This is a genomic window from Sphingomonas sp. SL1004, assembly GCF_057815015.1.
In genome coordinates this window covers 1-57,291 of record NZ_JBYMUX010000002.1, presented here as the reverse complement: position 1 = coordinate 57,291, position 57,291 = coordinate 1, and the positions used below count along the sequence as shown (strand labels likewise).

Annotated in this window: 56 protein-coding genes (1 of these 56 only partly in view); 34 read left to right on the top strand and 22 right to left on the bottom strand. The window is 61.3% G+C overall.

The annotated features are described in order from the left end of the window. Window positions 1-781: the 3' portion of a plasmid replication protein RepC gene (repC, locus tag AC3D24_RS20940; protein WP_489033375.1), read on the top strand. Its footprint begins 569 nt before the window's first position; only the last 781 of its 1,350 coding nucleotides appear in the window; its start codon lies off the left edge, out of view; it ends in the stop codon at window positions 779-781. A 183-nt stretch (window positions 782-964) separates the two neighbouring features. Then, window positions 965-1,840 carry a replication initiator protein A gene (locus tag AC3D24_RS20935; RefSeq protein WP_489033373.1) on the top strand — a complete coding sequence of 292 codons (876 nt, stop codon included), beginning with the start codon at window positions 965-967 and terminating at the stop codon, window positions 1,838-1,840. Here AC3D24_RS20935 and AC3D24_RS20930 read toward each other — a convergent pair. Continuing rightward, window positions 1,837-2,631 (bottom strand): lytic transglycosylase domain-containing protein, encoded by a 795-nt coding sequence (locus AC3D24_RS20930; RefSeq protein ID WP_489033371.1) that lies wholly within the window; start codon window positions 2,629-2,631, stop codon window positions 1,837-1,839. The two genes, AC3D24_RS20935 and AC3D24_RS20930, sit on opposite strands and share 4 nt — an antisense overlap. A gap of 222 nt (window positions 2,632-2,853) precedes the next feature. Here AC3D24_RS20930 and AC3D24_RS20925 point away from each other — a divergent pair, with 222 nt between their 5' ends. Beyond that, on the top strand, window positions 2,854-4,146 hold the full coding sequence (locus AC3D24_RS20925; RefSeq protein ID WP_489033370.1) for a DUF8535 domain-containing protein: 1,293 nt from the start codon (window positions 2,854-2,856) through the stop codon (window positions 4,144-4,146). Between the two features lie 4 nt (window positions 4,147-4,150). On the opposite strand, the gene AC3D24_RS20920 is transcribed toward AC3D24_RS20925, so the two are convergent. Continuing rightward, a complete protein-coding gene (locus AC3D24_RS20920) occupies window positions 4,151-4,420 on the bottom strand; it encodes a hypothetical protein (protein ID WP_480962278.1) in 270 nt (89 codons plus the stop codon). Window positions 4,421-4,652: 232 nt separating this feature from the next. Here AC3D24_RS20920 and AC3D24_RS20915 point away from each other — a divergent pair, with 232 nt between their 5' ends. The 9 genes from AC3D24_RS20915 (at window position 4,653) to AC3D24_RS20875 (ending at window position 16,701) form a co-directional block, all read left to right on the top strand. Further along, the gene (locus AC3D24_RS20915; protein WP_489033368.1) at window positions 4,653-4,877 is read left to right on the top strand and encodes a hypothetical protein; all 225 of its coding nucleotides are present in this window, start codon (window positions 4,653-4,655) and stop codon (window positions 4,875-4,877) included. Window positions 4,878-5,239: 362 nt separating this feature from the next. Next, window positions 5,240-5,743: a DUF7146 domain-containing protein gene (locus AC3D24_RS20910; RefSeq protein WP_489033366.1), complete on the top strand. Its 504-nt coding sequence runs from the start codon at window positions 5,240-5,242 to the stop codon at window positions 5,741-5,743. Between the two features lie 37 nt (window positions 5,744-5,780). After that, window positions 5,781-10,010 carry a strawberry notch-like NTP hydrolase domain-containing protein gene (locus AC3D24_RS20905; protein WP_489033364.1) on the top strand — a complete coding sequence of 1,410 codons (4,230 nt, stop codon included), beginning with the start codon at window positions 5,781-5,783 and terminating at the stop codon, window positions 10,008-10,010. A gap of 563 nt (window positions 10,011-10,573) precedes the next feature. Then, window positions 10,574-11,332, top strand: a complete 759-nt coding sequence (locus tag AC3D24_RS20900; RefSeq protein ID WP_489033362.1) for a helix-turn-helix domain-containing protein — start codon at window positions 10,574-10,576, stop codon at window positions 11,330-11,332. A gap of 31 nt (window positions 11,333-11,363) precedes the next feature. After that, the gene (locus AC3D24_RS20895) at window positions 11,364-13,577 is read left to right on the top strand and encodes an AAA family ATPase (protein WP_489033361.1); all 2,214 of its coding nucleotides are present in this window, start codon (window positions 11,364-11,366) and stop codon (window positions 13,575-13,577) included. A 359-nt stretch (window positions 13,578-13,936) separates the two neighbouring features. Continuing rightward, the gene (locus AC3D24_RS20890; protein WP_489033360.1) at window positions 13,937-14,125 is read left to right on the top strand and encodes a ribbon-helix-helix domain-containing protein; all 189 of its coding nucleotides are present in this window, start codon (window positions 13,937-13,939) and stop codon (window positions 14,123-14,125) included. Continuing rightward, a complete protein-coding gene (locus AC3D24_RS20885) occupies window positions 14,122-15,846 on the top strand; it encodes a PAS domain-containing hybrid sensor histidine kinase/response regulator (RefSeq protein WP_489033359.1) in 1,725 nt (574 codons plus the stop codon). Before AC3D24_RS20890 ends, AC3D24_RS20885 begins: the two co-directional genes overlap by 4 nt. 196 nt (window positions 15,847-16,042) lie before the next feature. After that, the gene (locus tag AC3D24_RS20880; protein ID WP_489033357.1) at window positions 16,043-16,249 is read left to right on the top strand and encodes a ParD-like family protein; all 207 of its coding nucleotides are present in this window, start codon (window positions 16,043-16,045) and stop codon (window positions 16,247-16,249) included. A 41-nt stretch (window positions 16,250-16,290) separates the two neighbouring features. After that, window positions 16,291-16,701 carry a DUF6841 family protein gene (locus tag AC3D24_RS20875; RefSeq protein WP_489033355.1) on the top strand — a complete coding sequence of 137 codons (411 nt, stop codon included), beginning with the start codon at window positions 16,291-16,293 and terminating at the stop codon, window positions 16,699-16,701. A gap of 51 nt (window positions 16,702-16,752) precedes the next feature. Here the strand turns inward: AC3D24_RS20875 and AC3D24_RS20870 are convergent, their stop codons facing one another. After that, entirely contained in the window at window positions 16,753-17,127 is a 375-nt protein-coding gene (locus AC3D24_RS20870) for a winged helix-turn-helix transcriptional regulator (RefSeq protein WP_489033353.1), read from the bottom strand. Window positions 17,128-17,232: 105 nt separating this feature from the next. On the opposite strand from AC3D24_RS20870, the gene AC3D24_RS20865 reads away from it, so the two are divergent. Continuing rightward, window positions 17,233-17,841, top strand: a complete 609-nt coding sequence (locus AC3D24_RS20865; protein WP_489033351.1) for an NAD(P)-dependent oxidoreductase — start codon at window positions 17,233-17,235, stop codon at window positions 17,839-17,841. Window positions 17,842-17,898: 57 nt separating this feature from the next. On the opposite strand, the gene AC3D24_RS20860 is transcribed toward AC3D24_RS20865, so the two are convergent. The 5 genes from AC3D24_RS20860 to AC3D24_RS20840 form a co-directional block, all read right to left on the bottom strand. Continuing rightward, on the bottom strand, window positions 17,899-18,225 hold the full coding sequence (locus tag AC3D24_RS20860; RefSeq protein WP_489033350.1) for a YnfA family protein: 327 nt from the start codon (window positions 18,223-18,225) through the stop codon (window positions 17,899-17,901). Between the two features lie 99 nt (window positions 18,226-18,324). Continuing rightward, window positions 18,325-21,534, bottom strand: a complete 3,210-nt coding sequence (locus AC3D24_RS20855; RefSeq protein WP_489033349.1) for an efflux RND transporter permease subunit — start codon at window positions 21,532-21,534, stop codon at window positions 18,325-18,327. 4 nt (window positions 21,535-21,538) lie between these two features. Continuing rightward, window positions 21,539-22,678 (bottom strand): efflux RND transporter periplasmic adaptor subunit, encoded by a 1,140-nt coding sequence (locus AC3D24_RS20850; RefSeq protein WP_489033347.1) that lies wholly within the window; start codon window positions 22,676-22,678, stop codon window positions 21,539-21,541. Next, window positions 22,675-23,898 carry a TolC family protein gene (locus AC3D24_RS20845; RefSeq protein ID WP_489033345.1) on the bottom strand — a complete coding sequence of 408 codons (1,224 nt, stop codon included), beginning with the start codon at window positions 23,896-23,898 and terminating at the stop codon, window positions 22,675-22,677. The genes AC3D24_RS20850 and AC3D24_RS20845 overlap by 4 nt, the downstream gene beginning before the upstream one ends. Continuing rightward, a complete protein-coding gene (locus tag AC3D24_RS20840) occupies window positions 23,898-24,536 on the bottom strand; it encodes a cation efflux transmembrane domain-containing protein (protein ID WP_489033343.1) in 639 nt (212 codons plus the stop codon). The genes AC3D24_RS20845 and AC3D24_RS20840 overlap by 1 nt, the downstream gene beginning before the upstream one ends. Window positions 24,537-24,599: 63 nt before the next feature. Here AC3D24_RS20840 and AC3D24_RS20835 point away from each other — a divergent pair, with 63 nt between their 5' ends. From AC3D24_RS20835 to AC3D24_RS20765, 15 genes are all read left to right on the top strand, one after another. Beyond that, window positions 24,600-25,001, top strand: a complete 402-nt coding sequence (locus tag AC3D24_RS20835) for a MerR family transcriptional regulator (RefSeq protein WP_489033342.1) — start codon at window positions 24,600-24,602, stop codon at window positions 24,999-25,001. Window positions 25,002-25,449: 448 nt separating this feature from the next. Beyond that, window positions 25,450-26,265, top strand: a complete 816-nt coding sequence (locus AC3D24_RS20830; protein WP_489033341.1) for a bacteriorhodopsin — start codon at window positions 25,450-25,452, stop codon at window positions 26,263-26,265. 92 nt (window positions 26,266-26,357) lie between these two features. Continuing rightward, window positions 26,358-27,221 carry a Brp/Blh family beta-carotene 15,15'-dioxygenase gene (locus AC3D24_RS20825; RefSeq protein ID WP_489033339.1) on the top strand — a complete coding sequence of 288 codons (864 nt, stop codon included), beginning with the start codon at window positions 26,358-26,360 and terminating at the stop codon, window positions 27,219-27,221. A gap of 10 nt (window positions 27,222-27,231) precedes the next feature. Continuing rightward, window positions 27,232-28,317, top strand: a complete 1,086-nt coding sequence (locus AC3D24_RS20820; protein ID WP_489033338.1) for a sodium:calcium antiporter — start codon at window positions 27,232-27,234, stop codon at window positions 28,315-28,317. Next, on the top strand, window positions 28,310-28,795 hold the full coding sequence (locus AC3D24_RS20815; RefSeq protein ID WP_489033336.1) for an MgtC/SapB family protein: 486 nt from the start codon (window positions 28,310-28,312) through the stop codon (window positions 28,793-28,795). The genes AC3D24_RS20820 and AC3D24_RS20815 overlap by 8 nt, the downstream gene beginning before the upstream one ends. Before the next feature lie 22 nt (window positions 28,796-28,817). Further along, the gene (locus AC3D24_RS20810; protein ID WP_489033334.1) at window positions 28,818-29,225 is read left to right on the top strand and encodes a DUF1622 domain-containing protein; all 408 of its coding nucleotides are present in this window, start codon (window positions 28,818-28,820) and stop codon (window positions 29,223-29,225) included. A gap of 60 nt (window positions 29,226-29,285) precedes the next feature. Continuing rightward, on the top strand, window positions 29,286-29,522 hold the full coding sequence (locus AC3D24_RS20805; protein ID WP_489033332.1) for a hypothetical protein: 237 nt from the start codon (window positions 29,286-29,288) through the stop codon (window positions 29,520-29,522). 20 nt (window positions 29,523-29,542) lie between these two features. Then, entirely contained in the window at window positions 29,543-30,229 is a 687-nt protein-coding gene (locus tag AC3D24_RS20800) for an HAD family hydrolase (protein ID WP_489033331.1), read from the top strand. A gap of 199 nt (window positions 30,230-30,428) precedes the next feature. Then, entirely contained in the window at window positions 30,429-31,286 is an 858-nt protein-coding gene (locus AC3D24_RS20795; protein ID WP_489033329.1) for an STAS domain-containing protein, read from the top strand. 5 nt (window positions 31,287-31,291) lie between these two features. Beyond that, a complete protein-coding gene (locus tag AC3D24_RS20790; RefSeq protein WP_489033327.1) occupies window positions 31,292-31,702 on the top strand; it encodes an STAS domain-containing protein in 411 nt (136 codons plus the stop codon). After that, the gene (locus AC3D24_RS20785; RefSeq protein WP_489033326.1) at window positions 31,683-32,087 is read left to right on the top strand and encodes an ATP-binding protein; all 405 of its coding nucleotides are present in this window, start codon (window positions 31,683-31,685) and stop codon (window positions 32,085-32,087) included. Before AC3D24_RS20790 ends, AC3D24_RS20785 begins: the two co-directional genes overlap by 20 nt. A 2-nt stretch (window positions 32,088-32,089) precedes the next feature. Beyond that, a complete protein-coding gene (locus AC3D24_RS20780) occupies window positions 32,090-33,100 on the top strand; it encodes an ATP-binding protein (protein ID WP_489033324.1) in 1,011 nt (336 codons plus the stop codon). After that, the gene (locus AC3D24_RS20775) at window positions 33,097-34,962 is read left to right on the top strand and encodes an ATP-binding protein (protein WP_489033323.1); all 1,866 of its coding nucleotides are present in this window, start codon (window positions 33,097-33,099) and stop codon (window positions 34,960-34,962) included. The genes AC3D24_RS20780 and AC3D24_RS20775 overlap by 4 nt, the downstream gene beginning before the upstream one ends. Before the next feature lie 76 nt (window positions 34,963-35,038). Beyond that, on the top strand, window positions 35,039-35,830 hold the full coding sequence (locus AC3D24_RS20770; RefSeq protein ID WP_489033796.1) for a Crp/Fnr family transcriptional regulator: 792 nt from the start codon (window positions 35,039-35,041) through the stop codon (window positions 35,828-35,830). Next, on the top strand, window positions 35,793-36,485 hold the full coding sequence (locus tag AC3D24_RS20765) for a dioxygenase family protein (RefSeq protein WP_489033321.1): 693 nt from the start codon (window positions 35,793-35,795) through the stop codon (window positions 36,483-36,485). The genes AC3D24_RS20770 and AC3D24_RS20765 overlap by 38 nt, the downstream gene beginning before the upstream one ends. Before the next feature lie 21 nt (window positions 36,486-36,506). Here AC3D24_RS20765 and tnpC read toward each other — a convergent pair whose 3' ends face one another. The 4 genes from tnpC to AC3D24_RS20745 form a co-directional block, all read right to left on the bottom strand. Further along, the gene (gene tnpC, locus AC3D24_RS20760; RefSeq protein WP_480955909.1) at window positions 36,507-38,060 is read right to left on the bottom strand and encodes an IS66 family transposase; all 1,554 of its coding nucleotides are present in this window, start codon (window positions 38,058-38,060) and stop codon (window positions 36,507-36,509) included. 61 nt (window positions 38,061-38,121) lie between these two features. Further along, complete coding sequence (tnpB, locus tag AC3D24_RS20755; protein WP_031439429.1) at window positions 38,122-38,469, bottom strand: IS66 family insertion sequence element accessory protein TnpB; 348 nt, start codon at window positions 38,467-38,469, stop codon at window positions 38,122-38,124. Next, window positions 38,466-38,864, bottom strand: coding sequence for an IS66-like element accessory protein TnpA (gene tnpA, locus AC3D24_RS20750; RefSeq protein WP_480954038.1), 399 nt, complete (start codon window positions 38,862-38,864; stop codon window positions 38,466-38,468). Before tnpA ends, tnpB begins: the two co-directional genes overlap by 4 nt. A gap of 412 nt (window positions 38,865-39,276) precedes the next feature. Further along, window positions 39,277-40,449 (bottom strand): PAS domain-containing protein, encoded by a 1,173-nt coding sequence (locus tag AC3D24_RS20745; protein WP_489033319.1) that lies wholly within the window; start codon window positions 40,447-40,449, stop codon window positions 39,277-39,279. Between the two features lie 234 nt (window positions 40,450-40,683). Here AC3D24_RS20745 and AC3D24_RS20740 point away from each other — a divergent pair, with 234 nt between their 5' ends. Next, window positions 40,684-41,529 carry a GAF domain-containing protein gene (locus AC3D24_RS20740; protein WP_489033795.1) on the top strand — a complete coding sequence of 282 codons (846 nt, stop codon included), beginning with the start codon at window positions 40,684-40,686 and terminating at the stop codon, window positions 41,527-41,529. 361 nt (window positions 41,530-41,890) lie between these two features. Continuing rightward, window positions 41,891-42,319 carry a hypothetical protein gene (locus AC3D24_RS20735; RefSeq protein WP_489033318.1) on the top strand — a complete coding sequence of 143 codons (429 nt, stop codon included), beginning with the start codon at window positions 41,891-41,893 and terminating at the stop codon, window positions 42,317-42,319. A gap of 26 nt (window positions 42,320-42,345) precedes the next feature. Here AC3D24_RS20735 and AC3D24_RS20730 read toward each other — a convergent pair whose 3' ends face one another. Then, window positions 42,346-42,714, bottom strand: a complete 369-nt coding sequence (locus AC3D24_RS20730; protein ID WP_489033317.1) for a hypothetical protein — start codon at window positions 42,712-42,714, stop codon at window positions 42,346-42,348. 109 nt (window positions 42,715-42,823) lie between these two features. Here AC3D24_RS20730 and AC3D24_RS20725 point away from each other — a divergent pair, with 109 nt between their 5' ends. Together AC3D24_RS20725 and AC3D24_RS20720 are read left to right on the top strand one after the other, a co-directional pair. After that, entirely contained in the window at window positions 42,824-43,198 is a 375-nt protein-coding gene (locus AC3D24_RS20725) for a hypothetical protein (protein WP_489033316.1), read from the top strand. A 1,128-nt stretch (window positions 43,199-44,326) separates the two neighbouring features. After that, window positions 44,327-45,751, top strand: coding sequence for a sensor domain-containing diguanylate cyclase (locus AC3D24_RS20720; protein WP_489033314.1), 1,425 nt, complete (start codon window positions 44,327-44,329; stop codon window positions 45,749-45,751). A 26-nt stretch (window positions 45,752-45,777) separates the two neighbouring features. Here AC3D24_RS20720 and AC3D24_RS20715 read toward each other — a convergent pair whose 3' ends face one another. The 8 genes from AC3D24_RS20715 to AC3D24_RS20680 form a co-directional block, all read right to left on the bottom strand. Continuing rightward, on the bottom strand, window positions 45,778-46,965 hold the full coding sequence (locus tag AC3D24_RS20715) for a putative bifunctional diguanylate cyclase/phosphodiesterase (RefSeq protein WP_489033313.1): 1,188 nt from the start codon (window positions 46,963-46,965) through the stop codon (window positions 45,778-45,780). Beyond that, window positions 46,857-47,963 (bottom strand): PAS domain S-box protein, encoded by a 1,107-nt coding sequence (locus tag AC3D24_RS20710; protein WP_489033311.1) that lies wholly within the window; start codon window positions 47,961-47,963, stop codon window positions 46,857-46,859. The genes AC3D24_RS20715 and AC3D24_RS20710 overlap by 109 nt, the downstream gene beginning before the upstream one ends. 783 nt (window positions 47,964-48,746) lie before the next feature. Then, on the bottom strand, window positions 48,747-49,241 hold the full coding sequence (locus AC3D24_RS20705; RefSeq protein WP_489033309.1) for a Ros/MucR family transcriptional regulator: 495 nt from the start codon (window positions 49,239-49,241) through the stop codon (window positions 48,747-48,749). Between the two features lie 109 nt (window positions 49,242-49,350). Next, window positions 49,351-49,731 (bottom strand): hypothetical protein, encoded by a 381-nt coding sequence (locus tag AC3D24_RS20700; protein ID WP_489033307.1) that lies wholly within the window; start codon window positions 49,729-49,731, stop codon window positions 49,351-49,353. Window positions 49,732-49,939: 208 nt separating this feature from the next. Continuing rightward, window positions 49,940-52,516, bottom strand: a complete 2,577-nt coding sequence (locus AC3D24_RS20695; RefSeq protein WP_489033305.1) for a sensor domain-containing phosphodiesterase — start codon at window positions 52,514-52,516, stop codon at window positions 49,940-49,942. A 71-nt stretch (window positions 52,517-52,587) separates the two neighbouring features. Further along, window positions 52,588-52,746 carry a hypothetical protein gene (locus AC3D24_RS20690; RefSeq protein WP_489033304.1) on the bottom strand — a complete coding sequence of 53 codons (159 nt, stop codon included), beginning with the start codon at window positions 52,744-52,746 and terminating at the stop codon, window positions 52,588-52,590. Between the two features lie 117 nt (window positions 52,747-52,863). Next, entirely contained in the window at window positions 52,864-53,826 is a 963-nt protein-coding gene (locus AC3D24_RS20685) for a transposase (protein ID WP_489033303.1), read from the bottom strand. Window positions 53,827-53,913: 87 nt separating this feature from the next. Beyond that, on the bottom strand, window positions 53,914-54,414 hold the full coding sequence (locus AC3D24_RS20680) for a transposase (protein ID WP_489033301.1): 501 nt from the start codon (window positions 54,412-54,414) through the stop codon (window positions 53,914-53,916). 192 nt (window positions 54,415-54,606) lie between these two features. On the opposite strand from AC3D24_RS20680, the gene AC3D24_RS20675 reads away from it, so the two are divergent. Next, window positions 54,607-55,536, top strand: coding sequence for an intradiol ring-cleavage dioxygenase (locus AC3D24_RS20675; protein WP_489033299.1), 930 nt, complete (start codon window positions 54,607-54,609; stop codon window positions 55,534-55,536). A 473-nt stretch (window positions 55,537-56,009) separates the two neighbouring features. Continuing rightward, a complete protein-coding gene (locus AC3D24_RS20670; protein ID WP_489033298.1) occupies window positions 56,010-56,582 on the top strand; it encodes a recombinase family protein in 573 nt (190 codons plus the stop codon). A gap of 211 nt (window positions 56,583-56,793) precedes the next feature. Here AC3D24_RS20670 and AC3D24_RS20665 read toward each other — a convergent pair. Next, window positions 56,794-57,291, bottom strand: a 498-nt coding sequence (locus AC3D24_RS20665; protein ID WP_489033297.1) for a Ros/MucR family transcriptional regulator, incomplete at its 5' end; no start/stop codon positions are given.

Sequence of the window (57,291 nt, the reverse complement as noted above, 5' to 3'; positions counted from 1 at the left end):
GATCGGAGGTGTCGATGCAACCGGCATCATCGAAAGCACTCAGTTGGCTACTCACCAGATGCGGAAGGTTCGGGATGAACGTCTGCTCCAGGCGTGTGTTTCAAAGCTGGAAGGTCATGCGGCAGCGCTCGATGAGCGCATTAGGACGGTTTCGGCGAGGGATAACGAGAAACGGGAATCGGTAAAAGATTCACCCTCGGGCGTCTTAAACGACACCCACTATACAACTACAAAACAACCACCCATTGCTAAAGCAACATACTGTAGAGGCTTGGCGAGAAGCGGTAGTGAGCGAGGCTACGACGTCCGTAGCAACGAGCCGCAAAGTGAAGTTGAGGCGGACCTAGCCCATCACGGCGTTGATCCGAGCTTTATTGCCGCCGTGGCTCCCGAGTTCATTTCGTATCCTCCCGAGCAAATGACATGGGGTATTATCATCGGTGACGCCGAGAGGCTCATTGCCCAAGCTGCAATCCCAGCCAATGTTTGGCGTGAGGCTTGTCGACTAATGGGTCAGAAAGGCGCGGCAGCCTCGGTTATCGCGACGGCCCATAAGCACGTTCGAGGCGATGTCGACCGCCCCGGAGCATATCTTCGCGGCATGAATAAGAACGCCGCCTCGGGAAAACTGAACTTGGGGCGGACTTTTCATGGCCTGAAGGACCACGCCAAAAGGCAACCAGTCCGATCGCTATCGAGCAGCTCAGACCTTCGATCCGTAGGCCAGCTTTTGGCGACGGCGCTGAGGTCTGGAAGTCGGGTCGGGCCGGCATTGCTGTGAGTGAGGATAGGGTAACCGAAAGCACGAGGCCTAGCGTCTCCTTTCGTTGTACCCTGACGAGATCCGGCGATCGCGACCGATTGAACCGCCAAAGCTCGTGCTTTCAGTTACCCTATGTTCGACTAGGGGTGATTCTAGAGGATAGGATGATAAGAAGGGGGTGTATTGCAAAGGGGATCGATGATGGCGAAATCACCAGCGATAGCGCGGCAGATTTCACTGTTCGACATGGACAGCCCGCTTCACGGAAAAGTCCGCGGCGAGCGGAGCATCATGGACTACCCGTTCTTCGTGCTTTCGAAGAATGCGCACCTTGAGCCTATCGAGTACAAGCATGACCAGGTGACCATTCAAATCCGGCCAAGCGCAACCGGTGTTGCGACAATGTGGGACAAGGAAATCCTTCTGTATGTTGCCTCCCTCGTTGCGCAGGCGATAGCTGATGGCCAGATCTCAGATGAGGACGTGACTTTTTCAGCTCATGACTTCTTTCGCATCACCGGAGTCGAGCGACCGTCGGTACGCGATTACCGGCGGTTTGGTGAAGCGCTGGAACGCCTTCAAGGCACTCAGATAAAGACGAATATCGAGACCGGATCAAAAATCGACCGGGGCTGGTTCTCGTGGCTGTCCGAGGCGCAGGTCGAGTACGAGAAAATGGCGAACGGGGACGAAGTCCTTCGCTATGTGCGCGTCCGCCCATGCAATTGGCTATACCGCGCAATCAAACGTGATCAGCGGATCTACCATTATCACCATGACTATTTTCGTTTGGGTGCAATCGAACGTCGTCTTTACGAAATTGCCCATTGTTACTGCGAAGCTGGTCCAATCGACATCAATCTTGAGGAGCTTCATCACAAAATTGGTTCTATGGGTCCAATGAAACGGCTAAAGCAGCTTCTCAAGAGCATTGAAGCAGAAAACCGGCTACCAGAGTATGATGTCAGCTTGATTGAGGTCGTATCCGGCGAACGAACAGACTCGATTGGTCGTCGCCGTAAATCCGTCACTACGTCGGTTCGCATGAAGCCTAGGCAGAGGTCAATTTCTGCTTAGAAGCGCTGCATCGCGGCGACCTTGGTATAGCCCGATGACCGATTATAGATCGGGGAAGGCGAGCGAGCTGGCGACGTCAGCCGCGACCAGTTCGCGATAATGGCTGAGACGTAAGCCTGTGTTTCGGTGATGCGCGGGACCATGCCGCCGTGCACGCGACCTGGACCTGCGTTATAGGCGGCCAGCGCCAAGTGAACTTGGCCGAAACGATCAAGCTGCTGCCGAAGATAACGGGCACCACCACGCATGTTCTGCAGCGGATCATACCGATCGACGCCGAGGCCTACCGCCGTCCCCGGCATTAGCTGCGCGAGGCCGTAGGCGTTCGCCGTCGATGTCGCGATCGGATTGTACCCGCTCTCGCGGATAATCATCGCATCGAACAAACCGGTCGGGATACCATGCTCGCAGGCCACCGCGCTCATCATCCCATAGTAGGCGGCGCGACGCGCCTCCGCACTCCGTGCAAGAAACCCTGACGGACGGTAGGACAGCGGAGCACAACCGGGTTTGAAAGAGACGGGCTGGACGATGATCCCCCCGCGTAGCCAGCCCGGAACCTGGATAGATGAAAACGCCGCAACACCCGTGGGCTCGCCACTCAAAATAGGAGCATCCACCGGGGTTACCGCCGCTGCGGCCATCTCCTGCTGCATGCGGAACTGGACGTAACGGCGACTAAGATCATGGACCTGAAAGGCGTCAGGCAGCGGCGACGCCTCGACTATTGCCGCTGCTGCTGGGATCCCGGGCAAAGAGCTCGTTGCTTCGGTCGGCAGGCTCCCCGTCATCGAGATCAGCTGAACCTTCCGGAACGCCGACGCCTTTGGAGCGGCACCGGCTTGCGAACCGACGATTAGAGCGGCGCAGAGGCCAGCAGCAGCGAGTGGATAACGCACGGAAAACCCCAAATGGCCTTGATGTCGAAGAGTTGAGATCAAGCGGTTTGTGCTTGTCAAGACCATCAGGCCTGACGAAACTGACCAAGATCAGCGCCTAGAGGTCACCCGAACATGTGGTTGATTCACCGCGATACCGATGGAAACAGCCGGGATCGGATCCCACTACCGGCACCGCTCCATGAGGCGCTGGTGCGCTGGTATGTCGGCGAAGGCTCGTTCCACGACGAACAGGCCGGCGTCACGCTCGTTCAGAATGCCCGGATTGGTCATCGCTGGATCGCCTGCGGATGTCTGGGACCGGGAATGGCCCCGCCCATCCTGACGCCAGCATATCTCTCCGAGGCCGAAACCTACTATTTGCGCCGGTTGACCAGCACCAAGCGGCCGGAACACCGCAGCGATTGTCCCTTCTTCCGCGACCAGGCCACTAATCGCATCACAGAAGTCAGGTCGCACAACACCCCGACCGATCCTCCGTCAGGCTTTTTCGAGGTTCTGCGACCAGCGCCGGAGAAGCTCGCACAGCGGCCTGAGGACGACAGTCTCGACGATCGGACCCGCAACGCCTCGACCCCGCGGCTCGCGCGGCTCCTATGGCGCCTGCTCGACAGCGCCGGCTGCAATACGATTGCCCCGTTGGGTATGGGCTACGAATGGTCGATCAGAGAAGAGTTCGCATCGCTCGGCCGTGCGGCCGCCAAGATCGAGATCGCGCCGGGCGTCGAGCTGGCCAGGGCATTCTGGACACACGCGCGTCCCCTCGAGACGAACACGGTCTATGGCACGCTACGCTCGCTGGCGCCGAAGTGGCCCAAGACGCATGCTCCGCAAGGCTTCGTGGCGCTCTATGCAAAGGCGATCAAAGGCAATGAAATCCATGTGCCTGACGGTGAACCGGTCACCATCGCGACGCGCGTCCAGTCGCCCTCGATCCGGGGTAACCACATCAGCGGACCGTACATCGTCCTTGTCGTCGCTGGCGAATATCCCGAGGCGCGCGGTTATGCGCCCCTGCGCGCCTATGCGCAGCCGATCTACAACGGACGTATGTTCGTGCCTGTCGAGTCCGACTTCGATCGCAAGGCGCTACGCGCGATCCTCGATACCCAGCGCGTGTTGCACGCCCGGGGTGTAGACATGGCAATCAGCAAGCCGCTCTTCGATTCAATGACACCAAACGGCCCCTGCCGGCCAGACTTCATCCTGGAGGCGAGGTCGCGCATGACGGGGGAATTGCGGACGGTGGTGGTGGAGGCGATGGGATTTGACAGCGACGAGTACGAAGCTGCCAAAGCGGTAACGCACCCTCGCATGGCGGTCCTGGGTGATCTCGTAACGCTAGATAGGTCCGAAATGGATCAGGATTCTGCGTCGACCAAACTGCTTCGGGTTCTGGATATTTGAGCGATCAGCTCCAAGTCATCGTCGCAGCGAAATAACTAACAATTCCAAGCGTTACCGGTGTTGACAGTAGATACAGCTTTTGCCAGCGCCACCACGCCTTTGGCAGGAAAAGCACGGCGCCACGAACACTACGAACATCTTCCCATGCCTTGTCCCGGTACAAACCGTGGACCGTCACGGAGACTGACATAGCCATAGCGATTGCGCAGCACATAGCCGCTGCCAGATAAATGGCGATCCAGTTGGCAATCTCGCCTTCAGAAAACTGGTTCATCGACACCTCGCATGAAAAAGGGCGCGGTCGACAAACCGGCGCAGAATGATTCTAGTTCCAAGAGCAGCTTAGCGGCGAAATTTTAGCGGCTGGTAAATGAGACGGTGCGCCACTTGGTCCGTCAAAAAAATGGAGTGGAGAGGGAGGGTAAGAAAAGGGTCGCGGAAAGCGGCGTTAACCTTCCACCCCAGGGCGGCCGGTAAAGGCAGCCTTTAGCACGAGGCCTGTAGCCATGACCAAGTACGTCCTTTTCATAAGGGACCACGGCGCCAAGGACGTCCTGGATTTCCATCCGAGCGAGATGTCCGCCAAAAAGGCTCTGGCCGCCTATGTGACGAAGAAGACAGGGCGCGATCTGCCATCCGACCCGGAAGCGGCTGTCCAGGAGATCGCCAGCTACTTCGATCGTGACAAAACCTTCTACGCGATCGCCGGCTCCCCTGCCGGTGCGCACTAAGGGGTATGGGACATGGCTATCATCGCCAATCGACCATCCCAGCACCTCGTCGATCTGGTCGGCGCGCTTGGCGGCACCTGGCACGGGAACAGCGCGATGTGTCGGTGCCCCGCGCATGCCGACGGTACGCCAAGCCTCTCGATCAGGCAGGGTGACCGCGGCCTGCTGGTGACCTGCTTTGCCGGGTGCGACGCTGGCGACATCCTGCGTGAGCTGGACCGGATACCGATCGGGCGCCGATATGAACCGCCCGTTCCGGCCCAGGCAAAGGGTACGGCCAACATCGACCGGCTGTGGAACGAGGCGGTCAGTGTCTCCGGTAACTGGCCGAGCGCTACCTCGCCTCGAGGGGGCTGTTGCCGGTGCCAACCGACGTCCGCTTCCACCCGCGCTGCCCGCTGGGTCCCACACCGGTGACTGTCTTCAAGCCGGCACTGCTGATCGGAGTCCGTGAAGCGCAGCGCCTGGTCGCCTTTCAACGCATCTTCCTGAAGCCCGATGGAGGCTATTCCCAGAAGGCGACGCTCGGCACGCTTGGTACCGGGGCATGGCGGGGCGGTGGCCTTAGTGCGACCATCGGCCTGGCCGAAGGATTCGAGACGGCGCGCGCCTGGTCCCGGATCCGCGGACTACCTTGCTGGGCAACGCTCGGCTCGCGCCGGCTCGATCTCGTGACGATCCCTGACAGCGTTACAAAGCTGATCCTCGCGGGCGATAATGACCTCCCTGGACGCCGTGCGGTCGCGCGAAGCATTGCCCGCTTCGTATCCGACAGTCGTGTCATCCAGGTCGATTACCCGGTGGGCCACAAGGACTGGGCCGAGGCGCTCGAGGCGGCAGAGAGAGGAGAGGGAGGAAGACGGTAAGCTGTCGGATTGGCAGCATAACCTGAGGGAACCTGCCATGTTCGACCTGCTCGATCTTCCGCCCGTCACCGATCACAGTGCAGCGGCACGCATTGCCGGGTTGCTGGCATCGGGCACGCCGATCGCCCGCCGCGATCTGAACGAGGCAATGACAGCGGCCTTTGGCGGCTCGGACGCCGACGGCCATTGGACGCAGCGCGACAGCTTCGAGATGCTCGAACATGGCATTGCGCTCCATCTCGCGTCGCGGCCGTACCAGCTCAATGGCATGGCGGACGTGGCACAGGCGTCGGCGATCATGGCGATGCTGCCGACCCAGACGGTGCGCAGCGAGGAACAGATCGACCTCCAGCAATTCTCGACGCCGGTCGATATCGCGGCGATCGCGGTGCTGATGGCCGCGATCGGTCCGCACGACATCGTGCTCGAACCCAGCGCCGGTAACGGCTTGCTGATCGTCCAGGCACCGGCGTGCGCCAGCCTGCAGCTGAACGAGATCGACGCGAAACGCCGCGACCGCCTCGCCGGCATTTTCCCGGACGCGATCGTCACTGGTCACGACGGCGCGGCACTGGTCAGTCTGCACGCGCGATTGCCGAAGCCGACCGTGGTGGTGATGAATCCGCCCTTCTCGCGCAGCGTCGGTCGCGGCGCCGACGATCTTGCAGCACTTCGCCATCTCCAGGCAGCGATCCGGCGGGTTGCAAAGGCCGGCCGGGTAGTCGCGATCATGCCCGACTGGTTCGCGCCGAGCGTACGACTGAAGGCCGCCTATGAGGCGGTGCTGACCGGCTGCACGGTTCGGACCTCGCTGCGGCTGGAGCATTGCTACCGCAAGCACGGCACCGATATCGCGGTGCGACTCTACGTCATCGACAAGGTGGCAGGCGGCACATCGCACACTGTCATCCAGCGCAGTTCGGTCGCGGGTTTCCTCGACGCCGTAACCATCCCGCCGCGGGCCTCGCTGGTGGCTGATACCCGGATAGCGGCACTGCCGGTGCCCGAACCCAGCCTGTTCGGCGCGGCACGGCAAGCCAAGGCTAATGTTGCCCGCACCTATCATGCACCGGTGCGCAACAACGTACTGCCGGTCAGCTACAGAACCCTGGCTACGGCCGCACCGCTGGCCGACCAGGTCGGTTGCTATCTGCCCTACCGGCCAAGCCGGATCGTGTTCGACGTCGCCGGCGACCACCCGACCGCGCTAGTGGAATCGGTGGCGATGGGCTCGATACCCGCACCGATTCCGACGCACATTGCCCACCTTCCGGAGCGCACCGTGACGGAGCGAATGCTGTCCTCATCGCAGCTCGAGACGGTGGTCTACGCGGGCCATGCCTGGGGTCAGCTGCTCCCCGGGTCGTTCGAGCCTGCCAAGGAAGGCGTCGGGCTCACCATCGATCCCGAGGGCAGCCGTTACCGGAAAGGCTTCTTTTTGGGCGATGGCACCGGCGCCGGCAAAGGAAGGCAGGTCGCGGCATGCATCCTGGACAATTGGCTGCAGGGCCGTCGCCGGCATATATGGGTGTCAAAGAACGAACCGCTGCTCGAAGACGCGCGTCGCGACTGGACCGCGCTCGGTGGCATGTCCGGGGACGTACAGCCGGTCTCAAACTGGAAGATCGACCAGCCGATCAGGCTGGACGAGGGCGTGCTCTTCGTCACCTACCCGACGCTGCGCTCGATGCGTTCCGACCATAGCCGCCTGCAGCAGATTCTCGATTGGGCGGGCACCGACTTCGACGGGGTGATCGCCTTCGACGAGGCCCATGAGATGGGTGGCGTCGCCGGTGGCGAGGGTGCCATGGGCAAGAAGGAAGGATCCCAGCAGGGCATCTGTGGCGTGCTGCTTCAGAACAATCTGCCCGGTGCCCGGGTCCTCTACGCTTCGGCAACCGGCGCATCCGACGTGAACAATCTCGCCTATGCGGTGCGGCTTGGCCTGTGGGGACCTGACACCGCGTTCGCAGACCGTGAGGCGTTCATTGCCGAGATCCGTAAAGGCGGGATTGCGGCAATGGAACTGGTGGCGCGCGACCTGAAGGCGCTCGGTCTCTATACCTCGCGGGCGCTGAGCTTCGCCGACGTCGAGTACGACGTGCTGCGGCACGCACTGACGCCGGCGCAAATTGAGATCTACGACACCTATGCCAAGGCCTGGAGCGTCATTCACCAAAACATGGAAGAGGCGCTGGAACTGACTGGCGTCGTCGACGGGTTCAAGAAGACGACGCTCAACAGTGGTGCCAAGGCCTCGGCACGCTCGCGGCTGGAATCGACCAAGCAACGCTTCTTCGGCCAGGTACTCCTATCGATGAAGCTGCCGACCGTCATCGCCGCGGTAGAACAGCATCTGAAGGCTGAACAGTCGGTGGTGTTGCAGCTGGTCACGACCGCCGAGGCGATCCTCGACCGTCGCCTGGCCCAGATGTCGGCCGACGAGCGTGCGGATCCGACGATTGACCTGTCTCCAACAGAATACATCGCCGACTATCTGATGCGGGCGTTCCCGACGCGGCAGATGCAGACCTATACCGATGACACAGGCACCGCGCGCTCGGCGCCGATGAGCGATGAGTTCGGCAATCCGGTCCATAACCCCGACGCGCTTGCCGCTCGCGACCAGATGCTCGAGCACATCTGTGCACTGCCTCCGATCAAATCCGCACTCGATGCGCTGATCGAGCATTTCGGCACCGACATGGTGGCCGAGGTGACGGGGCGCTCCCGGCGTCTCGTACCGACGTCGGACGGTCGCCAGAAGATCGAGACCCGCTCAGGGCGCTCCTCCCAGGTTGAGGCCGCGGCGTTCATGGCCGGCACCAAGCGGGTGCTGGTGTTCTCCGACGCTGGCGGCACCGGGCGTTCGTACCATGCCAGCCTCGATGCAAAGAACCAGCAGCAGCGCGCCCACTTCCTGCTCGAACCTGGCTGGCGTGCCGATCGCGCGATCCAGGGGCTTGGTCGCACGCACCGTACCCATCAGGCGACGACACCGCTGTTCCGGCCGGTGACCACCGACTGCAAGGGCGAGCTACGCTTCACCTCGACGATCGCGCGGCGCCTCGACAGCCTTGGCGCCCTCACGCGCGGCCAGCGCCAGACCGGCGGGCAAAACCTGTTCGACCCGGCCGACAATCTCGAAAGCGAGTATGCCAAGGATGCACTCCTGACATGGTTCGCTCTCCTCGATGGCGGCAAGCTGACCAGCACGACGATGGACGACTTCTGCTCGCGCACCGGCCTCGAGCTGCACGACAATGACGGCGTCCTGAAGGAAGAGCTGCCGCCCATCCAGCGCTGGCTTAACCGTTTGCTGGCCCTGCCGATCGGGCTCCAGAACCTGATCTTCGACGAATTCCTGGCACTCGTCGAAACCCGCGTCGCCGCAGCGCGCGAAGCCGGCACGCTCGATGTCGGCGTCGAGACGATCACCGCGGATACCGCGACGGTCCTCGACGACACGCTGCTGCGCACCGATCCCCTGTCGGGCGCGACCTCGCACCTTCTCACGATCGAGATCGCGCGCCGCAAGAATCCCATCTCGCTCGAACGTATCCTCGACCTCGCCAAATGGCAGGACGACGTCGCGTTCGTGGTCAACGCCCGGTCGGGGCGCGTCGCCCTCCGGACCCGGGCACGGTCGTGGATGGACGACGATGGCCAGCCGATCGCGCGCATCGAACTGCAGCGTCCCTGCCGGCGTGAGTATCTACGCGAGGCCGACCTGCTCGAAACGGCGTGGGACGTCGTCGACCGTGAGGCCTTCGAGGCCAAATGGAGCGCGGAGGTCACCGAGGCGGCGGGTCAGGTCGATACCGAGACGATCCGTCTGGCAACCGGCCTGCTGTTGCCGATCTGGTCGGCGCTGCCGTCGGACCATCTCGCGGTGAACCGGATTGCGGACGCCCAAGGCAATTCGTGGCTAGGCCGCCTCGTATTCGACCAGCACGTCGTCCAGCTTTACACCAAGCTCGGGATTGCCAAGACCGACGATCTGCCGGTCGAGGCCATCGCACGTTCCGTTCTCTCAGGGCGCAGCGTCGACGTCGTGCGGCCGTTCCCGATGACGCTCCGGCGATCGATCGTGAACGGCAACCCGAGAGTGGAGATCGTGGACGCACCCGCCTCGCAGCTGCCTTGGCTGAAATCGCTTGGCTGCTTTACCGAGATCATCGCCTACCGGACCCGTGTCTTCGTGCCGGCAACTGATGCCGAGACGGTGCTCGGCCGCGTCCTGAAAGGGGTCACGACGCGAGAGTGAGTTTTGCTTGCGCTAGACGAGCACAGAACGTGTCCCCAAACCGGATACCCACCACGGTTCCCGGTAAATCATCAAAACGGTGAACTGCCGGACATTTTGACGCTGGCTGGCGCACCATCGTTTGACGCTCAATGGCGGGAACGGCCTAAAATTCTGCCGTTCAGTAACTCGGCTCGGCGTCTTCAAACCGGCCATCTGCCGTGCCGAAATATTCCCGCTTTCCCATGTACGATAGGCTGTTTTGGGAAAATTAAATCGGGAACAGATTTCGGGAAAGTAGCACCCCTGGGCGCATCAAGAGAATAATTCTGGCCGGCTTTCTCGCTCTACGTTCGTTTTTGGGAAAGAAGGAATGACAGTTTTGCCCCCCATCGCGGTCGTTCCGGGCTTCCCCGCGCGATCCCAAATCCTGCCGTTCCTGTAACGATGCTCTGCGGCACCGGACTGTTTTCGCATTTGTCCGGCGGAATCCTTTGCTATTTTGCCGCTCGCGTGCCGCCCGCTGGACACTCGCAGTTCTCCAAATGTGATATCGTCAGACCTGTCAATCGGGCGAGGCCGCAATGAAGAAATACACGACAAAAGGCGAGATCATCAAAAACCTTCGCTGCCAGCTTTCCGAAGGGGCGTTGCAAAAGGAGATGGCCTACCGGATCGGTATAGGCATCCGCACACTCAGATCGATTGAGAACGCCAACAAACCCGTCACCCTCGCAGAGCTTGATCGCATCGCCGCATATCTGAGCGTGCCAAAGGACCATGTTGCCTTTTCCATGGACGGCCCGAAACTGGTGTTTCCTTCTCCCGAACTGATAGCTAAATTGGCCAATGACTGGTCGCGGGACCAGTTCGTTGCGCGTTTCGATGAGGATTTCGCCCGCGTCACGATGGACGAAGCCAAGCTGTTCGAGGAGGCTTCGACCTCCCACGACGTTATGATCGAGCGGATGATGCCGCTCAATGATGAACTCGATGGCTATGTTGACGAGCTGGCCGCCATGTTAGCGAACCTGACGTGGAATGCCTCGCCCCAGAAGCCGCTAACCGAGGCCGACGAGCTGGCGATGAAGGTCAACATCCGCCGGCTTCTGGTTCTGCTCCGGGGGAACGACGTCTGGACCTACCAGACCAATCATTTCCGTACCCTGCCAGAGCGCGACGATCTGCCGCCGGACGACGAGTCAAGTCGGCTGACGTCCCGTCTCGTCCTCGCGTTCGCTCCGCCGGGAGAATACGGCGAGGACTCTGTCAGCGTTCAAATCGACCACGGGCAGCCCTTCATTCTCAAGGCCTGGAACCCGGACAAGCAGTGGGGTGCATGAGGTGTTAAGCTCGATAAAAAGAATAAAGCAATTGGGCGTCTTCGGCGATTTCACGGCAGCAGCTGATCTCCCTAAGATGAAGCGCGTTAACGTAATCTATGGCGATAACGGATCGGGCAAGACCACGCTGTCGAACCTGTTCACCGCGCTCACTGAGGGCAGTCATCCAGAACATGCTGATCTGGACTACCTTGTCGGGACGGACGCGGGCGACCTTTCTCCGGGCCAGAAATGTCCGAGAGGGATACGGGTTTTCAATGCGGACTATGTGCAGGCTAACATCGGCCGCTTTGACGGTCCCATCCGCCCCATCCTCATCGTGGGGCAAGAGAACAAAGAACTTGCCGAGGAAATCCGGCAAGATCTGTCGCTTCTCGACAGGCGGGAAGCTGAAATCCGTGCCGAGACCGAATCGATCGCAAAACTGAATCAGGAGAAGGACCGCGCCTTCTCCGCAATTGCCCGGACGATCGGCGAAGCTACCAGTGGCACCACGCTCAGGAACTTCAGGAAGCCGGATGCTGAAAAGGCGTTCGCCCGACTGAGCGCGCCTCAATCGTTCGATGCCGCAACGCTCGAAGGCCATCGCGCCACGTTGCAGCAGCGGCAGGAAGACGCGATATCTGTCATGGCCGCGCCTCAAATCCGGGTCGGCGACAGCCTTGAACCGAAGCCAATCGACGCGGCGGCAGCCGCTTTCCAGACAATTGTCCACGAACTCGCCCTGCGCACCGCACAGTCAGCCGCGATCGAGCGCCTGACCGCTTATCCCGATATTGCTGTATGGGCGGAAGCCGGCCTGCACATTCACCGGGAACATGGATCAACGTCCTGCGAATTTTGCAGTCAGCCCCTGCCGGGCGAGCGGATGAACGCGCTCGCCGAGCATTTCAGCGTCGAAGATCAAAGGCTAAAAGGCGAAATTGAGTACGCCGGGGCGACCGGCGATGCCTTGGCCAGCGTCATTGACGGAATTGCACTTCCGGCAAAAACCGCATTCTACAGCGAGCTTCGGGACGAATGGGCACAAGAAGAAGCTGCTTTCCGGACTGCCAAGCGCGAGGTTCTGGAACAGATCGCCGCGCTCCGGTCCCTGTTGACCAGAAAGCTGACCGAACGGACCGTCGCCCTCGCGCCCGCGGGCGTAATCGACACGACTGAACTTCTGGCAGCGATCGATCGGATGGTTGCACTTACTGCGCGTCATAACGCCAAGGCGACCGACTTCGAGGAGGAAAAGGCAGCCGCCCGAACCGCGATCGAAACTCACCATCTATCGAGCATCTTCGTTCAGATCGACGATCTCGTGAAAGGGATCAAGGCAAAGGGGTTCATCATAGAAGGCCTCACGGCCGGCTCCGATGCCGTCGGCGATACGCGGAGCCTCGATGAGATTCGCGCCACGATCGCCGGGAAGAAGACGAAGGTTTCCAGCGCCCACGCCGGCAGCGCCGAACTGAACGGCAAGATGGCTACCTTCCTGGGCCGGACAGACCTGACCTTTGAGTCGGACGAAGAGGGTTATAAGGTGCTGCGGCGTGGCAAGCCGGCAAAGCGGCTCAGCGAAGGCGAAAAGTCCGCAATCGCGTTCGTCTATTTCATCGTCCACCTTCACGACAATGACTTCAATCTGCCGGAAGGCATAATCGTCATAGACGATCCGGTCTCGAGCCTCGACTCTTCCGCGATCTATCAGGCATTCGCCTTTCTCAAGAATGCCGTTAAGGATGCCAAGCAGGTCGTTCTATTGACGCACAACTTCGATTTCCTGAAGCTGCTCCTGAACTGGCTTCACCGACGCAACGACAAAACACTTTATATGCTGGTTTGCGCTGAGACCGAGATCGGTCGTGCTTCGAAAATCGGCCGACTTGACAGTCTTCTCGAGAAGCATCCGACCGAATACCACTTTCTTTTTAAGACGCTTTATACCTTCAAGTCCGATGGGACGATCCAGAGCTGCTACCATATCCCAAACGTCGCGAGGAAATTACTCGAAACCTTCCTTGAGTTCCACGTTCCTTCGAATCTCCCGCCCTACGAGCAGCTTGGCGCTATCACTTTCGACGAGGACAAGAAGGCTGCGATCTTCAAATTCACCAACGACCTGTCTCATCGAACCGGAAAGGGGTTTGATCCCGCAATCGTGGCGGAGACGCAGAAGAACGTCGCCTATCTTCTGGAGCTGATCGAGGCGGTCGCGCCCAAACACTTCAATGGCCTCAAACAGCTTTCTGGCGCTTAACCTTTCCGAAGCGGGTAGCAGTGCCAGAACGTCGAGCGTCAGCGGGAGCTTTTATGGGAGGCAGCTCTTTACGGCCACCTTCCTAACGGACAGCGAAAGTTGGTCAGTCCCGGGCGGTCTCAAAACACCATCGATTCCGAGAAACCCCCATCGCTCCGCAACGTGCCATTTATCGCTGACAGAACCGTGCCAATTAGCACTGATATCTACAGAAATAGGATCCCAATTGAGAACGCAGCGGCCTTCTCGATCGCCGTTTCAAATTTGGAAGCGTGTGGGGCAGCGCAGGCGAGGGAATAGCCCTCACGCTACGGAAGGACCTATTGTAATACCTGTTCATTCGCGCCACGCTGCGATTTATGGCTACTCGCAAATGCGTCACCGTCTCCATCAGCCCTGAGTTGCACGCTGTAGGCCAGCGGTTGCTGACATCAGGACGGTACGGCAATTTCAGCGAGGTGATCCGCGCCTCCCTCCGGCTACTCGACGAGCAGGAACGCCGCTTCAGCCAGCATTGTGCTTCGGCAGATTTGGCTGAGCAGGCATGAGCGTCGACATAAGTGATGTCGCACGTCTTCAGGCCGAAAACTCTGAACTGCGCGAACGTGCAGATGCTGTGGAGGCAATTGCTGCCGAGCGCGAACGGCGTTTGCAAACCGCCATGTCAGCAGGTGCCATCATCGGCACGTGGACGTGGCACCCCATCAGGGATGCGTTCACCGTCGACGAGAATTTCGCTCGTTCATTTGGCACCGATCCCGCCCTCGCCTACCAGGACCTAACGCTGGATCAGGTACTGGCGACCGTCCATCCTGAGGATCGACCAGGCCTGGATACCGCCATTGCCGAGAGCGTCGCGCGGGGTGGCCCCTATGCACATATGTATCGCGTCCAGCGTGCCGATGGCCACTACTACTGGATCGAGGCCAACGGCAGGGTCGAGTTCGGACCGGACGGTGAGCCTACAAGCTTTCCCGGCATTCTGATCGACGTGGATCAGCGGCGTAGCCTGGAAGCGGAGCGAGACCGATCCTCGGCGACGCTACGATCGCGCCATGCCGAATTGGAGCAGCGCGTCACGGAGCGGACGGCGGAGCTGATGCGCGCTGAGGAAGCGCTGCGTCACTCGCAGAAGATGGATGCAATCGGCCAGCTCACGGGCGGCGTAGCGCACGACTTCAACAATCTGCTCACCGTCATCAAGTCAGCCACCGAGATGCTCCAGCGAGGCCAGCTCTCGGATGAGCGCCGTACCCGGTATATCGCAGCTATTGCGGATACCGCCGATCGCGCGGCTAAGCTGACCGCGCAGCTTCTTGCCTTTGCACGCCGCCAGTCGCTCAAGCCGGAGGTGTTTGTCGTCTGCGATAGCGTCCTCGCGCTGTCGGATATGATGGGCACGCTCACTGGCTCCCGCATCGAAATCGTGACCGAGCTCACTCCGGAGATCGTTCATATCTGCGCCGATCCGAGTCAGTTCGATACCGCCCTCGTCAACATAGCGATCAACGCCCGCGACGCGATGGACGGCGCCGGCAAGCTGACGATCGCCGTCAGCGCGGTTGAAGCGATCCCGGCGATCCGCAATCACGAGGCGCAGGTGGGATCGTTCGTCGCGGTATCGATCACTGACACAGGCAGCGGTATCGCACCTGATAAAATGGAGCGGGTATTCGAGCCCTTTTTCACCACCAAGGAGCTAGGCAAGGGCACTGGCCTGGGGCTCTCACAGGTGTTCGGTTTTGCCAAACAGTCGGGCGGTGAGATCAAGGTCGAGAGCGAGGTCGGGCAAGGAACAACCTTCACACTTTACCTCCCTCGCGTCGCCGGTGGAGACGCCGCAAACCAGGATGTGGCCGAGATCGAGCCGCTTGAAGCCGGGCACGGCACATGCGTGTTGGTGGTCGAGGACAACGCCGACGTGGGGACGTTCGCCGTTCAGACACTGACGGACTTGGGCTATGTTACCGTGTTGGCGAGCAATGCCGAGGAAGCATTGGCTGAACTCGCGAGGGACGCCGGCCGGTTCGACGTGGTGTTCTCAGACGTGGTTATGCCCGGCATGAGCGGAATTGAGCTAGGGCAGCTAATCCGAAAGCAGCACGCCGATCTGCCGGTTGTCCTCACCTCCGGCTACAGCCATGTGTTGGCGCAGAATGGCACTTACGGGTTCGAACTGCTGCACAAGCCCTACTCGATCGACCAGCTTTCGCGCGTTTTGCGTAAGGCCGCTACCTGGCAACGCCGCAAGCGTATCTGCTCAGTGTAGACCTTACGTTAGGGTGTTAGCGCACTCAGATGTTTCTCGAAACTCGATCGTTGTGAGAACGCTGGGGCCTTCTCGGCCGCCCTTCGTTTCCGGGACAGCGGGGATCCGGCGGGGTGACAGCAGGCCACAACAGCTATTGACCCATCAATATACGCTCCATAAACGAAACGTATATTGATGAGTAGGGGATCGGCTGATGGGTTTGGTGAAGATCGATGACGAGCTGCACGAGGAAGCCCGTCGCGCAAGCGCCGTCATGTGCCGGTCGATCAACGCCCAGGCCGAGTTTTGGATGAAGATCGGGATGCTTGCCGAGGCCAATCCCACCATGGCCTTCAATGACATAGTGAAGGTGCAGCTCGCCGAAGCGAACGTCCGTTTGGTCCAGCCGCTCGCCGCCTGATCGAGCGCCGCTAATAATCTCCACTACCTACTAGGACTGCTATGCCCTTCCATGATGAAATCACGGCGTTCTTCGGCCGCTACGTCGACGCCTTCGCGCGAGAGGACGCCGACGTATTGAGCGAGCTGTGGGACGAGGTTGGGCTGTTCCCTACCCCCACCGGTAACTTCGCCATGCCGCGATCTGCGTTCCGCGATCATTGCGCCACGCTGTTCGGCTTCTATCGAGCCCAAGGCGTCGTGCGGCCGGAAGGCACCCTGCTGTCCGCCGACGAGCTGTTCCCGAGCGTTGCCCAGACGCGCATGGCCTACCGCATGATAGGGGCTGACGACGCTCCCGTGGCCGAGTGGGAGCATGTCTACATCCTCCGGCGCACCGACGCTTGGCGCGTATCGCTGACCATAGCCGATGGCGAGATGGCGGCTTGGACGGCCAAAGGCGTTCAGCTGTAATCGGATCTGCTGCCGCTCGACCATTTCCGAAACTCGACCCTAACAGAGAAGCTAATCAGCGTTGGGTCGCGCGCGCCCGTCGAAGCGGCTTTGCGCGGTGAGCACCTCTTCGATATGTGTCTCCGCCCACAGACGCAGCGCATCCACGGTGTCCGTGAGCGTGCGGCCGAGATCGGTGATGCTGTATTCGACCGTGACCGGAACGGTTGCGATGGCGTGGCGATGCACCAGTCCGTCACGTTCCAGGCTCTTGAGGCACTGCGAGAGCATCTTCTGCGACAGGCCTTCGATCCGGCGTCGGAGTTCGTTGAAGCGGAGCGGTTCGTTGCCGAGCAGCCCGAGCACCAGCACCGCCCATTTGTCGGCGATGCGGTCGAGCACCAGCCGGGTCGGACAGGCGGCAGCGTAGGGGTTCCATTTGGGCAATGGTGGTATCCTGTAAGTGACCAAGTAGGCCAAAAGTGCCTTCTTTAAACTTAGCGCCTACTAGCGCATCTGGTTTCTTATCGAAACCAGCATGAGGCCTACCAAATGAACGTCGCTCTTATCGGTGCAACCGGCAACGCCGGCTCACGCATCCTCGCCGAACTCGCCAATCGGGGCCACAGCGTGACGGCGATCGTCCGCAACCCCGACCAGGTGCCGTCACTTCCGGGCGTGACCGCCACCAAGGGCGATGCCAACGATCAGGCTGGGCTTGCCGACCTGCTCAAGGGGCATGATGCCGTCATCAGTTCCGTTATGTTCATCGCCAGTGATCCCGCCACGCTGATCGGCGCCGTCCAGGCATCGGGCGTGAAGCGGTATCTCGTCGTGGGTGGCGCCGGCAGCCTGGAGGTTGCACCCGGCCTCAAGGTCGTGGACACGCCCGACTTCCCGGCCGAGTATAAGGCCGAGGCTACCGCTGGCGGCGTCTTCCTCGACGCTCTGCGTGGCACTGACGACCTCGACTGGACCTTCCTGTCGCCGTCGGCAATGTTCGTGCCCGGCGAGCGTACCAGCAAGTTTCGGCTCGGCACCGACCAGCTTCTCGTAAACGATGACGGCAGCAGCATCTCCTTCGAGGACTATGCCATCGCGCTCGTGGACGAGCTTGAGAAGCCCGTCCATGTCCGCCAGCGGTTCACCGTCGGCTACTGACGCCGAAGCGGTGCGACGGCTCGTGATGCCGTCGCACCGCTTGTTCTTAGCATTCAGCTACGCGCGATGAGGCCCATAGAAGATCACGGCAGCGCCTAGAAGGCACAGTGCGGTCCCTCCGAGGTCCCAACGATCCGGTCGGACGCCTTCCGCGAACCAAAGCCAGAGCACCGCGAACGTGATGTAGATGCCGCCGTAAGCGGCGTAGGTCCGGCCAGCATCGGCGCTGTCGACCCGGGTGAGAAGGTAGGCGAAGGCGATTAGCGAGGCGCAGCCGGGGATCAGCCAAAGGGGCGACTTCGACATACGAAGCCACGCCCAAAACGCGAAGCAGCCCGCGATTTCCCCGAGGGCCGCACCCGCATAGATGATGATCGATTGCATGGAAGAGAGCTAGCAGCCCGACGCCGCCGTGTCAGGATGGCCAAGAGAGAGACCGCTCCCAATTGAGGCCAAGGAGGCACTCAGGATGTGCATGACGGATCATGCCTCCCCAGTGTCGAGCGGATATCTTCCGCGCAGACTAACGCCTTCCGCGCCGAAGCGGGCGTAAAGGACGGGCAACACCAAAAGCGTCAGCAGGGTTGCCGAGATCAGCCCACCAATGACAACCGTTGCAAGCGGCTTCTGCACCTCCGCGCCTGCACCATGCCCGAGCGCCATCGGCACGAACCCAAAGCTAGCGACAAGTGCGGTCATCGCCACCGGCCGCAGCCGCAGGAGCGCTCCTTCACGCGCGGCTGTCAGCCGGTCCCGACCGCTGCGCACGAGTTCCTGGACCGCGCTTAACATGACAAGCCCATTGAGGACCGCGATGCCCGAGAGCGCGATGAACCCAACCGCAGCCGAGATCGAGAACGGCATGCCACGCAGCGCCAGCGCCAATACGCCGCCCACCAAGGCGAGCGGAATGCCGGTAAATACCAGCGCCGCGTCGCGCACGCTGCCGAGTGCGCCGTAGAGCAGCAGCAAGATCACCGCGAAGCATGCCGGCACCACCAGCATGAGGCGCGCCCGGGCCGAGGCCAGGTTCTCGAACTGCCCACCCCATTCCAGATACTCGCCGGTGGGAAGCCGCACGTCGCGCGCGATCGATGCTTGCGCGTCTTCGACGACGCTCGCCACGTCGCGACCGCGCACGTTGGCCTGGACGACCACGCGTCGCTTGCCGTTCTCGCGACTGATCTGGTTCGGTCCGTCTGTGATGGCGATATCGGCGACGCTGGCGAGTGGGACCGATGTTCCCTGAGGCGTGGAAACCGGCGTCTGTCCGAGCGTGTCGAGGTTGGCACGGGCAGCATCCGACAGTCGAACGACGATCGGGAAGCGGCGGTCGCCCTCATAGATTTGGCCGCTTTCCCGACCGCCTACGGCCGCGGACACCGTGTCGGCGACGTCTTGTGCTGTGACGCCGAGCCGTGAAGCTGCATCGCGCTTCAGCGACACGTCGAGCATCGGCAGCCCTTCAGTCTGCTCGACCTTCACATCCTCCGCACCCGGCGTGCGGCGCAGATTGGCGGCGATCTTCGCCGCGGTTGCGTTCATGCTCGCGAAGTCGTCGCCGAATACCTTGACCGCCACGTCCGAGCGCACGCCGGCGATCAATTCGTTGAACCGCATCTGGATCGGCTGCGTCACCTCGTAGGCATGTCCGGGCACGCTCGCGAGACGCTTTTCGATGCGCTCGACCACATCGGCCTTGCTCTCGGAGGAGTCGGGCCATTCGCGCTTGTCCTTCATCATGATGAAGGTGTCCGTGGCGTTGGGCGGCATCGGGTCGGAGGCGATTTCCGCCGTGCCGGTGCGCGAGAACACCGTCTTGATCTCCGGCATGTTCGCAAGTGCCCGTTCGATCTGGAACTGCATCCGCTGGCTCTGTTCGACTGACGTTCCCGGCACCCGGAATGCCGAGACGAGGACGTCGCCCTCGTCGAGCTGAGGCAGGAACTCTTGCCCCAGCGTTGTGAAGGTAACCGCGCCGATCGCCAGCGCGCCGATCGCCACGCCAACCGTCAGCGCCGGACGACGTAGCGCGCGATTCAAAGCTGGTTCGTAGCGACGATGCAACCAGCCGACGATGCGGTTCTCACCCGTATGCCCCGAACGTGCGATCCAAGTGGCGATTGCTGCGGGCACGAAGGTCAGCGACAGCACGAAGGCGAAGGCCAGCGCCAGCAGCACGGTCAGCGCCATCGGCTCGAAAGTCTTGCCTTCTACGCCTGAGAAGGTAAGCAGCGGCAGGTAGACGAGCATCACGATCGCCTGTCCGTAAACAGACGGGCGGATCATCTCGCGTGCCGCTTCCGCAACCAGCGCCAGCCGCTCCGGCTTGGCAAGCTGCCCGACCTCTTTTTCCCTTGTCGCGATCCGGCGTAGCGCGTTCTCGACGATGATGACCGCGCCGTCGACGATGAGGCCGAAGTCGAGCGCGCCGAGGCTCATGAGGTTGGCGGAGACGCCGAGACGCCCCATGCCGAACGCCGTCAGCAGCATCGCGATCGGGATCACCGCCGCCGCGATCAGCGCCGCCCGCCAATTGCCGAGCAGCGCGAACAGCACGACGATGACCAGCGCCGCGCCTTCCGCGAGATTGCGGGCCACGGTGACGATGGTTGCGTCGACCAGTTTGGTGCGATCCAGCACCGGCTCGATCACGACGTCGGGCGGCAATGACGGCTCGATCGTCTTCAGCTTGGCACCAACCCCCGACGAGACAGTGCGGCTGTTCTCACCGATGCGCATGATGGCGGTGCCGGTCACGACCTCGTGCCCGCCTTCCGATGCCGATCCCATGCGAACGCCCTGGCCCAACCGCACGTCGGCGACTTGGGAGAGAGGGATGGGCGTGCCTTCACGGGTGGTGATCACCGCCTGCCTGAGCTGCGAAAGGCTGGCGACCCGCGCATCGGCACGGACCGCCAATCCCTCGCCGTTACGATCGACCGTGCCCCCGCCGACTGCGACGTTGGCGCGTTCCAATGCGGTCGACAGATCGGCGAGCGAGAGGTGAAGCGCGGCGAGCTTCTGGACGTCGGGAACGACCAGATACTCGCGCTCAAATCCTCCCAGCGAGTCGATGCCGGCGACACCGGCCACGCCCTTGACCTGTGGCGCGACGATCCAGTCCTGCACGGTGTGCAGGTAGGTCGCCTTATCTGCCTCGCTGACGAGCCGGTCGCCTTCGGGCGTGATATAGCTCCCGTCCGGTTGCAGGCCGGGTTCCCCCGGACGATGCCGCTCGTGTGCCCGCTCGGCATAGCGCAGCGTCCAGACATACACCTCGCCGAGGCCCGTCGCGATTGGCCCCATCGCCGGCACGACGCCAGTCGGCAGCGTCTCCTGCGCACCAGTCAGCCGCTCCTGAACCTGTTGGCGGGCGAAATAGATGTCTGTCTTGTCGGAGAACACGGCGGTGATCTGCGCGAAGCCGTTGCGGCTCAGCGAGCGCGTGCTTTCGAGGCCAGGGATGCCGGCCAGTGCCGTCTCGATCGGAAAGGCGACTTGTTTCTCGATCAGCTCCGGCGACAGCGCGGGTGCGCGTACGTTCACCTGGACCTGGTTGTTCGTAATGTCGGGAACCGCGTCGATCGGAAGCCGAGGCAGCGACAGCGCGCCAACTATAGCGGCGATCGCGGTGAACAGGAGGACGAGCCAGCGGCGCTCGACCGCCCAGGTAACAATGCGGGCGATCATGCGCTCAATCCTCGTCCGCGACCGCGCCCAGCGCCGACTTTAGGGTAAAGCTGTTGTCCGCCGCGACCTGTTCGCGGCCCGTCAGCCCGCTCGCCACGATCACAGCGTCCCCGGCATGGGCGCCGAGCATGACCGGTACGGCCTTGAAGCCTTGCGGTGTGCGCACGAACACGACCGTTCTGCCATCGACCGTCTGCACTGCGGTCGACGGCACACGGATCGACGATTTCCCCGCACCGCTTGTTAACTGCACCGCGGCCGAGACGGACTCGCCCACCCGCCAGCGTCCGCCCCGATTGTCGAGAGTGGCGAGCGCGGAGACGAGCTTGGTATCGGGATCAAGCGCGGGCGACACAAAGCTGATGCGCGCGGTCTGCTGCCGCCCCGGCGCCGTCACAGTGACGAGGCCACCCGGTCGCACCCGCCCGGCATCTGCCGGCGAGAGGGCGAAGGAGAGCGACACCCGATCGAGACGCGAGACGCGGTAGAGTTCCGCATCCGCCGCGACCGTTTGCCCGAGGACGGCGCTACGCGTGATGACCTCGCCCGCGATCGGCGATACCACCGCAATGCGGTTGAGCGCGCCCGCGCTTGCGCCGGTCGCGGCGACTTGCCCCTGTGCTTGCCGGTAAGCAATGCGCGCCTCGATTGCGGCTGTCCGTGCCGCGACGAGATCCTGTTCGGGCGAGACGCGCTGGTCGAACAATCGTTGTTCACGCGCAAGATTGCTGTTGGCGAGCGCGAGACGCGCGCGCGCCGCTTCGACGTCGCCCTTGAGCTGCGCCGCCTCGCGGCTCTCGATCACCGCCAACGTCGTTCCCCGCGCGACGGACTGGCCCAGGTTCCGGGTCAGCGTCACCACGCGCCCGGCGAGCGCAGCAGACACGACCTGCGTCGCTTGCGGGTCGCCCTCGATCGTCGCTGGCAGCTCGATCGTGCCGCCGCCATCTCCAACCGTCGGGCGTACCAGCTCGATCCCCGCTGCCGTGATCTGTGCTGGCGTGAGCGTAACCGTGCCGTCCGCTTTCTTTGGACTGTCCTCACTCGCTTCGGCCTTCGGAGCGTCCGCGGCCTTCCTGCCGCATCCGCCGAGCGTCCCCGCCAACACCAGCGGCAGCGCCGCGATCAACCAACGCCGCTTCAATTCTTCGCTCCGTCATAGGGGGTCGTCAGCCGATCGAGCCGAGCCTGCGCCTCGTGGTAGGAAGCCAGCGCATCGATGGCGGCGCTGCGCGTCTCGGCGAGCGCACGTTCGGCTTCGAGAAGATCGAGCTGGCCGAACTTGCCTTCCCGGTAACCGATCCGGGCGATCCGCGCCGCTTCCTGGGCGCCGGCCAGCGCGGGGCCATTCGCGACGCGGGCTGCGCTCGCAGCGTTGTCGCGCTCGGCTTCGGCCTTGATGATCGCGCCGTTCGCTTCCAGTTCGGCCGCTTGGGCCAACGCCGCCGCCCTGCTGCGTTCGGCGCTAGCCTGGTCGATGGCCGCCCTGCCGCCGTTAAACAGTGGCAGCGGCACCGACAGGCCAAGAACCGCTGCGGTCGACCCAACCACCGGCACCCGGCGCACGCCGGCGTTCACCGTTATGTCCGGGATGCGCTGCGAGCGCGCGAGCCGTTCCTGTGCGCTGGCAGTTGCGACGTCGCCGCGCGCAGCGGCGACCGCCAGTGCGCCCGATCCCGGCCGAGCCGCGCTATCCTCGATCCGGTCGAACCAGGCCGAGTCGAGCGGGCCGCTGGCAGGATTGCCGATGCGCAACGCCAGGTTGGCGCGCGCCGCTGTCGCAAGCCGGGTCGCTTGCTCTACCGCCAGATCGGCATTGGTGCGGATGACGCCGGCGCGGCTTTCCTCCAGCGGCGATGCGCGTCCCGCCTGAACTCGTGTCTGCGCGGCGCGAAAGCCATCGGCCGCGATCCGCGCCTGTTCCCCTGCGGTCGCAAACCTGCGATCGGCCGCGAGCGCGTCGGTATAGGCTTGCGTCACACCAAGCCGCAGTTCGGCATCGACCGTTGCGCGGTCGACCGCGGCGCGCGCACCGAGCGCGTCAGCGACCCCGATCCGGGCCGACCGCTTGCCGCCCAGCTCCAGCGGATAGGCGAGACTGACCGTCTGTTTTGGCGCCTCCACGATATTGAAGGCGCGGGAGCCACCGACGTTCTCGACGTCGACGGCGACCGTCGGGTTCGGACGCAACCCGGCGACACGACGTCCCGCCGCAGCGGCATCCACACCCGCGCTCGCCGCCGCAGCCGAGGGGCTGGACCGGCGCGCCATCTCTATCGCAGCATCGAGCGTCAGGGGCGGTCCCTGGACCTGCGCGATGGCCGGTGTGGTGGTGAGCAGAAGCGCTAAAGCCAAGCGGCGCATCAGTCGAGCGCCACCGAGCCGCCTTTGCCCTGCCATACCGGCCACGCCGAGCGCAGCACGTGCGCGGCCGAGCGCAGGAAGAGGAGTGCGATCACCAAACCGGCGAGAACGTCCGGCCATCCTTTGCTCGTCCACGCTACCAGCAACGCGGCAATGAGAACGCCGACATTGGCGATCACGTCATTGCGCGAACATTCGAAGGTGCTGGCCATGTTCACGTTCAGGGTCCGGAAACGCCATAGCAGCGCCAGGCAGACGAGGTTCGCAATGAGCGCGACACCGGTAACCGTGAGCATGATCGAGCTGGACGGGGTGACGCCTTCGGCGATCTTGAATCCCGTCTCGATCAGAATGCCGATCCCGAAAGTGAGGATCAGCCCACCCTTGGCGAGTGCAGCACCCGCCTGCCACCGCTCGCCCTGCCCCAGCGCATAGAGGCTTAGTCCATAGACGATTGCGTCGCCGAGCATGTCGACCGAATCCGCCATCATCGCGCTCGATCGTGCGACAAAGCCGAAACCGAACTCGGTGGTGAACATGACAATGTTTACGACCATGACGATGATGAGCACACGCCTCTGGTCGCCTTGCGCCAGCACGTCCAGCGTCTCGGCCTTACGGGAACAACAGTCGTCCATTTCGATCCTCGACCGGAGAAGTGGAGGCTCCTATGCACCCTGAAGCCACTACAGGGTCAAGCGATGAATGATTTGCGCATCGGCGATCTCGCGCGCGCCACCGACACCAGAGTCGAGACGATCCGCTGGTATGAAAAGCAGGGATTGATCCCGCCGCCCGACCGCACGTCGGGCAATTACCGTGCCTATGGCGAGGCGGCACTGGCGCGGCTGAGCTTCATTCGTCGCGCGCGAGACCTCGGCTTTTCGCTCGATCAGGTTCGCGCGCTTCTTCAGCTCGCGAGCGACGAAGCGGGCGACTGCGCAGAAGTCGATGTGCTGGCGCAGCAGCATCTCGACGAAATAGATCGGAAAATTGCGGACCTGACGGCACTGCGCGGTGAGCTGTCCGGCTTGCTGACGTCGTGCAAGGGCGGGACCATCGGCAAGTGCCGGATTATTGATACGCTTGCACCACGGCGTTGACCGCTCGGCCGCCCAGCTTTCCCATTTTACCATCCTTTTGGGAAAGCCCCGGCGTTCTCGATCGTCGTTCGTTTGCGGGAACCCGCCGGCTAAAGCGGGGTCACAGTGCTGCTTTCGATCTGGTCCAGGTAGGGGGGACCAAACTCGTCGGCATTACGAAACCGGCTCACGCCGGAAATGGTGGCGGCACGGTTGGCCGTTACGATCAGGCATCGGTGCGGCGCTGTGCATGATTAGGTTCATGTGGACCGGTGTTAGGGATTGTTCATCCGACAGGCTTGGTACTCAGCCGTGCCCCACCGAGAGAAAGCCTGCCTGGCAGGCGCGAACTGTGCGAGGATTTTGCACGACCTAACTTAAATCAGTAATTGGCTGAAAACTTTAGAAGAACTGGTCTTTTGCGAGCGATGATCGTTACGGCTGTTCATGCAGTAGCAAGGATTGCCCAATGACCACATCGGACTGGCTATGGTTCGGCTTCATCGCCATGGCCTTGGGATCGGCGATCCTCCTTGTCATGGGGTGGAACCGGCGAACGCGTGACGAGGAGAACCACTACCTCCTGCACCTGTTCGTCACGCTGACGGCGACGGCCTCTTACCTCGCTATGGCGCTGGGCCAGGGTTCGATCCTTCTCGCCGATGGACGCGATTTCTACGTCGCGCGCTACGCGGACTGGGCAATCACGACGCCGATGCTGCTAACCGGTCTATGCCTAACTGCGCTCCACTCGCCGTTCCGCCGCTGGGCGCTGCTGCTGGGTCTCGTGTTCACCGACTTTTACATGATCGCGACCGGCGTTGTCGCTGGCTTTAGTCCCACGGGATCGTCGGCGAAGTGGGCATGGTACCTGATCAGCTCAGGCGCGTTCCTGTTCATCTATATCGGCCTTTGGGGCCCGATGCGCGTCGAGTCCGAGAAGTCGGGTCCGCGCGCGGCCAAGCTGTTCAAGACCAACGCCACCATCCTGTCGCTGGTATGGTTCGCCTATCCGGTGATCTTCTTACTCGGCTCGGAAGGCACGAAGACGATCGATGCGACCGCGACTGCGGCGCTCTACACGATCTTCGACGTGATCGCGAAGGTAGTCTACGGCATTTTCTCGATGGCAGCGACCCGCACCAAGGTCTCGGCCGACCTCGCGGCCGGTGAAGTACCCGAGCATGATCTGCGGCCCGCGCCGGTCGCTTACCACGAGGTCCAGGCGCCAGGTCGCACCGAGCGCGTTGAACCCACGCACCACGTTCAGCCGAACCGCAGCTGAGCGAGGACGTGCCGGTCAGGCTGGCATTTGGGGCGGTGGACCACGCCGCCCCCTTTTCATTTACCGCGATTCGATCGGCAGCGATGCGGATCGTGCCAGTCGTTCTCGCCGTCGCGATCGGTGCCGTGCTGCCGGGGCGTGTCCCGGCAGCCGGCTTTCTAGCCCTGGCGGTCATTGTCGGCCTGCCTCACGGCGCGTTCGATCATAAGGTCGCCCGACGTGCCTTTGAGCGGGGTCATGGCGCCGGATGGTGGCGGCCGTTCCTGGCGGGCTATCTCGCACTCGCTGCCGCGATGCTGCTCATTTGGTGGGCGCTTCCCGTCCTGGCACTTTCGATCTTCCTGCTTCTGTCGATCCTTCACTTCGGAGATCAGGACGCCCCGGCCCAAGCTTCCCACCGCAGCATCCGCATCGTGGCGCATGGCGGCGTTCCGATCATCGTCTCAGCCGTCTGTCATCCCGAAGCGATCGAGCGGCTGCTCGCCGCGCTGGTGCCGGGGCATGCGCATATCGTCACGATGCTTCTCGCCGAACCGGTGGCGCTGTTGTGGCTAGGGGCGGTCATCTGCACGCTTATCGCCTACGCGGCACGCGGGCGGGCCGATGACTGGACGGTTGGAGCGGACTTAATTCTAGTCACCCTGTTGTTCGCTGTTGCTCCACCGCTGATCGCGTTCGCGCTGTATTTTGCCGCGATCCATGCTCCGCGGGCGCTCACTGCTGCCATGCCGGCGGGGGGTATGCGAGCAGGAGAGTTGGTCCTGCCGCTTGTCCTGACGGTACTCGGGCTGGGACTCGGTGCCGTCATCTTCACCACAGGAACCGCAGCGCCGACCGGGGACAACGTCGTCCGTACCGCCTTCCTGCTGCTCAGCGCATTGACCGTGCCGCACATGTGGTTGGACTGGCGAGCACGTATGGCGTCCGGCGGGCCTGTCGTTCCAACGTACAACTGAAAGCCTGTCGGTGCTGCAATCTCTTTCCCTGCTACCCCTGCTCGGCATCTTCGCGGTTGCCGCTGTGGCGATCTGGATGGCGGGTATCCAGCTCTCCAATACCACCGGCGTGCTGTCGCAGCGGCTTGGCCTCGGCCAAGCGCTCGGCGGCGTCATCCTGCTGGCGATCGCCACCAACCTGCCCGAAATCGCGATCACCGCCAGTGCGGCAGCATCGAACAACATCGGGGTCGCGGTCGGCAACATCTTGGGCGGGATCGGCATCCAGACGCTGGTGCTGGTGGCGCTCGACGCTTTCGGCATGCGGGAAAAGGTGCCGTTGACCTACAAGGCGGCCAGCCTGACGCTGGTGATCGAGGGGCTGCTGGTCGTCGCGGTGCTGATCATCGCGATCATGGGAACGCAGCTTCCTGCCTCGCTGATCTACCTGCGCGTCGGGCCAGACGCGCTCGCCATCGCGCTGGTCTGGATCCTTGGCGTGTGGCTGATCGGCCGCGCGAACAAGGGGCTGCCCTGGCACGACAGCAGCGGCAACGCGCCGGATACGCAAGCTCAGCCAAAAGGGCATTCGCAGGTGAAAACCGAGCAGCAGGCTACAGCCAAGGGCAAGAGCACCGCGCGCACGGCCATTGTTTTCGTCATCGCGGCGCTCGTGACGCTGGTCGCAGGCGTAATGCTCGAGCGAGCAGGAGATGGCATCGCCGATCATATAGGCATGAGCGGCGTGCTGTTCGGCGCGACCGTGCTGGCGGCCGCGACCTCGCTGCCGGAGCTGTCCACCGGGCTTACCTCGACCAAGGCCGGCGACTACCAGCTCGCGATCAGCGACGTTTTCGGAGGCAACGCTTTCCTGCCGGTGCTCTTCCTGTTGGCAACGCTGATCTCGGGACGCGCGGTGCTGCCGCAGGCGCAGGACACCGACATCTACCTGGCCGGACTCGCGGTCCTGCTGACCAGCGTCTACCTGGCAGGCCTCATCTTCCGTCCCAGGCGCCGTATCCTCGGCATGGGCGTAGACTCGCTGGCAGTATTGATCCTCTACGTCATCGGCACCGCCGGCCTGTTCGCAATCGCCATGTCGAGTCATTATGGCTGATTGGCTGGACATCTCCTTTCGGCTCCTGGTCGCGACGGCGGCTGGAGCGCTGCTCGGCTTCGAGCGGTCGCGGCAGGACCGCGCGATCATGGGCTTTCGGACGCTGAGCCTGGTGGGGCTGGCGAGTTGCATCGCCGTCCAGGCGATCGTCCACAGCGGCCTGCCACAGATGAATGCGGACGCTGCCGGACGCGTCATACAGGGCGTACTATCGGGCGTCGGGTTCATCGGCGCGGGCGCGGTGCTCCACGGTGGAAGCTACAAGCAGGTCCACGGCCTTGCAACGGCAGCCAGCATCTGGGTGTCGGCTGCGCTGGGCTCGGCCGCAGCACTCGCGATCTGGCCGCTGATCGTCGTCGGCGCGGCGCTCGCCTTGTTCGTTCTGTTCGTCGGCGCCCCAATCGAGCGGCGTATCCGCGACCACGCGCGGGATACGCCTGCCGAGCAAGACCGGGTCGATACGGAGACGCGACCATGATGCGACTGCCACGGTCCAGGCGATGAGCACGGAAGCGGACTGGATCCACCTCGTCACCCGCGTGGTGGAGATCGTCGGCACTGCCATCATCGTGGTGGGCTCCTTCGGTGCGCTTGCCGCCTTTCTGTGGCGAATGGCGGCCAATGCCGCGCCGCGGGACACCCTGGTTGCCGCGTTTCGCTCCAATCTCGGCCGTTCGATCCTGCTCGGGCTCGAGTTCCTGGTCGCAGCGGACATCATCAACACCGTTGCCGTCGAGCCTACCGTACAAAGCCTGATCGTGCTCGCCGGCATTGTCCTGATCCGCACGTTCCTCAGCTTTTCGCTGGAAGTGGAGATCGAGGGACGCTGGCCTTGGCAAAAGGCCGGAAAGCTGGCGGGTTCGGTACAAGGCGAGGTCGGCCGTTCCGGCGACCAGCCTCAAACATGACCATCATTGCGGAACGGTCAGCAAGGACCGGACGTTCGTTTTTCACCGAGGAGTTTGACAATGCAACAGCCAGGCCTGCACGGACGTCATCGCGACATGAACGGCGAGATCAGCCGCAAGCACGGCAACACGCTGGTGAGCACCCTGCGCAAGATCTACGGCGCGTCGTTCGCGCCCGGAGCACAGCCCGGCGAGACGCTCTCGGAGGTGCTTGTCGAGATGGACGAGTCGTCCCTGTCCAAGCTCGTCCACGACCACGAACGTGGCGGCCTCGCAGGCAAGATTTCTGCCGCATAAGCTTCGAGAAGGAACGGTAGATGTTCGGTATAGGTGGGCTCAAACGGCCGAAGATGGTGGCGTTCGACATTATCGGAACGGTCTTCCCTCTGGAACCGCTCCGCTCCTCAATCGTAACGCTTGGGTTGCCTCCGGCGGGCCTGGACGGTTGGTTCGCCGCCGGATGTCGTGACGCCTTCGCCATGGCCGCCGCGGGTGACTTCGAGCCGTTCACGACGGTTCTAGAGACCGCGCTTGACGGCGTGTTGGCCGAACAAGGATTGGAAGCGCCAGCCTCTGAGCGCAAAGCGCTGGTGAAGCAGCTGGTGACGCTCGGCGCTCGTGACGGAACTCGCGAAGCCTTTGCACTTCTGATTGAGGCCGGCATCCCCGTCATGGCGCTCTCCAACGGCGCGAAGAGCTCGACCAAGGCACTGCTGGAGCGCGCCGAACTCAGCCACTTGGTAGAGGAGGTCGTGTCGGTCGACGAGGTCAAGCTCGCCAAGCCGAGAGCGGAAGTCTACATTTATGCGGCCGACAAGGCCGGTATCGAGCCTGCCGAGCTGGCGTTGGTGGCGGCACACCCGTGGGATATCAACGGTGCGGCCGCGGCCGGCCTCGTCACTGCTTATCTGACCGCCGACCGCCCCTACTCACGGGCTATGCGCGCTCCCGACAAGGAAGCATCGACGTTGCCGGAGCTCGCTCGTCAACTAATCGCAATCTAAAAAGCGTGAGGTTGCGTCTACCAAGTGTGTTTCCCACTCCTCATGATTCATGGTTTTGAAAAGTCGTTTCCATTCCCAATACACCATCCTTTTGGGAACGCCCCGGCCTTCTCGATCGCCATTCCCAATCAGGAAAGCCAAGAGACAAACCACGTAGCTCGTTCTAAAAGGCCGGAAACGCCTTGTGGGGGATGTGAGTATGGAAGACGGCTTCGCGACTTTGTCAAAGATCGTTGGCGAGCGCGAAAGTGCGATCGTCGCACGTTGGCGTCAGCTGCTCGCCGAGGCGGGCGGCTCGGGACGGATCAAAGACGCTGAGGTCCAGAAGCAGTGCCAGGATTTCCTGGCATCATTTGTAGCCGGACTTGGCGCAGGTGCAACGTCTGTAACCGATCCTGCTTTTGCCAAGGCCCGCGAATTGCTTGGCGAGGTCTCCCGTTCGCGAGCAAACCAAGGTTTCACACCGACCGAAACAGCGACGTTTGTCTTCTCGCTAAAAGAGCCGATCTTCGAGCAGGTTCGGGCGAGCTACCCGGATGATGCCGCTCGCGTGGCAAGCATCGGCTGGGAAATGACCCAGATCCTCGATCAGCTCGGACTGTACACCATGGAGGTCTACCAGCGCAGTCGCGAGGATGTAGTACGCCGCCAGCAGGATGAGATCGCCGAGCTTTCGACACCGGTCGTCAAGCTCTGGGAAGGCATCCTGGCACTGCCCCTGATCGGCACGCTGGATTCTGCCCGAACCCAGGTGGTCATGGAAAACCTTCTTCAAGCTATCGTCGACCAGAGCGCCGATCTCGCGATCATCGACATTACCGGGGTGCCAACGGTCGATACGCTTGTCGCTCAGCACCTTCTCAAGACGATCGCAGCGGCCCGCCTCATGGGGGCTGACTGCATTGTATCGGGTATCCGACCTCAAATCGCGCAGACGATGGTGCATTTGGGTGTGGAGCTGGACGTCGTATCCAAGGCTACACTGGCGGACGCCTTAGCCCTCGCGTTTCAGCGTACCGGACGAACGGTCGTCCGTAAGGCGATCGCGAAGGGCTGAACGTCATGGATCGTATTCCCATTCTCAAGCTCGGCCGGGCGCTCCTGGTCAGTATCCAGGTCGACATCCATGACCGCCTTGCCAAGGCTCTGGAAGAGGATCTCTCCGAGCGGATCGTCGCTACTGGCGCTCGCGGTGTCATGATCGACATTTCGGGGCTGGAAATCGTCGACTCATTCATGGGCCGAATGCTCGACAATATCGCTGCGGTCTCGCGCCTCCTCGATGCTGACACTGTCGTTGTCGGCATGCGCCCGGCTGTAGCGATCACGCTAGTCGAACTCGGACTGTCGCTGACAGGAGTAAAGACGGCTCTAAACGTCGAACGGGGCATGGCACTGATCGGCAGCGGCCAATATGAAGAATTCGATGGCGACGACGCCCCGGAGGGCGGTGATGAGCGCAACGACGGATGAGGTACTGCCAATCAGGGAGTCCGATGATGTCGTTCGTGTCCGTCAGGCAGTTCGTGTTCGAGCGGTCGCTGCGGGGCTAGGTCTTGTTGATCAGACCAAAATCGTGACGGCCGCCAGCGAATTGGCGCGCAATACCCTGGATTATGGCTTGGGTGGCACGGCCCGGATCGAGACGTTCACGGGATCCCCTGAGCGGGGCGTGCGACTGACATTTGCGGACAATGGCCCCGGTATTCCAGACCTCGAACGCGCACTGACCGACGGTTACACGACCGGGGGCGGTCTTGGCTTGGGACTGAGCGGCGCGCGGCGGTTGTGCAACGAATTCGAGATTGACTCGGTTGTCGGTCAAGGAACGCGCATCACCATTGCGCGGTGGAAGTAGCGATGCACGCAGTCGAAGTTCGAGACACCTCGCAGGTTGCCGAAGCCCGGCGGGTCGCGGTGGCGCTCGCCGACGCGCATGGCTTCAACGAAAGTGACGCAGGCAGAGTTGCGATCGTCGCCACGGAGCTTGCCACCAACATCCTCAAACATGGGGATGGGGGATCTCTTCTCGTCGACAGCTTCGAAGACGCCTCCGGTGCCGGCATCGAATGCCTTGCGCTCGACAAGGGGGCTGGCATGGCAGACATTGCGCTTTCTATGCGCGACGGCCACTCAACCGTCGGAACCGCTGGAAATGGCCTTGGCGCTGTCTTTCGCGGATCGCACGTAACCGACATATATTCCGCACCCGGCTGCGGCACAGCGATCATGGCCCGACTGCAACAGGGCCGTCCCGACCCGATCCGAAAGGTGGACCATCCAAGCTACGGTGCAGTCAGCCTGCCGATGCGAGGCGAGGAGGCATGCGGAGATGCATGGTGCAGGAAAGATGGCGCGGGTGGAACGACCTTCATGGTAGCGGATGGTCTCGGTCATGGGCCGTCGGCAGCGCAGGCGGCACACGCGGCGACGCGCTCATTTCATTCGTCTGGCTCCAAATTACCGAGCGAGATGCTCGTTGCGATGCACGCCGCCTTGCGTTCGACCAGGGGTGCCGCAATCGGTATCGCATACTTTGACCAAGCCGGAGGGCAGGTCATTTTTGCCGGTGTCGGCAACATCGCGGCGACACTTATCGACGCCGACAATGGCGTCAGGCGGATGATCTCCAACAATGGCACCATTGGGCATATCGCGCGACACATGCGAGATTTCAGTTATCCGATCACGACCACCACCCTGGTTGTGCTGGCCTCCGATGGCTTGGCGACGAACTGGGACCTCGGGGCGTATCCCGGCCTTGCTGCCCGCCATCCCGCGCTGATCGCCGGTGTGCTTTGGCGCGATTTCAACCGCGGTCGCGACGATGTGACGGTTTTCGTCGGCAAGATTGAAGCCAGCGCCGCATGACTATCGCGCCGATTATGACGGTCGCGCTGATCGAAGAGGCGGATATTGTCGCTGCTCGCCAGCGCGCGCGTCAGATTGCGGGCTTGCTAGGCTTCGAGGCGCAGGACCAGACGCGTATCGCCACGGCTGTGTCCGAAATCGCACGTAATGCAACCACATATGGCGGAGGGGGCCAGATCAAGTTCGGCATCGAGCAGACGGAAACACCAAGCCTCGTCATCCGTGTTTCGGACAAAGGGCCCGGTGTTGCTGACATTGATGCGATCCTTGAAGGCCGGTTCAAGAGCACCACTGGCATGGGCGTAGGCATTTCCGGGACGCGGCGCCTGATGGATCGCTTCGAGTTCGACAGTCGCCCCGGAAACGGTACGACTGTTGTCCTTGGCAAGCGGCTTCCCCGGACCATCACGTCGGTTGGCGGAGCCAAGCTCGCCGAGATTGGGAAGGTCCTCGCAGCGACCGGTGCCTCCGATCCGCTCGCGGAAGCTCGCACACAGAATCAGGAATTGCTTCAGGCCCTGGCGGATCTCAAAGCGAAGCAGGATGAAAGCGAGCGGCTCAATATCGAGCTTGGAGAGACAAACCGCGGCGTCGTGGCTCTCTATGCGGAGCTGGACGAAAAGGCTGCTCAGCTATCCACATTGAACGGTCAGTTAGAGGGACGTGTCGCCGCGGCTGTTTCGGAATGTCAGCAAGCCAATGACGCCTTGCGGCAAAGCCAAAAGATGGAAGCGGTTGGTCAACTCACTGGCGGTATCGCTCATGACTTCAACAACCTTCTTCAGGTCGTGACCGGCAACCTTGAAATGCTCTTGCGCCGGCTACCCGCCGACGACGTCCGACTACGGCGGGCCGCGGACAATGCCATGTCGGGGGCTCAGCGCGCAGCGACGTTGACGCAGCGACTGCTCGCGTTTGCCCGTCGCCAGCCACTGGCCCCCAAACCCCTTGATCCAAACCACCTCGTCGATGGCATGTCAGATCTTATGCGACGAACCTTGGGCGAAGCGGTCTCGGTCGATATCCGGCTCGCACCCGACCTGTGGAAGGTGGAAGCCGACGCCAACCAATTGGAGAATGCCCTTCTCAATCTGGCAGTGAATGCGCGCGACGCCATGTTGCCGGGCGGCACGCTAACCATTTCGACAGCCAATGGCATAATTGGCGAAGCTGACGCAGAGGAAGACGCCATCCCGGGCCATTATGTTTCGCTCGCCGTTTGCGACACCGGCGAGGGCATGTCCGAAGTGACGATGTCCCGCGTCTTCGAGCCTTTTTTTACGACCAAGGAGGTCGGCAAGGGCACCGGCCTTGGACTTTCCATGGTCTATGGCTTCGTGAAGCAATCAGGCGGACACCTTCGGATCGAAAGCAGTCTTGGCCGTGGCACGACCGTCACATTGTACCTGCCTAAATTTACCGGCGTAGCCCTGCCCGAAGAACAGTCCATCGTAAGCGAAACCGCTTTGGCTCAGCCTGGGGAAACTATTCTCGTAGTTGAGGACGATCCCGATGTTCGCGCTCATAGCTGCGATGTCCTGACCGAATTAGGCTATGCCTTCATAGCCGTGGCAGACGGTTCGGCCGCAGTTGAGGTTCTCGATAGTGCGGACCGGATTGACCTTGTATTTACCGACGTGGTGCTGACCGGTTCGATGAATGGTCGAGACGTTGCACTACATGCCCACTCTGTGAGACCAAAAACCCCGATTCTTTACACGTCTGGGTATGCGCGAGACGCTATCACTCACAATGCGCGCCTCGAAGAGGGTGTCGCGCTGCTGCCAAAACCATTTAACTATGCCGATTTGGCATCAGGCGTCCGCATGGCAATCGATCAGGCATTTAGAATACATAAATAGAATCTTTCCCTCGTGCGCAAATAACTGAACCGGTGAACTATATCTCAACAAGTTCTAGTAAAAGGATACCGCCGCCATCGCCTCCTTAACTTCTTCATTATCTGCCGTTCTAGGTGATAGCGACGTTGACGTTTTTCGTTCACTTGCAGGCGCAGCACAAACGTTTCGGCGCGGGCGCGTGCTTCGCATGCAGGGTTCGCCTTCGCCAGAGGTTTACCTTGTTCATGAAGGTTGGCTCGCTTGCAGTGTTACAGTGATAGACGGCGGACGTCAGATCGTTAGCATTCATACGCCTGGCGATCTTGTTGGGTTTTCAACTGCCCATCGTGCTACAGCCTTCGATCAGATTCACGCAATCAGCAATGCCGTTGTCAGTATTGTCAAACACTCAGTATTAAGTAACGTATTTGAACAACGCCCTCGGCTTGCCCAGTATCTGATGGTTAGATTGCAACAAGACCAAATCTCGCTGATGAAAAGGCTTGTATCGATCGGACGCACCGATGCAATTGCGAGAGTTGGAGCGCTTATTAGTGAACTGGTTGAACGGCACGTCAACGCAGGAGGAGAGGAGTATGACACCATAGCTGTCCCACTTCGGCAACCCGACATTGCTGAGCTTACCGGGCTTACGTCGGTGCACGTCAATCGCATGCTTCGCGAGTTGCGGGAACGCGGTATCGTAAATTGGAGCTCTGGGGTTATTCGCGTTCAAGACCCGGCAGCGTTGGCCGCGGTAGCTGGTATTCAGCGTAAATCGCCACGCAGCATCTCTGACCCCGTCAGATGCCCCGTCGATTCATCGGGTTTGGACCGCAAACCGCGCGAGGTTGTGCACCGGAGCGTCAGCGGTAGCATGTTGGTATGAAATTCGGCGGCAATATCATCCCCCTAAGCAGGTAAAAGATATCCGCTTTACCGTCGTTGACGAGACTGGCTTGCCGTACACGGGCGCGCTTATCGATATCTGGCACTGTGATGCTCAGGGGGTTTACTCCGGGTTCGAGCAACCTGCGGGACAGGTTGTTACCGACATGAAAGGTCGGACATTCCTGCGAGGTGTACAGCCGGTCAATGCGGACGGGAGCGCGCTGTTTCATAGCATCTATCCGGGCTGGTATCATGGTCGAACCACCCACATCCATTTTAAGGTGCGGCATGGCAACCGCACCAACCTAACCTCGCAGTTCTTCTTACCCGATACGCTCAGCGAGTTCCTGTATAGTCAGGTGACGGCGTACCGGCGCGCGGAGCTACGCGACACACTCAACTCCGATGACGGCATCGCCATCCAGGCCGGCGACACTACGGAAGGAAGCGTTCGCGAGACGAAGGGCCGCTACCTTGTGACGCTGACCGTTCGCGTAGATCGTGCGGCCATCGCACGAGAAAACCATTTTGGTGGTCCAGGGGGACGACCTCCGGGCCCCCCAGGCGCGGGCCCCATGGGCGGCACTGGAAACAGGCCGGGGGGTACAGATGGAGGACGCGGACCGCCGCAGGAAGCGCCACCCCTAGAGTAAGCGTGGCCGGCAGGCCGCAGATTACGCGGCTTGCGCCACTCGCTCTGCGGTTTGCGCGGACCAGTTCCAGGGCATGAGTTCGTCCCATCGCGCGGCCGGCCAATCCGCTGCGATCTTCCCAGTGACGTCGGCGATGTAGGCCTGCGGGTCGACGCCGTTGGCCTTGCAGGTCTGTATAACGGTGTAGATCGCCGCGGCGCGCTCGCCGCCCGTTTTCGAACCAGCGAACAGCCAGTTTCGCCGTCCGACGGCAACGCCGCGGAGCGCACGTTCGGCGATGTTGTTGTCGATCTCCAGGCGCCCGTCATCGAGGAAGCGACACAGTGCGAGCCATCGCTTCGTGCCATAGGCGATAGCCTTGGCCATGTCGGACTTTGGCGACAGGCGGCGCAGTGCTGCGTCCAGTGCCTCGCGCAGCGCATCGACTAGCGGCTTCGTCCGGTTCTGCCGCGCCGCCAGCCGCACGTCAGGCGGCCTGCCGCGGACCTCGGCCTCTATGCTGTACAAGGCACCGATGCGTTCAAGTATCTCGGTGGTCAGCGGCGTGGCAACCCGCTCGTGCAGGTCGAACACCTTGCGCCTGAAATGGGCCCAGCACGCGACTTCTGTGACGCCGCTTCGATAGAGCCCGTCGTAACCGGCATAGGCGTCGGCCTGGAGGAAGCCTCGAAATCCGGCGAGATGGGCTTGCGGATGTGCACCGGTACGGTCGGTCGTGAAGCGATACCATGTCGCTGGCGGAGCCGTGTTACCGGAGGCGCGGTCATCGACTGCATAGACCCATAGTCGCCCGGTCGCGGTGCGTCCGCGGCCTGGGTCGAGCACCGGGACTGGCGTGTCGTCCGCGTGGATCTTGTCGCCTTTCAGCACTTCCTCGCGGATGCGACTGACGATGGGGTCAAGCAGCGCGGCTGCATGACCGACCCAGCCCGCCAGCGTCGAGCGGTCGATGTCCAAGCCTTGGGCCGCCATCATCTCGGACTGCCGATAAAGCGGCAGGTGATGTTCGAACTTCGAGACGACGACATGGGCCAGCGTTGCGAATGTCGCCTTTCCGCGTGCGACTGCCTTCACCGGGGCAGCTGCCTGGACGATCTTCTCACACGTCCGGCAGCTGTATTTCGGTCGGACGTTCCGCACCACGCGCCAGTGCACCGGCAGGACGTCGAGCATCTCATGGGCGTCCTGCCCGAGACGGCGTAGCGCACCGCCACAGTCCGGGCATGTGCAGGCGCCGGAGGCGGGTTCGTGGACGACCTCCGCGCGTGGCAGGTGGTCGGGCAACGCACGGACTGGTGCCGGCCGCACGGGCGTGTCTGACAAGACCGCGCCGGTCTCCGGGACTGCGCTCTCGGTTTCCAGTTCCTCAAGTGCGAGTTCGAGCTGGGCGATCTCGCGCGTCAACTTCTCGGAGGATGCGCCAAACTGCATCCGCCGCAGCCGAGCGATCTGTCCACGCAGTGTCTCGATGAGCAGGTCGCGGGCGGCAAGTGCTGCATTGGCTCGGGCGAGCGAGGCCTCCAGCACGGCGATCCGCGCCTCGGCATCAGATGGGGCAAGAGATGCTTGCGACACCTCATTTTCATAGCAGTTCGCGCACTCTCACACGAGCAGAAATGGCGAAAAAGCTATGTTTTCAGCCGGCCAATGTTGGTGCCCATGTCCGCTCTGGGCGGCGCCAGTCGATACCCTCCAGAAGCATCGACACCTGCGCCGATGTCAGCGCCACTGTGCCGGTCGCGGTCACCGGCCAGACGAAACGCCCCCGGTCCATCCGCTTCGAAAACAGGCAGAGTCCCTGACCGTCGAACCACAGCAATTTGATCAGGTCGCCGCGCTTGCCACGGAACGCGAACAGCGCACCGGAATGAGGTTTCTCCCGGAGCACCTGCTGCACCAATACCGCCAGGCCATCGAAGCCCTTGCGCATGTCGGTGACGCCGCACGCCAGGAATATCCGCGTCGATGTCGGCTGCGGGATCATCGGGTCAGCACGCCGATCACGCGCGACAGCGCCTCGGCGTCGACCGTGCCGTCGACGGTCAGTCGCACACCCGAAGGCAGCTCGATGCCGATCTGCCCCGCGGTCCGGGCGTCCGCTGGCGCCTCGACGGGCGGCGCCGGCAGCATCATGGGCGGCTCGCTGATTTGGACTTCGGCAAATGCGGTCTGAGGCCGGACCGGCACTCCGCTCAGTGCACCCGACATCGCCTGGCGCCGCCAGGTGTAGATCGCGCCGCTGCCGACCTCGTGACGCTCGACCGCCGCCCGGACCGACCCATCCGGCCCAAACGCATCGCGCAGGATCGCCAGCTTCTCCTCGACCGTCCAGCGGCGCCGGCCCGACACCCGCCCGACAATCTCGATACGACCACTCATACGACCGGTCGTATGACTACTCGCTACATCTGCAGCTGGTTCGATAGTCTCGTCCGACATCACGGCCCCGTTCAAAGAGCTGCCATCAACCCGTTGAACGCTCCGCCTACAAGGCGGCCCTCAGACCGCGCTTACCCCCTAGAAGGCGAGCAGCGGATTGCAGCGTTGCTGCCTGACGCTAAGCGAGTTGATCGTCCAAGGGGATCAGGCGGTCCGCCTCCTATTTAACGTATGGAACTCTGACCGGCGCGTTCGGTCTGACCGCCATGCCGTCTGTTCGGTTAGATTTTCGTCAATGATGATTAAACGGAAATGTTCGGGGTTTCTCAAAACTCTTGAGTGAGAAACCTAGGACAATCTCCTCCGGTGAGCCAAGGCATGAAAGCCATAGGTTCTCTGGGCAAGTTAGACTTTATGCATGGACAGATCTTTGCCCGGAGTTGAGCACGTGCGATGCCCGGACCGTTGCCTCTTTTATTCGCCCTGACAGCGATTTTACTTCGTTTGCAACGATCGCAAAGCTCGTTCCCCGCTCGCCGGCTCGCGCCGCTTCGATCGAGGCGTTCAAGGCCAGCATCGACGTCTGCCGTGTTACCGTACCGATGTCGTCGACGATCTTGGACAGTTCGCCAAGCGTATCTTCATGGGCGGTACGCCTGGTTTCTGCCTCCAGACGGAAGCTGTGCGCGAGGTTGGATTCGGTCTGCTCCGCGACGCGCATGGCCGTCACATCGGTCGCGCACTTGACGATCTTGATGGTCTGACCGTGCTGATCAAGGATAGGATTGTAGGTTGCCTGCAAGTGAACATCGGCGCCGCTGCGGGTCCGCCGGCGATACTCCTGCTGCGCGAAATTGCCGGCACGAAGGCTACGCCACAACGCGACATATTCGGGTGATGTCCGGTCTTCCTCGGTGCAGAACATGCCATGATGGCGGCCTGTGATATCCCGTAAGGAATAGCCCATGGTCGACAGGAAATTCTGGTTTGCCGTGATGATGATTCCATCGACCGTCATCTCGAGCCAGCACTGAGAGCGGTCGATCGCCTGTAACTTGCTTCTGTGCTCGGCGCTGTCGCGCAACTCCTGATCGGCGCGCTCCAATGCCGCGCCATTGAGAAGCACCGAATTTTCCAGGGCGTACAGCGCGTAGAGCGAATGGGTCAGCCGGGCGAGTTTTGGAGGATCGCCTGCGAACGCGGCGCAGAGCCTGAGATGGCGAGCATGGTAGCTCGCCAGCAGACCGGCTGTGAACGCGATTTCCGTCGCTCGGTCCTTGCTGCTGGCGCGCCCCCTACGAACCATTTTGCCGATGAGTTTCTGGTTGAGGCCGCCTGAGAACTTCTCACAGGTATAGCGGACGTCCCGTGCAATCAGGTCTTCGATATCAGTGTTGCACAGGCGGTATGGCGTAGTGTCGCCGGCAAAGGGGGTCCAGAAACTACGGACATCCTGCTCCACGCCGGCCTGCAGGATTGGCCACATCTCGAGCAAATCAGTTTCGAGCGTGCCAGTCGGATCGAAGGCCTCACGTAGGACCTCGATCGTGTCCTCGTTGAAATGGGAATGATATACGGCGTTCATCGCGTCCTCTATTTGCGACTCGCCTACCGCAACATACTCAAAATGACCTTAATACCTATGGGCATATATGCCGGTCATGTCATGCCAGAGTCGCCCGCTAAGGTTCAACAGAATTTCTTCTCGCCTGCGGGCTGCCGAAGTCGTGCAGACACGATATTTTAAACCCAAATTGGGTGATTAACACATTTTTAAACGCCCGGGAGCAGCACCACTATTCCATAAGAGGTGAGCGATATGCTGCTCGTTCGAGACTATCCGATGCCCGACAATGAGGTCTCACGCGTTTTGGAAGTGCGAAAATACGCGACCGGTGACGAAAACCTCCAAGATGTCTTCGATTCCGTTACCCAGCTATGTTGCAATCTGTTCCAGGCCAAGATCAGCCTGCTGTCTTTCATCGAGGATGATATCCAGATCGTAAAGGGAGCAGCCGGCCTTGCTGCAACAACCATCAAGCGGTCTGACTCATTTTGCTCGCATGCCATACTATCGAGCGAGGTCATGGTCGTACTGGATGCCTCCAGGGACCTGCGCTTTCGCGCAAACCCTTTTGTCACGGCCGCCCCGTTCATACGCTTCTATGCAGGTGCGCCGCTCAAAACCACGGCCGGGTTCAATATTGGCGCTTTGTGCATCGCCGATCCGCAACCGCGCCGGAATTTTCCGAGCGCAAGCCGTAGCCAGCTGGGTCAGATAGCCAAGCTCATATCGTCGAGGCTCGACGAACTGATCTGTGGCCATGGCAACAGGGCAGATCCTCGACACGGCGTCGATCTGCACGGCATGATCAGCAGCTACGGCAAAAAACCAGTTTCCGCCGCCATTCAGAACATCTCGATCCGCGGCGCCATGATCCACGTCGCAGATGCCCAAATACCAAGAGGGGAGGAGGTTGTGCTGTCGATCAACACAACGGCGATCGTCGCCACCGTGATGTGGACCAGGGGTGGCCTGATCGGGCTATCGTTCCACCGTCCGATCGACGAAAGAGACCTCACGCGTATACAGAAGCCAGCCCGTAAACCGTCCTCCACGCCGCCTGGCATGCGTGATGGCTCGTCGACCGCGTTAGCGCGATAAGCGGTGCGCTACGCAGGCCAATCACCGTCTTTACTTGCGGAACGTCATGTTCGGCGACGCTGGTTACCTGCCGAAGATGCCATTACCACTGCACGGTATCTGGCGGGTGATCGGGTCCTGGATATTGCTGAAGGACTCGAACGTACGCCTCAGGCCGTTGCACTCAGGGTGGTACGCTTAAAAATTCGCCGGATCAAAGCTACGTGTCGTCACGAAATATCGGAGTGACGATCAGCCTGGCTTAATCCCGATATTGGCAGTGCCTTACCGCCCGGGACAGAACGCGGCGCGCAAACTACTGAAACGACTCGATTTCGAACCAGAATGAGTTAATTGCCGCGTAGCGAATAAGAGGCGCGGTATGCAGACGAGCTACAAGCAGCTGATCACCGAACATGACGCGATCGAGGCTGCCGCCAACGCGCTGCTCGCGAGGCTTGACAAGGGCTATGCCAGCAGTGCGGATCTGGCGGTCCAGCTGAATACGCTAGCGGTTCTCGTCGAAGACCATGTCGAGCGCGAGGATCTGATCATCGCTGGCCTCGACGAAACGCAGCTCTCGGGCCCTTGGATCGAGGCATGGCGTGAGGGGGCGGACGCGTTCGCGCGGTTGAAGTCGGACTGGACGCGATTTCTGAAAACCTGGAATGCGGAAGCGATCCAGGATGACCGGATCGGCTTCACGGCCGATGCCCGCACTATCCTGGGTCGCCTGTGTGACCGCGTTCAGCTGGAAACCCGAGCATTTTACGCCACCGCTCTCCAAACCGGCGCTATCGGCCTTCGCTAGTTCGGCAAGGCTCCGTGGGCGGTCTGCTAGTCCGCGTCGCTCATCAGCCACGTCATAGCCGCCACGTCATCGTTGAAGAGCCGATGGCCCGACGACGTTGCAACGCGGGTCGCTTGCAGCCTGGATAAGGCACTTGTCATTACGATGGCAGCGCGCGCGCCGAGCGTTTCGCGCGCAAAGCGCAGCGCGGCTGCATGGCCATCGGCAATGTCACCTGATTGGATCGGGTAATGCGACATATCGATCAGGATACGCTTACACCCGCCAGCCTGCCGGAGAGTCGATGCCTGCTGCCCGACCTCTGCGCGGTATGTTGCCATGATCTCGTGCGTCCAGAACCCACTGACCCGGACAATCAAAAGCTGCCGTGCCGGATCACTGCCTATCTCGTACATTGCCCCACTCGCGTTCGAGAAAGCCTCTGCGTCGGGACGTAGCACAGATTAGTGACAAGACCATGCGTACCTTGGTAGCATGATCTGGCAAGCAACTCGTGGACGACCTATGGACGCGCATTTCTCGATCGAAATAGAACCGGAACGGTGTCTGGTACATATCATAATGGGTGGATTTTTCAACAATGAAGATGTGTTAGGTTTTCGGAGGGAGCTGACCGAACGTTTGTATAGACTGGGGTGCAGCCCCAACGATCATGTGACGTTGTGCGATGTCAGCGCAATGAAGATACAAACGCAAGATATGGTCGGCGTATTTTCTAACATCGTAGGAGATTCGGTTTTTCGGTCCCGCAAGCTCTCCTTTGTGACCGGATCGACGCTAGCTCGTATGCAGACACGGCGCCTTACTAATCGAGAGGGTGTCGCATACTTTACCGATGTCGATGAAGCCAGGACGTGGCTTTTGCAAAAGGGTGATTGAGATGATTTTAAAAATCATACAGTGTTAACTATCGGTTAGTTATCAAGGACGTTGGTCGATCGTGCACCTCGAACCTGAAAGGTTGCGAAAATGCTTCATCCTACCAATACAAGTGCTCCCTCCTTGGATAGCGCCATGCGCCTGATGCTGGAGGCGCTTGTTCTGCTGGACAAGGCTGGCGCCGGCTTCGCAGCCTGCAATGTCCAACATGCTATTGATATCGTCCGAGGCCCCCCACAGGCTTAAGGCTAAGGCCGCTTCCCTTGTGTATGCCGAGTGTCGGCTTCGTCGATCGCCGCCAACAGATCGTCAAAGCTCGGGGATTCGTCGGGTATAAATGTTCTGGAGAGCGCTTCCCCCACCGTGCGCAGGTGACGGTGTGACTCAGCGCGCTTGGGGGATTGATCGAGGTTGGCCATGAAAACCCTTTGAAGATCGGTACATAACGACCGACATCGCGAGTAGGCCCCTGAATTTAAATCAGAATGTAAGACCTTTTTTTGTATTGCGATGACGACGCCTTGTCACGAAAACGCGACTTTGACGGTAGTGAACATAGGTAAGAGGAACGCCTACGAATGACGCCTCAGAGCCGCGCCGAGCATGACGAACTGCGGCAAGCAATGCGACGATATGCCGAATTGATGCGTAAGAGCAGTCAGGCCAACTATGCCGCATTGTCGCGGGAACGAGTGCTTTTTTCGCAAAAGTTCAGTGCTCATGTTGCAAACGAGGCACGCCAGCTCTCGTGCAGCGCGTATTCACATTCGGACTACGCGCCTCTTATCAAGACCTATAACGACAAACTGACCGTCATTCGACGTAGCTATAGCAGTCATGTGGTATATTGGACGCCGGCAATGATATGTAGCGATTGGAGAAATTACGTAGCATCGGTTCTCAAACTACAGTCTGAGTTAACAGCCCTGCTGCTATGGAAAGAGCACAGAATGCCGGCTGGCGGTCAACCTCAGGAAAGGAGGGCGCTTACCTGATAGCTCCACCGCGCGGGCATGCGACGCTCCAAAGGGCTAGTTTAGACTAGGATCTGATCACAAAGTCTTTACCGCCAGCTGGTATCCGTCGACCATGTTCCACAGCCCTATCTCCTCGCCCTCGCAGCCAATGATGCGTTATCGGTCACGGGGCGATCTGCTCGATCGGGCCGGTTTATCGCGGTGCTTGCCTGGGCCAGAGCTCGATGCGGTCGCCGAGATGGCGCAGCAACTCCTCGGCAGCGATATCAGCGCGTTCTCGGTGTTGGACCAGGATTGGCAGTGGTTGACGGCGAAGTGTGGAATAGGCACCGACAAGGCGCCTCGTGAGTATAGCTTTTGCGGTCGCGTGGTCGACGCGAACGAGCCCGTGATCATCCCCGACACACAGGCCGATCCGCTTTACCGCGATAATCCCATGGTCACAGGCGAACCCCATATCGGCGCTTATTGCGGGGTGCCCGTGATAACGCGGGGCGAAGACGACACGGATCTTACGGTTGGCTCGCTCTGCGTCATCTACCGACAACCGCGCCTTTTTAGTGATGACGATATCGCCGCACTGCAGAAGCTCGCAAATATTGCAGCGGCCCTTGTCGGCAGTCGCCTTGCGGCATTGGAACTGGTCGAGCTTGCGACAGAGCGTACCGATGACCTTCACCGGGTGGCGCGTATGCACAGGCAGCTGCATCAGGCAGAACGGATTGCCGGTATAGGGTCCTGGCGTTTCGATCTCCTCGAAAAAACCATCGAATGGTCAGACCAGGTCTATGCGATTCACGACCTTCCGCTCGGCGACGCGCCACAGATCGAGCGCGCGATGGAATTCTACCCAGGACGGTCGCGTGCTGTTCTGACCGACGCGATCAATCTCGCGATCGAGCAAGGACGCCCCTTTGACGAAGAGGTCGATTTCGTTTCGGCATTCGGGGCGGCCAAGCGGGTGCGCAGCATGGGGGAAGTCGAGCTATACGACGGCCGTCCCGTCGCACTCATCGGCGTGTTCCAGGACGTCACCCGTCGTTACGAGATGGAGCAGGCATTACGGCGATCGGCCCACACCGACGAGCTCACCGGACTGACCAACCGCGCCGGCTTCAACCAGGCGCTATCCACAGGCATTGCAGGCGGCCATACGAACGGGACGCCACTTGCGCTGCTAATGATCGACCTGGACGGTTTCAAAGCGGTGAACGACCGCTGTGGCCATCTGAGGGGAGACCAGGTCCTGCGGACGATCGCGACAGCGTTGCACGCCTCGTATCTCGCCGAATGTGTCACCGCGCGGCTTGGTGGCGACGAATTTGCGGTTATCGTCCGCGGGACAGACCGGGATGCGGTGTCGGCCTTGGTCCTGAAACTACTCAAAAACCTTCGTCATTCGGTCGATATCGGTGACGGGAAACAGCTTTGCGTGTCGGGCACGATCGGTGTCAGCTGGCTGGCGGCGGGCATGACCGAACGGGATCTGCTGCGTCAGGCAGACATCGCGCTGTATCACGGCAAGCATACCAAACGCGGGACCGCGACGACCTATTCCGCGCTCATCGACCGCTGAAAACGCCTTTTTCTAGAGGGGAAACGTCATCCGGTTGCAGTTCTCTTGGGGTGGTCTAGTACGGCGCCATTCTTGAAGCTGTCGATAATCGCGGGCCGGCCGATGTGATAGCCCTGCACGACATCACACCCCTCGGCGCGTAAGCGGTCAAGTTGTTCGGATGTCTCAACACCCTCGGCCACCACAGGCATGCCAAGTCCTCGGCCCAGTCCAATCACAGCCTGAACGATGGCCAGGGATTGCGGGTTTTCATCCATGTCGCGAATGAAGGACTGGTCGATCTTCACCTTGTCGAAGGGGAAGGTGCGGAAATAGTTGAGCGATGAGTAGCCGGTACCAAAATCATCCATTGCCACCGAGACGCCAAGCTGACGCAACTCGGTAAGCAGGTGGATACCGCGAGCGGTATCCTTGATCAGCATGCCCTCGGTTACCTCCACTTCCAGCCGCGTCGGTGCAAGACCCGATTGTTTCAGGATGGCACCTATCTCGGCGACGATATTGTCATCGTCCATTTGCGCCGGCGACAGATTGACGGCGACTTTCAACTCCGGGCTCCATGTCGCGGCTTCGTTCGCAGCCATCTCAAGCACGAGCCGTCCGAGGTCCGGCATGATGCCGCTCTCTTCTGCAATCGGGATAAACATCGCCGGTGCGATGCGGCCCAGACGCGGATGATCCCACCGGGCCAGGGCTTCAAAGCTGATGATCCGTCCCGTTTGGGCATCGGCGAGAGGTTGATACTCGACATGGATTTCGCCGCGCTCGAGCGCGCTTCTCAAGTCCGCCTCGACCTGCCGGCGCTCGCGTGCAGCGTCGTCCATCGCCGGCTCGAAGAAGCACCACTGATTGCGACCGTCGTTCTTGGCGCGGTAGAGTGCGAGATCGGCATTGCGCAGCACCAGATCGCCGTCATCGGCACCGCCCGCTGGATGCATGGCAACGCCAGCAGAGGCGCCGATCCCCACGCCGCGGTCTCGGATGCCAAAGGGCCGTGCCAGCGTATCGATGGTCCGTCGTGCGATACGTCCGGCCGTCTCGCTGTCAGCAACGAGAATGGCGAATTCGTCACCGCCCAGTCGGGCTACGGGACAGCGTGCTGTGGTCACAATACGCTGGGCAGCTTCGACCAGAACTTCATCGCCAGCCGCGTGGCCGTAAAGGTCGTTGACGATCTTGAAGCGGTCCAGGTCGAGGCAGATAACAGCCCCCATGTCCTGCCTACGATCTCAGCCTTGGTACGCCCACTCAGTTGCTCAAAAGCGCGGTTGACGAAGACGTAGCGATCGGATGCCGAGTTCTTCGCGTAGATGGCGGCCGGCATGTTGTCGACGATGGCATCGGTGAGCGCGCGGCTTGCCTCCCGTTCAGCCTGAAGGGCGCGGCGAACCGTCGCATCACGCAGGATGGACACGACTGTCACCGCATCGCCCTCGCGGTGAACGGCCAGGGTGAGTTCGACATGTACCTCGCTGCCGTCACGTCGAAGGGCCGGTATCTCAACGGCCCGCATGGGCTGAGCTACGGGTGAGGCGACCAACCGCTCAAACCCCGCCGTGTGGGCCGTCCGCATCGCTTCAGGAATGATGAAGGTGATGGGCTGTCCCAAGGCCTCGTTACGAGGCCAACCTAGCAAGGCCTCGGCCGCCACGTTCCAGTGGCTCACTTTACCGGCACGATCGCAGGTTATGAATGCATCCGTTGTGGTTTCATCGATAACCGCTGCCGCGCGCTCGCGTTGACGCAGCTCGCCAAGTTCGATCCGCTCAATGACCTGGCCTGCCATGAGCATCAACGCGCGCAGTTCGCGCTCACCAAATTCTCGTGGCCGACGATCGATGATGCATAACGTGCCGAAGGCGATGCCGTCACGGCCGATCAGGGGCGCGCCTGCATAAAACCGCGCGGCCATCTCGCCCAGCACCAGCGGGTGGTCGGCAAACCGCGGGTCAGCCATCAAATCTTCAATGACGAGCGGCTGCGCAGTTTCAAGAACGTGACCGCAAAATGCGATATGTTTGGGCGCGCTGCAAAGGTCGAGACCAACCTTGGCCTTCATCCAGACGTCGTCGCCGTCCTCGAGGTTTACGAGCGCGATGGGGACGTCGAAGCGATCCGCGGCGATGGTAGCGATGACGTCATATTCGGGCGAGGGCGTTCGTGGAATGCGCGTCGTTCCTATCGTTTCGACCATGTCGCCTGTATCACCCATGCCGCCGGACGCGTATGCCGACAGGGATCAATAAACCCGATATGGTTACGGTCTCGTGCATCTAGAGACGCGACCGGTTTAGCGGACCGGTGGCTCCAAGCTTGATCGATATACGCTGCCAGGCACGTCTTGGTCGCAAAGGTGGCGATCGCGTTACCCCGAAGCGGGGCAGCAGCGTACCGATGGTATCAGATCGTGGCGGGACCGAACCAGCCTGCTGATACTATACCCCGCAAACCACGCCAGACAGGCTTCGTAATCGTGCAGCGGCCACGGACATTCTGGAATTGGAGCCACGGCTAGCTGTCCTGCCTGCAAGCCTTGCCTATGCGCGATAGCGATCGGGTGAATGGAGCCATTCATCTGAGAAAATTGAAAAATATTTCACCGAGCGGGCAAGGCCTTTATCTCGTGAAGGCGCGCTATCAGGCCGACGATGTTCAACGTTCAACGGCAGGGGCAACGATCCCCTGTTCGATCGAGATGACGTATCCAGCGTCGCATTCTCCACCTCACCGGGCACGAACAGGACCTCTCGGCGGACCTCAAGTCTCTCGCAAGCGAGGAGTGCCGTTATGCATCTGCCTTTAGCGCGATTTAAGAAGCCGCTCATACATATGCGTCACGCGCCAGCTTCAGGTTCGCGCTAGGGGATGGTCCCCGCGCCCCGCCCGCCGGGACAACGGGCGGGGTGTTTCTCTCATGATACGCTACGCCGCTTTTGAACGTCCCTACTCTTCCTCTTGCCAGGGGAGGAGGGGTCGCCTCCCCCGGTTTGATATATCAGGCCTCTTCGACTGGTTTGGCGGCACGAGGCTTCCGCGCAGCCTTGGGTGCTTCATCACCAGCCTTTGCAACGGCCTGACCAGGCTTCCGCCCGAGACCAATCGACTTGGCCATGGTGCGGCGCGCTTCCGAATAGGTCGGGGCGACCATGGGATAGTCCGCCTTCAGCTTGTAGCGCGCGCGGTAGTCCTCCGGGCTCAGCCCATTGGTCGAAAGATGCCGGCGTAAAGTCTTGTATGGCTTGCCATCAATCATGGAGATTATGTGGTCTGGCGACGCAAGCGACTTACGGGCAGTGACGGCCGGCTCATATGTCTGAACGGGCTCGTCTGTTTGCGCCGGAACCTCTGCCCCTGTTAATTGTACGACCGCGGCATGCATGGAAACCAGAAACGCTGGAACGTCACCCGCGTTAGTGCGCGTGTTGGGATTTGCCAGCCATGCCGCCGTCAGTTCGGCTGCCAATTCGACTGCGCTGATCTCGTCGTTCATCGGATTCTCAATATGTTAGGGGCTTACGCGGTTGGATCCGGAATGGACCATTTTCAAGTCACAGGCGCTTGGCGCATTGGCAAGCATTCTAGATCTAAATGCGAGATGGTCATACATCATCGAATAGCCAGGCCAGCGCCTCCTCCTCGGTATATGCGATAAGGACACGCCCGGCCGGTGCGATCCGCTCCGCCATCGACGTCGGCAATCGCGGCGATACGATGATCGCCGTGCGACGTGATGGAGAGTTTGCCTCGAACGACTTCCGGAATTCGGCAACCGTGACCGCCTCGGTCAGGAGCTTTTCCCGCATGTCGACCAGCGTCAGGAAATAGCCATGCCGGGCACCCCCCGCCTTCATTTGCGAAACCGCCTTGGCGTGATCAACAGAGAGATTGTCAGTCTGAGCATTGGCCCAGTCGCCCCACAGCGTAACCCTCATGAACTCGCGGTCTGGATCGATCTCGATGCGATGCCCTGCTGGATGCATAACGTCCCCTCCTCTTACCCAGAAAGAGAACAAGCCGGCAGTGACTTTGCAACGTCAGTCCCAACTATTTTTGTGCGTAGCTTCCTGCGAAGTCAGAGCAGCCCAGAACGCGGTGCCGTTCTCGGAATCGATGGTTGAATGGGAACACCTAAGGCGTCCCAAAATCCGTGTTTGGCACGAATTGGGAATGTTTTAAGGTCGGCTCAGGTTAAACCACCCCGGTGTACAAGGCAGTCGCTACCGGGGCGCTGGCATACCGGGCGTTGGTAAGTAGGCATGCCCTGATCTCTTCACGGTGCAGGGGCTTGCTGAACAGATACCCCTGAAGATGGGTGCAGCCCGCTTCAACCAGTCCCACCATCTGCTCAGGCGTTTCAACGCCTTCTGCCACCACACCCATTCCAAGCGTTGTCCCTAATCCAATGACCGCTTGAATGATGGCCGACGCAGCCTGCGAGGTGAGCATCTGCCGCACGAAACTTTGGTCGATCTTCACCTTGTCGAACCGGAATCGCTCGAAATAGCTGAGCGATGAGTAGCCAATTCCAAAATCATCCATCAGAATCTGGATTCCCAGCGAACGCAGCTGCTCCAGCTCCCGGAACGTAAGATCGACGTCGCGTAGGAATAGACCTTCGGTCACTTCCAGCTGGAGGCGGTGTGAGGGAAGGCCGGTGGCGGTAAGGACGTTTCGGACGACCTCGGACAGATCGCCGGCATGGATTTGCATCGGCGAGATGTTGACGGCAACCTTGATGTGCTCCGGCCATTCCATCGCCTCTTCACATGCGATGCAGAGAATGCGAGTCCCGAGCTGGGTAATCAATCCGCTCTCCTCAGCGATCGAGATGAACAGGTCTGGTGGGATGGGGCCCCTGATCGGGTGGCACCAGCGAGCCAGTGCCTCCACACTCGTGATCTGCTCCGTCTTGGTTGAAACCACCGGCTGATAGGCAAGCGTGATTTCGTCGCTATCAAGCGCAGCGCGTAGATCGCGTTCCAGTCCGCGCCGGTCCTGCGTTGCCCGATCCATCTCGGCGCTGAAGAAGCATACCACGCCTCGCCCCTGCTGCTTGGCGCGGTAAAGGGCGAGGTCGGCGTGCTGACGCAACTCTTCGGTCGTGTCGCCGTCGTCAGGTGCAAGGGCGATCCCCACACTGCTTCCCAGCTGTACCGTCGCCCAGCGGGTGACGATTGGAGATGCCAGAGCGGTGACGATGGTGGCAGCCAGGATGCGGGATCGCTCTGCCAGCGCTGGCCCTGTGACAATCAACGCGAATTCATCGCCACCGACGCGCGCAAGTGTGGTTGCTACCATCGCCACGGCGCGAAGGCGGTCGCCGATCTGCGCGAGCGCTGCGTCGCCAGCGAGGTGACCGAACTGATCGTTCACTGCCTTGAATCGGTCGAGGTCGATACTGATGAGGGCAAAAGGGGCTTCAGCGGCAATGAGCCTGTCGATCTCGTCGACGAACGAGCCTCGGTTGCGCAGGCCTGTCAGGGAGTCATAATGCGCCAAGCGCTGGACCTGCGCCTGCGCCTTGCGGGTCTCGGTCACGTCCTCCGACATGCCGACGATGTACTCGCGCTCACGGTTTGGCCCATCGATGACGATCCGCTTCGTCCGTAGCGTTACGCTGTCGCCGCCAGGGCGCTCGAACTCGCTTTCGAACAGATGCACGCCCTCGGCTGCTAAGGCTGCCCTGTCACGCTGCTCGTAGCCGGCACCTTGGGCGCATAGCTCCGGATCGGTCTTGCCGATCATGTCGTTCCTGGACTTTCCGGTCAGCTCCTCACCGGCACGATTGACCAGCAGGTAGCGCTTGGTTTCAGCGTCCTTGACGAACAGCATGGCGGGAAGGTGATCGACGACGGTGTCGAGAAACGTCTTGGCCTGCTCTCGCTCACGTTCCAGCATCCGGCGCGCCGTGGCGTCGCGGATGATACCGGCGAAATTATACCCGCCCTCCAACGACCCCCACCGCGCCAGCGACAACTCGATCGGGAACTCGCTGCTGTCGATGCGTTTTGCGGTCAGTTCGACCGACTTGCCAACGAGCGTGGTTCGGCCGCCTGCAGAAGCACGGGCAAAACCGCGGTGGTGTGCTGCGGCATGAGTCACAGGCAGGATGATGTCGAGCGTTTGCCCTATAGCCTGCGCGGAAGAATGGCCGAACATCGCCTCTGCGGCCCGGTTCCAGAAAGTGATTGCGCCGGCCCCATCGACACAAAGGATGGCGTCCGAGGTGACATCCACGACCCGCGTAGCGATTTCGCCGATCTGGCGGAAGCGTCTTGCCTCTATCAGCCCGGCAACGATCCCGGCGAGGTCGGCCAGCGCCTGCACCTGCTCAGGGGGCACGTTTCCCCGGGGTTGGCGATCAAGGACGCATAGCGTGCCAAGACAGTGGCCGGCGCTGGTGACGATCGGCGCACCGGCATAAAAGCGATAACCGTCCGGCCCAAGGGTTAGCGGATTGCCCTCACAGCGCACGTCCGCGTGGGTATCGAGGATTACGATCGGCACGACCAAGTCCAGCGCCAGTGTGCAAAAGGCATGTTCGCGAGGCGCTTCTGTAGCGGGCATACAGAGGCGTGACTTGAACCATGCCCGCCGATCGTCAACGAGGCTAACCGCCGCACTTTCGCCGCCCAGTGCCAGTGCCGCCAGCCGGGTAACCTCGTCAAAGTCCCGATGGGCAGGCGTATCGAGGATGGCCATGTTCCACAGAGCGGTAAGTCGGTCCGTCTCGGCCGCTTCGCTCAGGGTGCTAATGAAGGTCATAAATTCCGTATTGCATCTCGGCATTGGTAATTTGTTAATGCGCTGACTTTGCCCAGTTATTCATAAGTATGTTAGCTCCAAATCATCTCACCGATTTGCCGTGCTAATCGAAGAGGTACTGCCAGCCCTACCTTTTCGCCGCCGGTATCGACCAGCGACCAGATCAAGCTCGCCATCACGAGCAGGATCAGGATTGAAAGCACGAAGGAATAAGCGCGGATGCGGACCATATGCCGCGCTTACACGACCGGCTTAAAATCCGCTATTCGGGCGGTAGCGGCCGATCCGACGTTCTCGATTTGGATGCAGACCGTCCGAAAACTCGCCCGTGATCGAGGTCTGTACGATCACCCTGCTGAGAAATGGCTGAAGGACCAGCTTTCTCGGGTTTTATGCTCTGATGAGGCCGAAATAGGCTGTCGCAGGGCGATATTCGGCGTCGTGACGGCAGGCGTGGCGGGCCGGATCAGGGGCTGCACCGCCCGGATCAGCCCCGGCACACCGATGAGGGTGATCGCCCGCCTGAGATTGTAGGCGAGTGCCGTCAGGCTGAACTCGGCGCGGACCTTCTCCAGCCCGCGCATCAGGAACGCGCTCTGGTTCATGGACTGCTTTATCGTGCCGAACGGGTGTTCGACCGTGGACCGGCGGATGACGTGGAGGTCTGGGCGGTTTTCGAGGCGCTCGGTCATGCGCTCGATGATCTCTTCCTTCTCCCAGCGGTTGACGCGCCGCCAACGTCCCTTGGTGCACAACGCCTTCATCTGGCAGCCGGTGCAGGCGGCAGGATTAGAATACTGGATCGTTACATGCCCGCGCGTCACCGAGTTGTAGCGGGTGTCGAGTATCTTCCCGGCAGGGCAGTGATAGGCGTCGGCTGCTGGATCGTAGCGAAACCGCTCTTTGGGAAAGAGGCCGTTGCTGACGTTGATGCCCCGGCGCGGGCGGGGAATGTACGGCGTGATGCCGGCCGCCTCGCACGCCTCGATATCCTCGCCCTTGTGGTAGCCCATGTCGGCGACCGCATCGATCCGCTCGACGCCGAGCAACTCCTTTGCCGCACCGGCGGTGGGCGCTAGCAGGCCCATGTCGTTGCAGGCGTTGGTGACATGCTGCTCGACGATCAGGTTGTGCTTTGTATCGACAGCCACCTGCGCGTTGTAGCCGATGGTCACTTTGCCATGAGCGACCATCGCGCGCGCATCAGGATCTGTAAGTGAAATCTGCCCGTCGCCGCTTTCCTCCAGCTGACCGGGCAGCGCCGAGCTGGCCTCACGCTGCTCGCGCAGTTCAGCTATCTTCGTCGCCAACGCGTCGGCTCGGCCGGTGCCGGCACCATCTTCGCCCCGGTCGATCTGGTCCAGTTCGGCCAGATACCGCTCCAGTCGCGCGTCGGTCTAGGCGAGATACGTTGCCAGCCGCTCGCGGCTGAAGTTGCGCGACCGGCTGTTCACTGCCTTCAGGCGCGTGCCGTCCACTGCCAGCAGTTCGCGCCCGAACAAGTCGAGCTTGCGGCACAGGATCACGAACACGCGGAACACCGCCTTGAACGCGGACCGGTTGTCGCGCCGGAAATCGGCGATAGTCCGAAAGTCCGGCCGCACACCGCGCAGCAGCCAGATCAACTCGAGATTGCGGGCCGCTTCCGCCGCCAGGCGCCGGCTCGACCGCACCCGGTTGAGGTAGCCGTACAGGTACAGCTTGAGCATGTCGGCCGGATCGTAACCGGGCCGCCCCGCCGCCTTCGGTTGCGCCCGTACGAAGCCAGCGCGCCCCAGATCGAGGTCATCCACGAACGCGTCGATGAACCGTACCGGGTTGTCCGCCCCCACATAGTCCTCGACCGATGCCGGCAGCAGCAGCGCTTGGTCGCGCGCGTGACCCTCGATGTATGCCATGCCCGCAGGCTACACCGCCCCGGCAGGCAGCGGAATCCATAACCACCGTTTTCGGACGGTCTGGATGGTGTTTCGGGATTAGCGGAGCGAGTGTTACCGCTACGATCGCATCCGACGCGCTCGCACAAGTGCCCAACGGTCGCACGTCGCAATATGAAATCTGTCAGTCATCCTCTTATGCTAATCAGCCTTATGACTGATAAAAAACCGTCTTCCCCGACGTTAGATCGCAGGCGCCTGCTCACCTCGGCTGTGCTGGGGACCGGCATGGTCGCGCTCTCTGCTGGAGCACGAGCTACACCGGCCGAACCGACGCGTTCCAGCGAACCAATGACGGCGCAAGCCGAAGAAGGGCCCTATTACCTCCCGCTGAACCTTACGCGCGCCGACATCACCGAGGGTCTGTCCGGTATCCCGGTCGATATCCGCTTCACGGTCGTCGATGAGGCCGGCCTGCCTTACACCGGGGCGCTGGTCGATATCTGGCATTGTGATGCTCAGGGGGTCTACTCCGGGTTCGAGCAACCTGGTGGGCAGGCTGTTACCGACATGAAGGGTCGGACGTTCCTGCGGGGTGTGCAGCCGGTCGACGCGGACGGCAGCGCGCTTTTTCACAGCATCTATCCAGGCTGGTATCACGGCCGGACCACGCATATCCATTTCAAGGTGCGCCATGGCGCCCGTACCAACCTCACCTCGCAGTTCTTCCTGCCCGACACGCTGAGCGAGTTCCTGTACAGCCAGGTGACGGCATACCAGCGCGCCGAGCTGCGCGACACACTCAACTCCGACGACGGCATAGCCATCCAGGCAGGGGACACCGTGGAAGGAAGCGTGCGCGAGACAAAGGGCCGTTACCTCGTGACCCTCGCCGTTCGGGTGGATCGCGCTTCTATCGCACGGGAAAACCACTTCGGTGGTCCTGGGGGGCCGCCTCCGGGACCACCAAGGGCGGGTCCCATGGGCGGACTCGGGAACATGCCGGGAGGTCCGGATGGAAGACGCGGACGGCCGCCCGGGGGACCTCCAGCCCTACAGGGCGAGCAGCGGGTCGCGGCCCTCCTGCCCGACGCTAAGCGGGTCGATCGTCCAAGGGGACAAGGCGGACCGCCGCCTGTCTAACACCTGCGGAACGTGCACGAGCGCACTCGGCCGAGCATACGCTATCTGGTTGATTAGGCTTTCCCGCAAACGAAGGAGAACCGATATGTGGGTGAGGGGCGATCGGTACAGCGGGACCGTAACGCGTCGCAACCGCCGTGAAAGGCCGAACGATACTATCGGCTACTATCGACTGCCCTGAACAGGTGACATCGCTGGCGGTGAACGACACGACCTCCGTCCGCTGTGTGGCGAACGGTACCGGGGGGGCAGGGACGCTGAGCAGCGCGAGCATCGCAACGGACATGGCGTGATCTCCAAATTTACGACATCGATTATCCCGCTGGCGGCAACGTCCCGTAGGAATGACCGCCCCTTAATAGGCGTCCACGGTGAACGCCAGAAAACCGCCGTTCTCCATTTTCCCAAAAACCGTTCCCAAAACTACTTTCTCACGGTACGTATTTTAGACGGAGTTATGAGAAGGGAGCGGCATGCTCATTGGCTATGCGCGGGTGTCCACCGCGGATCAGAATCTGGCGTTGCAGATCGATGCCCTCAACGCGGCCGGCTGCGAACACATCGCGACAGACAAGGCCAGTGGCGCAAGCGTCGTACGCCCAGGTCTGACTGAAGCGCTTGGTAAGGCCCGCAAGGGCGATACGCTGGTGATCTGGAAACTTGATCGTCTCGGGCGGTCGATGAAAGGGCTGGTCGATCTGGCGGCTGAACTGTCGGTACGCGGGATCGCGTTGCGCTCGCTCACGGACGGGATCGATACCGCGACCCATACGGGCCGTCTGGTATTCCATATTCTCGGATCGATTGCGGAGATGGAGCGCGAACTTATCCGGGAACGCACGATGGCGGGGTTGGCCGCGCGACGAAAGGCCGGCGGGGGCGGAGGTCGTAAATCTGTCATGACGCCACGAAAGAGGGACATGGCTGTTAAACTACTCGCTGCCGGCGATCGGCCGCAGGACGTGGCAGAAGCGGTCGGCGTGTCGGTTTCGACCTTCTATCGCCATTTCCCCGCCAGCGGCAGGAATGCGTCGGGTGACAAATAGCGCTGACAGGGACGTGCCATTTGGCTCTGATATCTACATATACGGGATCTATCCTACCTTCCTCCCCAAGGCGAACGGACCGCACTCACCCGCTGTTGCCGTTCGCTCCTAGCGTACACGCAACTCACGTTCGTGTTCTGACCCCGTGGACGTGAAACCGCTGAAGGTCTCAGCGCATGGTATTCTGCCACGCGCTGATCCTCACAGCAGGTTATTCAGCGGCAGCCGTTACCGTAGGCTTCGTGTTACGGCGTGGCTTGGCAGCCGCAGGTTCAGCAGCCTTTTGAACCGTCTGGCCGGGCTTACGACCCAGGCCGATCTTCTTCGCCATAGCACGACGGCTCTCGCTGTAGCTTTCCGCAACCATGGGATAATCCGCCTTGAGATTATACCGTTCGCGGTACTCGGCTGGGGTCATACCGTTGGTAGCGAGATGACGACGCAGCGTCTTGTAAGGCTTGCCATCGATCATGCTGATGATGTGCTCCTTGCTGGCAAGCGACTTCCGTGCCGTCACAGCAGGCGTGTACTCCTGAGCCGGCGCTTCCGGAGCATCGACGCTCTGCTCACCGGCGAGCTTCGAGACAGCCGCATGCATCGACTGCAGAAATGCGGGGACATCGTCAGCAGTTGTCCGCGTATTTGGATTAGCCAGCCAGGCAATGGTCAACTCGGTTGCGAGTTCGATCGAGTTGGTATCATCAGTCAT

Bases quoted from the DNA above. Each gene is read 5' to 3' on its own strand.
- AC3D24_RS20935 (WP_489033373.1), top strand. From the start codon at position 965: ATGGCGAAATCACCAGCGATAGCGCGGCAGATTTCACTGTTCGACATG.
- AC3D24_RS20930 (WP_489033371.1), bottom strand. From the start codon at position 2,631: ATGACGGGGAGCCTGCCGACCGAAGCAACGAGCTCTTTGCCCGGGATC.
- AC3D24_RS20925 (WP_489033370.1), top strand. From the start codon at position 2,854: ATGTGGTTGATTCACCGCGATACCGATGGAAACAGCCGGGATCGGATC.
- AC3D24_RS20920 (WP_480962278.1), bottom strand. From the start codon at position 4,420: ATGAACCAGTTTTCTGAAGGCGAGATTGCCAACTGGATCGCCATTTAT.
- AC3D24_RS20915 (WP_489033368.1), top strand. From the start codon at position 4,653: ATGACCAAGTACGTCCTTTTCATAAGGGACCACGGCGCCAAGGACGTC.
- AC3D24_RS20905 (WP_489033364.1), top strand. From the start codon at position 5,781: ATGTTCGACCTGCTCGATCTTCCGCCCGTCACCGATCACAGTGCAGCG.
- AC3D24_RS20900 (WP_489033362.1), top strand. From the start codon at position 10,574: ATGAAGAAATACACGACAAAAGGCGAGATCATCAAAAACCTTCGCTGC.
- AC3D24_RS20890 (WP_489033360.1), top strand. From the start codon at position 13,937: ATGGCTACTCGCAAATGCGTCACCGTCTCCATCAGCCCTGAGTTGCAC.
- AC3D24_RS20885 (WP_489033359.1), top strand. From the start codon at position 14,122: ATGAGCGTCGACATAAGTGATGTCGCACGTCTTCAGGCCGAAAACTCT.
- AC3D24_RS20880 (WP_489033357.1), top strand. From the start codon at position 16,043: ATGGGTTTGGTGAAGATCGATGACGAGCTGCACGAGGAAGCCCGTCGC.
- AC3D24_RS20875 (WP_489033355.1), top strand. From the start codon at position 16,291: ATGCCCTTCCATGATGAAATCACGGCGTTCTTCGGCCGCTACGTCGAC.
- AC3D24_RS20865 (WP_489033351.1), top strand. From the start codon at position 17,233: ATGAACGTCGCTCTTATCGGTGCAACCGGCAACGCCGGCTCACGCATC.
- AC3D24_RS20860 (WP_489033350.1), bottom strand. From the start codon at position 18,225: ATGCAATCGATCATCATCTATGCGGGTGCGGCCCTCGGGGAAATCGCG.
- AC3D24_RS20855 (WP_489033349.1), bottom strand. From the start codon at position 21,534: ATGATCGCCCGCATTGTTACCTGGGCGGTCGAGCGCCGCTGGCTCGTC.
- AC3D24_RS20845 (WP_489033345.1), bottom strand. From the start codon at position 23,898: ATGCGCCGCTTGGCTTTAGCGCTTCTGCTCACCACCACACCGGCCATC.
- AC3D24_RS20840 (WP_489033343.1), bottom strand. From the start codon at position 24,536: ATGGACGACTGTTGTTCCCGTAAGGCCGAGACGCTGGACGTGCTGGCG.
- AC3D24_RS20835 (WP_489033342.1), top strand. From the start codon at position 24,600: ATGAATGATTTGCGCATCGGCGATCTCGCGCGCGCCACCGACACCAGA.
- AC3D24_RS20830 (WP_489033341.1), top strand. From the start codon at position 25,450: ATGACCACATCGGACTGGCTATGGTTCGGCTTCATCGCCATGGCCTTG.
- AC3D24_RS20815 (WP_489033336.1), top strand. From the start codon at position 28,310: ATGGCTGATTGGCTGGACATCTCCTTTCGGCTCCTGGTCGCGACGGCG.
- AC3D24_RS20810 (WP_489033334.1), top strand. From the start codon at position 28,818: ATGAGCACGGAAGCGGACTGGATCCACCTCGTCACCCGCGTGGTGGAG.
- AC3D24_RS20805 (WP_489033332.1), top strand. From the start codon at position 29,286: ATGCAACAGCCAGGCCTGCACGGACGTCATCGCGACATGAACGGCGAG.
- AC3D24_RS20800 (WP_489033331.1), top strand. From the start codon at position 29,543: ATGTTCGGTATAGGTGGGCTCAAACGGCCGAAGATGGTGGCGTTCGAC.
- AC3D24_RS20795 (WP_489033329.1), top strand. From the start codon at position 30,429: ATGGAAGACGGCTTCGCGACTTTGTCAAAGATCGTTGGCGAGCGCGAA.
- AC3D24_RS20790 (WP_489033327.1), top strand. From the start codon at position 31,292: ATGGATCGTATTCCCATTCTCAAGCTCGGCCGGGCGCTCCTGGTCAGT.
- AC3D24_RS20785 (WP_489033326.1), top strand. From the start codon at position 31,683: ATGAGCGCAACGACGGATGAGGTACTGCCAATCAGGGAGTCCGATGAT.
- AC3D24_RS20780 (WP_489033324.1), top strand. From the start codon at position 32,090: ATGCACGCAGTCGAAGTTCGAGACACCTCGCAGGTTGCCGAAGCCCGG.
- AC3D24_RS20775 (WP_489033323.1), top strand. From the start codon at position 33,097: ATGACTATCGCGCCGATTATGACGGTCGCGCTGATCGAAGAGGCGGAT.
- tnpB (WP_031439429.1), bottom strand. From the start codon at position 38,469: ATGATCCCGCAGCCGACATCGACGCGGATATTCCTGGCGTGCGGCGTC.
- tnpA (WP_480954038.1), bottom strand. From the start codon at position 38,864: ATGAGTGGTCGTATCGAGATTGTCGGGCGGGTGTCGGGCCGGCGCCGC.
- AC3D24_RS20745 (WP_489033319.1), bottom strand. From the start codon at position 40,449: ATGAACGCCGTATATCATTCCCATTTCAACGAGGACACGATCGAGGTC.
- AC3D24_RS20740 (WP_489033795.1), top strand. From the start codon at position 40,684: ATGCTGCTCGTTCGAGACTATCCGATGCCCGACAATGAGGTCTCACGC.
- AC3D24_RS20735 (WP_489033318.1), top strand. From the start codon at position 41,891: ATGCAGACGAGCTACAAGCAGCTGATCACCGAACATGACGCGATCGAG.
- AC3D24_RS20730 (WP_489033317.1), bottom strand. From the start codon at position 42,714: ATGTACGAGATAGGCAGTGATCCGGCACGGCAGCTTTTGATTGTCCGG.
- AC3D24_RS20725 (WP_489033316.1), top strand. From the start codon at position 42,824: ATGGACGCGCATTTCTCGATCGAAATAGAACCGGAACGGTGTCTGGTA.
- AC3D24_RS20720 (WP_489033314.1), top strand. From the start codon at position 44,327: ATGCGTTATCGGTCACGGGGCGATCTGCTCGATCGGGCCGGTTTATCG.
- AC3D24_RS20715 (WP_489033313.1), bottom strand. From the start codon at position 46,965: ATGGGGGCTGTTATCTGCCTCGACCTGGACCGCTTCAAGATCGTCAAC.
- AC3D24_RS20710 (WP_489033311.1), bottom strand. From the start codon at position 47,963: ATGGGTGATACAGGCGACATGGTCGAAACGATAGGAACGACGCGCATT.
- AC3D24_RS20705 (WP_489033309.1), bottom strand. From the start codon at position 49,241: ATGAACGACGAGATCAGCGCAGTCGAATTGGCAGCCGAACTGACGGCG.
- AC3D24_RS20700 (WP_489033307.1), bottom strand. From the start codon at position 49,731: ATGCATCCAGCAGGGCATCGCATCGAGATCGATCCAGACCGCGAGTTC.
- AC3D24_RS20695 (WP_489033305.1), bottom strand. From the start codon at position 52,516: ATGACCTTCATTAGCACCCTGAGCGAAGCGGCCGAGACGGACCGACTT.
- AC3D24_RS20690 (WP_489033304.1), bottom strand. From the start codon at position 52,746: ATGGTCCGCATCCGCGCTTATTCCTTCGTGCTTTCAATCCTGATCCTG.
- AC3D24_RS20680 (WP_489033301.1), bottom strand. From the start codon at position 54,414: ATGGCATACATCGAGGGTCACGCGCGCGACCAAGCGCTGCTGCTGCCG.
- AC3D24_RS20675 (WP_489033299.1), top strand. From the start codon at position 54,607: ATGACTGATAAAAAACCGTCTTCCCCGACGTTAGATCGCAGGCGCCTG.
- AC3D24_RS20670 (WP_489033298.1), top strand. From the start codon at position 56,010: ATGCTCATTGGCTATGCGCGGGTGTCCACCGCGGATCAGAATCTGGCG.